Raw genomic sequence first — 56,543 nt, 5'->3', positions numbered from 1 at the left:
ACCGCTTCCTTGGTCGCGCCCTGGATCTGCGCGATGCGCGTGGCGATCTCTTTGGTGGCTTCCGCGGTCTGGCTTGCGAGAGTCTTGACCTCGGAGGCGACCACGGCAAAACCACGGCCGGCTTCACCGGCACGTGCGGCTTCGATCGTCGCGTTGAGCGCGAGGAGGTTGGTCTGCTCGGCAATGCTGGAGATCAGCTCGGCGACGTGCTCGATCTGCTGGGCGCCGTCGGCGAGCGCCCGCACGATGGTATCGGTGCGGCGCGCGCTCTCGACGGCGCGGCCGGTGACATTGGCCGACTGCGCGACCTGGCGGCTGATCTCGGAGATCGAGGAGGACAATTCCTCGGCGGCCGAAGCTACCGTCTGGACCCGAGAGCTTGCCTCCGTTGCGGCCGAACCGACCACCGCGGCACGGTGATTGGTGCCCTCGGCGGTCGAGGACATCGACTTTGCGGTGGCTTCCAGCTCGCTGGATCCCGACGCCATCAGTCCGACGAGCTGGCCAACCGATGCATCAAAGCGATCGGCGAGGGCGATCAAGGCGTCGCGCTTTTCCTTCTCGCTCCGCTGCTTGGTTGCAACCTGTTCGGCTTCCAGCGCCCGTGCGGTGATCGCGGTCTGCCGCAGGACCTCCAGCGTTTCCGCCATGCGGCCGATCTCGTCACGGCGGCTCGTCTCCTCGACCGCTTCGTCGAGCGAGCCTTCGGCAATGCGCTGCATCCGGTTCTTCTGACGCTCCAATGCGCCCACGACGTCGCGGGCAATCAGCCACGACAACAACCCCATCAGCAACATCAGACCGCCGCCGATCGCGCCAAGCTCCAGCAGGACGGCATTCATGTCGGCGTCGATATCATCGACATAGAGACCGTAGCTCATGACGATGTTCCACGGCTCGAAGCTGCGAACATAGGTCATTTTCCGCGCCGGCACGGTCTGCCCGGGACGCGGATAAAGGTAGGATGTGGTGCCGCCTTCCGGGCTTTGCCGGCCGGCAGCGATCTGGGCATCCGCGATCAGGACGCCATTGGCATCCTTGGTGCCGTTGATCTTGCCTTCGAGCTTGGGATTGGCGCTGTTCAACAGCAGCGACGTATCGGCGATATTGTAGGCGTTCGGATATCCCTGGCCGTTGTTGAAAGTCATTTTCCGGCCGCGCTGGCGAAACTGCTCCTTCGCCTCGGCGACCGTCATCTTTCCGGCAGCGACATCCTCCTGCAGCGACTGCGCCACGCCGTAGAGCAGGTCGGCCGCCGTCCGCATCTGTGCGACGCGGTCGTCCAGCATGCGGTTTCGGTTGATCCAGGCCGCACCCGCGACGATTGCGAAAACGGTCAGTGCCGCGAGAGCCACTATGCAGGCGAGTTTGGTGCGGATCGTCAGTCGGCTGAGAAGGTTCATTGCGGCCTCTGCGGGTATCGTGTCCCGAGGCATAGCAGGAAGTGTCTTACCAATCGTGAATCGGGTATGCCATCAAGGGGATACCTCCGAGGCGCCCTTGATCAGCGGCGCAGTGCCGGCACGACCAGGAACGGAATCATTCCCAGGATCACGCTGACCAGCGCGAATGCGATCACCGGATTGTAGCTGTGGGCGAAGTCGTGGATCAGGCCGCCGGCCCAGGATCCGAACGCGGAGCCGAGCCCGCTGCCGATCGAGATGGTGCCATAGATCGTGCCGACCCGCTTGCCGCGGAAGATCTTCATCGCGGTGGCCGTGATCAGCGGGCCGCGCGAGCCGATCATGCTGCCGAAACAGACGACGAAGCCGGTCAAGAGCCAGAAGTTCGGATACCACTGCAGCAGCCAGAGCAGGATGATGCCAAGGATCGAGATCGCATAGCTGAGCAGGACTGACGGCCGGCGTCCGATGATGCTGTCGAGTTCGGAAACGCCGAGCATGCCGAACAGCAGCACGACGCCGCTGAACCCCCAGGCGGTCGCGGCCTGTAGCGGCGGAAAGCCGGCGTCGATCAGATAGGCGACGATCTGTGCCGAGATCGCGTACATGCCGATCGCGGTGAAGAAGAACGTGGCAAACAGCGCCCAGAAGGCGTGGTGGCGTATCGCGCCGAGCAGCGTCCAGCCTTCGTCTACGATGTCAAGATCGGCTTTCTTCACCACATGCGGCGAGCCGCGCGAGAACCGCTGCCATGGCAACAGCAATAGCGGCACCAGCAGGCACAGCGCCGTGATGCCGAAGATCTGGTAGGCGCCGCGCCAGCCGACGCGATCGATCAAGAGTTGCGAGGCCGGCAGCAGCACGAGCACCCCGGCGCCGGTTGCGGAATAGACCACCGCCATCGCGGTCGGCAGGCGAGGGCCGAACCAGCGGCCGAGCAGGATCGAGTTCGGCACATTGCCGATGAAGGCGATCCCGACTCCGACGCAGAGGCCGATGCTGAATTGCAACTGCCACAGATATTGCGCATGCGCCGCGACCAGGAATGAGCCGCCGAGCAGGAACAGGCCGAGCGAATAGACGACTCGCGGCCCCGAATGGTCGAACAGGCGGCCGATCAGTGGCGCCGTCAGGCCGCCGACAAGCCAGGTCAGCGAATAGACCGAGACGATCTGCGCGCGATCCCAGCCGAAGCTCTCCGAGATCGGTTTCAGGAAGACGGTGAAACTTTCGCCGAGGCCGCGGCCGATCAACGCGAGCGCAAAGCACAGCGCGAGCACGTTGAGCGCGACGCGCGTCGGCGGCTTCGCAGCGATTTCCTCCCCGGGCGTGTTCTTGTCCATGGGAGGAGGGAGCGCGTTTCCGCAGCTCCCCACAAGCCGCAAAAAGCGAATGCGCCTATGCAGCCTTCAACAGGACGTGCCGCTTCTTGCCGAGCGACAGCTTGATCACACCTTCCGCGGTGAGGTCGGACGGCGTCAGCACCATCTTCTCGTCGGTGACGGCGACGTCGTTGACGCGCAAGCCGCCGCCCTTGATCTGGCGCCGCGCCTCGCCATTGGAGGCGACGAGGCCGGCCTTCACATAGGCGGCCAGCACGCCGATGCCGGCATCCAGTTCGCCGCGCGGAATTTCGATCGTGGGCAGCGTCTCCGCGAGCGCGCCTTCCTCGAAGGTGCGGCGCGCGGTCTCGGCAGCCTCAACGGCGGCATCGCGGCCGTGGAGCAGGGCGGTCGCCTCGGTCGCCAACACCTTCTTGGCCTCGTTGGTCTCGGAGCCCTGCAGCGCCTCCAGCTTCCCGATCTCGCTCATCGAAAGCGTCGTGAACAGTTTCAGGAATCGTCCGACATCGGCATCTTCCGTGTTGCGCCAGTATTGCCAGTAATCGTAGGGGCTGAACTGGTCGGCGTTCAGCCAGACCGCGCCGGCTGCAGTCTTGCCCATCTTGGCGCCGGAAGCGGTGGTCAGCAGCGGCGTCGTCAATGCGTAGAGCTGATGGGTACCCATGCGGCGGCCGAGGTCCACACCCGTGACGATGTTCCCCCATTGATCGGAGCCGCCCATCTGCAAATTGCAGCCGTACCGACGTGCCAGTTCGACAAAGTCGTAGGACTGCAGGATCATGTAGTTGAATTCGATGAAGCTCATCTCCTGGTCGCGTTCGAGGCGGAGCTTGACCGAGTCCATGGAAAGCATGCGGTTCACGGAGAAGTGGCGGCCGATATCCCGCAGCATTTCGATGTAATTGAGCTTGGTCAGCCACTCCGCATTGTCGGCCATCACGGCATCGGTCTTGCCGTCGCCGAACGTCAGGAAGCGCTTGAAGACGTGCTTGATGGATTCCTTGTTCGCGTCAATTTGCTCGATGGAGAGAATTTGACGCGTCTCGTCCTTGCCGGAGGGGTCACCGACGCGCGTGGTGCCGCCGCCCATCAAGGTGATCGGTTTGCCGCCGGCGCTCTCCTGCAGCCAGTGCAGCATCATGGCGGACAACAAATGGCCGACATGCAGGGACGGGGCCGTGCAGTCGTAGCCGACATAGGCCACGACCTCCCCCTTGGCGGCGAGCGCGTCGATGCCCGCCGCGTCCGACACCTGATGAACGAAGCCGCGCCACTGCAGCTCATTCATAAAATCCGATTTAAATGTAGTCATTTGTCGGCGACTCTGATCATTCTTGTTTTACGGTAATTGCAGCCGGTTGCGGAACCATGACCGAACGGGCTGCCGCCGCGAGGCGCGCTGTGGCATTATAAGATGTGCTTGTTTGATACAAGCCGGGCATCAGGGCAGGGCAAAAGGGGCGTCGAAGGCACAGGGATGATGTTGACCGCACTCGGTCTGATGAGCGGGACCTCACTCGACGGGGTCGACGTGGCACTGATCGAAACCGATGGAAAGCAGGTCAAGTCGTTCGGGCCGTCCGGCTACCGGCCCTACACCAATGCCGAGCGCAGCCTGCTGCGCCAGGCGCTTACCGAGGCCGTCCATCTATCGCACCGCGACGCCCGGCCCGGGATCCTTGCCGAGGCCGAACGAGCCGTGACGCTGGCGCATGCCGAGGCGGTCGCCGCCTTCACCGCGCAGAATCGCATCACGCCGGAGGAGATCGACATTGTCGGCTTCCACGGCCAGACCGTGCTGCACCGGCCTGAGCGCCAATTGACGGTGCAGATCGGCGACGCCGCGGCGCTGGCGAAGGCGATCCACATTCCCGTGATGTATGATTTCCGCGCCGCCGATGTGGCGTCTGGCGGTCAGGGCGCGCCGTTCGTGCCGGTCTATCACCGGGCGCTGGTGCAATCCGTGCAGCGCGAGGGGCCGACCGCGGTGGTCAATGTCGGCGGCGTCTCCAACATCACCTATATCGACGGCACCGACACGCTGATCGCCTGCGACACCGGTCCCGGCAACGCGCTGCTCGACGACTACATGTTCCGCATGATGAGCCAGCCGTTCGACACCGACGGCCGGTTCGCCGCCCAGGGCAGGGCCAATGAGGCCTGGATTGCCCGCGCGCTGGAATTGCCGTTCTTCGCGCTGCCGCCGCCGAAATCGCTGGATCGCAATGATTTCGCCGCATTGAAGCTCGGGGACGTCGCACCCGCCGACGGCGCGGCGACGCTGACCGCCTTCACCGCGGCCGCGATTGCCCGCGTGGTGCCTCTATTGCCGAAGGTGCCGAAGAGCTGGATTGTCGCCGGCGGCGGTGCGCGCAATCTGACCATGCTGCGGATGCTGCGCGAGCGGGTTGCGCCCGCGACCGTCGAAGCGGCCGATGCGCTCGGCTGGTCGCCGGACGCGATCGAGGCACAGGCGTTCGGATTCCTCGCCGTGCGCGGCATGAAGGGCCTGCCGCTCAGTTATCCCGCCACGACCGGCGTGCCGATTCCCATGACCGGGGGTGTCATCGCGCGGCCTTAAAGGGTAGATGCAATTGCATCCTTCTTGACTGTTTTATGCAAATGCATTTAGATGCATGCGAGTGCATGAAACTAGCGAGGAGTGCGCCATGGCCGCTGCGTTGAAACTGATCAGCCACAAGCTCTGTCCCTATGTGCAGCGCGCGGTGATCGCTCTCGCAGAGAAGGGCGTCGCCTTCGAACGGATCGATATCGATCTCGCTAACAAGCCGGACTGGTTTCTGAAGATATCGCCGCTTGGTAAGGTGCCGGTACTGACGGTTGCGACCGAAAAGGGCGAGGTGGCGCTGTTCGAGAGCAACGTGATCTGCGAATACATCGAGGAGACGCAACCTGGCGCCAAGCTGCACCCGCAGAACCCGCTTGCGCGCGCCGAACATCGCGCCTGGATGGAATTCGGCTCGGCGATTTTGAGCGATCTCTGGGGCCTCGAGACTGCCAAGGATGCCGCGACCTTCGAGGCCAAGCGGGAGGCGGTCACCACCAAATTCGCCCGCATCGAGGCGGCGCTCGGCGCGGGTCCGTACTTTGCAGGCGAGGAATTCAGCCTGGTGGATGCGGTGTTCGCGCCGATCTTCCGCTATTTCGACGTGTTCGACGAATTCATCGACCTTGCGGTGTTCAAGGACATGCCGAAGGCTCGGAAGTGGCGCGCGGAGTTGGCGAAACGCCCGAGCGTGAAGGCCGCGGTTGGCGCCGACTATCCGCAATTGCTGCGCGCCTTCCTCAAGCAGCATGACGCGCATTTGTTGAAGCTTGCGGCGTAACGCGGCCGTCTTCGTAGCTAGGATGGAGCGGAGCGCAATCCGGGGCCGCTCGTGACGCGGATGCAGTTGTCCCGGGTTGCGCTTCGCTCCACCCGGGCTACGGGATCGCGGCGTCAGCGCACGTTGGCGAGACGCATGTCGAGATAGCCGGTGACCGTTTCCATCAATGGCTCAAGCTTGCCGTCGAAGAAATGGTTGGCGCCGGGGATGATCTGCTGATCGATCACGATGCCCTTCTGCGTCTTCAATTTCTCGACCAGCGTGTTGACGTCCTTGGGCGGCACCACGGCGTCCTTGTCGCCATGCACGATCAGTCCGGAGGAAGGGCAGGGCGCCAGGAACGAGAAGTCATAGAGATTGGCCGGCGGCGCGATCGAGATGAATCCCTCGACCTCGGGCCGGCGCATCAGAAGCTGCATGCCGATCCAGGCGCCGAACGAAAAGCCCGCGACCCAGCAGGCGCGCGCCTCGGGATTGATGCTCTGCGCCCAGTCGAGCGCGGAGGCTGCATCCGACAATTCGCCGGTGCCGTGGTCGAACGAGCCCTGGCTGCGGCCGACCCCGCGGAAGTTGAAGCGCAGCACCGAGAAGCCGCGATGCGCGAAGGCATAGTAGCACTGGTAGACGATCTGGTGATTCATCGTGCCGTGAAACTGCGGGTGCGGATGCAGGATCATGGCGATCGGCGCGTTCTTCTGCTTGGCCGGGTGGTAGCGGCCTTCGAGACGGCCCGCCGGGCCGTTGAAAATAACTTCAGGCATCAGTGATCCCTTGAGTGATCCTACGCTTGACCCTTGGTTGGCGCTGAGCAATCAACCGAGTTGTGCTGACTTCATCGGCCCCCGGCAGATAAAGTGGCTGGATTTACCGTGAACGGCGTCGTCAGGCGGCTTCCCGCGAACGAACGACGCCTCGGTTGGTTTTTGAGGCCCGCGCGTTCTAGCATGAGGCGAGGGGCAAAAAGCAAGCATCTTGAACAACGCCAAGCGTGTTCAATGCGTTAGCTGGTGATTGCGGGCGGTGCTGCGATCACCAACTGGCATAACGCCGGCAGGATTCGAGCGAAGATTGCCGGCTAGAACCCGCAAGAAGTGCTAAGGTATTATATTACTCCATGGCGGACCGCGTCTATCTCGACTGGAATGCGACCACGCCGATTCGCCCCGAGGCGAAGGCGGCGATGGCTGCCGCGTGGGAGCTGTGCGGCAATCCGTCCTCGGTGCATGCCGAGGGGCGGCAGGCGCGGCGGCTGATCGAGGAGGCGAGAAGCGCGATTGCCGCGGCGGTCGGCGGCAGGGCGCAGGATGTGGTGTTTGCCTCTGGCGGCACGGAAGCGAATGCGCTGGCGTTGACGCCGGGGGTGCGACGCGGCGGTGGTGCTGCTGTCCAGCGGCTCCTGGTGTCGGCGATCGAGCATGCCTCGGTGCTGTCAGGGGGACGCTTTGCGGCCGAGGCGATCGAAACGGTCGCGGTGACGCCGTCAGGCGTGCTGGACCTCGATGATCTCCGCGGCAAGCTTGCTGACGGTCCGCCGGCATTGGTGTCGGTCATGCTGGCCAATAACGAGACCGGCGCACTGCAGCCGGTCAGGGAGGCGGCCGAGATCGTTCATGCCGCCAGCGGCTTGCTTCACGTCGATGCGATCCAGGCCTTCGGGAAAATTCCCTTCGATCTCGGCTCATTGCAGGCGGATATGGTGACGCTCTCCGCGCACAAGATCGGCGGCCCCAAGGGCGTCGGGGCCATGGTTCTGGTGGAGGGCGTGGAGAGGCTCGAACCGCTTCTGCGCGGCGGCGGCCAGGAGCTCGGGCGCCGCGCCGGTACGGAGAACGTTGCCGGCATCGCGGCCTTTGGCGCGGCTACCAAGGCCGCGATGGCAGGCCTCGCGACCGACGCAGTCCGGCTGCAGGCCCTAAGGGACCGACTTGAGGTTGGCCTGAGGGAAGTTGATGGTATTATTGTATTCTCGGATGGCGTGCCTCGGCTGCCCAATACGACGCTGTTCACCGCGCCCGGGCTGAAGGCCGAGACAGCCGTGATCGGCTTCGACCTCGCCGGAATCGCGGTATCCTCGGGTTCCGCGTGTTCCTCCGGAAAGGTCCAGCCGTCACATGTGCTGGCCGCGATGGGGTTCCGGCCGGACCTCGCCCAGGGAGCAGTGCGGCTTAGTCTTGGCTGGTCTACATCCACCACAGACATAGATTTGGCCGTAAAGGCTTGGCTAAAGCTCGCCAATACCTTACTTAGAGTGGGACGAAACACAGCTTGAACGGTTCTAAGCGGGTTTTCGTCCACTAACCGTACCACTCTTTAGAACTGATCCACCGCGGTCCTTGAAACCGCGAGCGGAGGATTAAATGCCTGCTGTACAGGAGACGGTCGACCGTGTCCGACGGATCGACGTCGATCAGTATCGATATGGGTTCGAGACGCTCATCGAGTCCGAAAAGGCCCCCAAGGGGCTGTCGGAAGATATCGTCCGCTTCATCTCAGAGAAAAAGAACGAACCGGCCTGGATGCTGGAATGGCGCCTGGAGGCGTACCGCCGCTGGCTGACCATGACCGAGCCGACCTGGGCGCGCGTCAACTATCCCAAGATCGACTACCAGGACCTCTATTATTACGCGGCGCCGAAGCCGAAGAAGACGCTGTCGTCGATCGACGAGATCGATCCGGAGATTCTCAAGACCTACGAGAAGCTCGGCATTCCCTTGCGGGAAGTCGCGATCCTCGAGGGTGTCGAGCCGCCTCCGGGCGGGGAGCCGTCGGAACAGCGCAAGATCGCGGTCGACGCCGTCTTCGACTCGGTGTCGGTTGCGACCACCTTCCAGAAGGAATTGAAGAAGGCCGGCGTGATCTTCATGCCGATCTCGGAAGCGATCCGCGAGCATCCTGAACTCGTGAGGAAGTATCTCGGCAGCGTGGTGCCGACGACGGACAACTTCTTCGCCACGCTGAACTCGGCGGTGTTCTCCGACGGCTCGTTCGTCTACGTGCCGCCGGGCGTCCGCTGCCCGATGGAACTGTCGACCTATTTCCGCATCAACGAGCGCAACACCGGCCAGTTCGAGCGCACGCTGATCATCGCCGACAAGGGCTCGTATGTCTCTTACCTTGAAGGCTGCACTGCGCCGCAGCGCGACGAGAATCAGCTCCACGCCGCCGTGGTCGAGCTCGTTGCGCTCGATGACGCCGAGATCAAATATTCGACGGTGCAGAACTGGTATCCCGGCAACTCGGAAGGCAAGGGCGGCATCTACAATTTCGTCACCAAGCGTGGCGATTGCCGCGGCGACCACTCGAAGATCTCCTGGACCCAGGTCGAGACCGGCTCCGCCATCACCTGGAAATATCCGAGCTGCATCCTGCGCGGCGACAATTCGCGCGGCGAGTTCTACTCGATCGCGATCTCGAACGGTTACCAGCAGGTCGATAGCGGCACCAAGATGATCCATCTCGGCAAGAACACCTCGAGCCGGATCATCTCCAAGGGCATCGCCGCCGGCAAGTCGCAGAACACCTATCGCGGCCTCGTCACCGCGCACCGCAAGGCCATCGGCGCGCGCAACTACACCGCCTGCGACTCGCTCCTGATCGGCGACAAATGCGGCGCGCACACCGTGCCTTACGTCGAGGCGAAGAACTCGTCGGCGACGTTCGAGCACGAGGCGACGACCTCGAAGATCTCCGAGGACGTGCTGTTCTACTGCGTGCAGCGCGGGCTGAGCCAGGAGGAAGCGGTCGGCCTCGTGGTCAACGGCTTCGTCAAGGACGTGCTGCAACAGCTCCCGATGGAGTTCGCGGTTGAGGCGCAGAAGCTGATCTCGATCTCTCTCGAAGGTTCGGTTGGATAATCCTCATCCCTGGCGGGCCTGCCGTACCGGCGCCTCGGGGTGACATCTAGGAAAACTGTAATGGCATTGCTTGAAGTGAAAGACCTGCAGGTCCGTGTCGAGGATCGCGAGATCCTCCATGGCCTGTCGCTGACCGTGAATCCGGGCGAGGTGCACGCGATCATGGGGCCGAACGGCTCCGGCAAATCGACGCTCTCGCACGTCATCGCCGGCAAGCCGGGCTATGAGGTCACCGGCGGACAGATCCTGTTCCGCGGCGAGGATCTCTTGGAGATGGCGCCCGACGAGCGCGCCGCCAAGGGCGTGTTCCTGGCGTTCCAGTACCCGGTCGAAATCCCCGGCGTCGCCACCATGAATTTCCTGCGCACTGCGCTGAACGCGCAGCGCAAGGCGCGCGGCGAGAGCGAATATTCGACACCGGACTTCCTGAAGAAAGTCCGCGAGGTCTCCAAGTCGCTCAGCATTCCGCAGGACATGCTCAAGCGCGGCGTCAATGTCGGCTTCTCCGGCGGCGAGAAGAAGCGCAACGAGATCCTGCAGATGGCGCTGTTCGAGCCGAGCCTCTGCATCCTCGATGAAATGGACTCAGGTCTCGACATCGACGCGCTCAGGATCGCGGCCGACGGTGTCAACGCGCTGCGTTCGCCCGAGCGTGCCATGGTCGTGATCACCCACTACCAGCGGCTGCTCAACTACATCGTGCCGGACTATGTGCACGTGATGGCCAAGGGCTCGGTGGTGAAGACTGGCGGCAAGGAACTGGCGCTGCAGCTGGAAGAATCCGGCTATGCGCAGTTCGAAGACGCCTAAGCCTGAACGGAATTCGTGATGAACGTCGTGTTGGCAAAAACCGATACCGGGCGCGCGGTGAGCACCAGTTTTGCGCTCGCGCGCGAGCGGTTGCCTGGCTCCGGCAAGGTCGCTGAGCAAAGGCGGCAGGCCTTTGAGGCCTTTGAGGGCGCGGGCCTTCCGCACCGCCGGATCGAGGACTGGAAATATACCGACCTGCGCGCGTTGATGCGCGAGGTGTTGCCGCTGGCGGCTGCACCCGATGCGGCGGCTCTGTCGCGCGCGGAAGCCGCGCTCAAGCTGCATACGATCGAAGGCACGCGGCGGCTCGTGCTGGTCGATGGCGTGTTCGCGCCAAAGCTTTCCGATCTCGGCAAGGGCGAGAAGGGCCTTTCGGTCCGCACGCTGCGCGAGGTGCTGGAGGCGGGGGACGGCCCGCTACAGGGCGAGTTGCTGGCATCAGATAACTCCAATCCCATGATCGCGCTGAACACGGCGATGGCGACCGACGGCGTCGTGATCGAAATTGCCAACGGCACCGTGTTGGAGCAGCCGCTGCACGTGGTCCATGTCGCAAGCGTGGGCGCACCGGCTGCGATGTTCACGCGTTCGCTGCTCCGGCTCGGCCGCGACGTGAGCGCGACGCTGGTGGAAAGCTTCGTCGCCACCGAAGGTGCAAAGGCGTATCAGACCTACGACTCCCTGATCGTTTCGCTCGGCGACAATGCGCGGCTCGATCATCTCCGCCTGATCGAAGACGGGTTAGAGGCCTTCAACATTGCTTCCGCCGCGGTGACGCTCGGCGCGCATGCGCAGCTCAACACCTTTGGCATGGTCTCGGGCGCTGGTGTCAGCCGCTATCAGCCGACCATCGTCTTTGCGGGCGAGGGCGCGCGGGTCGACACCAACGGCGTCAATCTGATCAAGGGTCGGCAGCATGCCGACACCACGATGTTCATGGATCACGCGGTGCCGCACTGCGCCAGCCGCGAGGTGTTCCGCGCCGTGATCGACGACCGCGCCCACTCGGTGTTCCAGGGCCGCATCGTCGTCCGTCCGGACGCGCAGAAGACCGACGCCAAGATGATGACGCGGGCGCTCCTGCTCTCCGACGAGGCCGAGGCCGACAACAAGCCGGAACTCGAGATTTTTGCCGACGACGTCACCTGCGGCCATGGCGCGACCACCGGCGCGCTGGACGAAAGCCTGTTGTTCTATCTGCGTGCGCGCGGTCTTCCCGAGAAGGAAGCGCAGGCGCTCCTGATCCAGGCCTTTGTCGGCGAGGCCATCGAATCGATCGCGAACGATTCGCTGCGAGAGCATGTGATCGCGGCGGCACAGCGCTGGCTGGAGGCACGGGGATGAGTACGCATCCGGCGGTCGCCAATGGCGCTTACGACATCGCGCGGGTGCGCGCGGATTTTCCGGCGCTGGCGCTTAAGGTCTACGGCAAGCCACTGGTCTATCTCGACAACGCGGCCTCCGCGCAGAAACCGAACGCGGTGCTCGACCGTATGGCCGAGGCCTACAAGACCGAATACGCCAATGTGCATCGCGGCCTGCACTACCTCGCCAATGCCGCGACCGAGGCTTACGAAGGCGCCCGCACCAAAGTGGCGAAGTTCGTCAACGCGCGGCGCAGCGAAGAGATCATCTTCACCCGCAACGTCACCGAGGCGATCAACCTGGTCGCCTCGTCATGGGGCGAGCCCAATATCGGGCAGGGCGACGAGATCGTGCTCTCGATCATGGAGCACCATTCCAACATCGTGCCCTGGCATTTCCTGCGGGAGCGGTATGGCGCTGTCATCAAATGGGCGCCGGTCGACGACGACGGCAATTTCCTGATCGAGGAATTCGAGAAGCTGCTCTCGCCGCGCACCAAGCTGGTCGCGATCACGCAGATGTCGAACGCGCTCGGCACGCTGGTCCCGGTCAAGGAAGTCGTCAGGATCGCGCATGACCGCGGCATTCCCGTGCTGGTCGACGGCGCGCAGGGTGCCGTGCATTTGCCGATCGACGTCCAGGACCTCGACTGCGATTTCTACGCCTTCACCGGCCACAAGGTTTACGGCCCGACTGGCATCGGCGCGCTCTATGCCAAGCACGAGCACCTGGTCGCGATGCGTCCGTATAACGGCGGCGGCGAGATGATCCGCGAGGTCGCAAAGGACTGGGTCACCTATGGCGACCCGCCGCACAAATTCGAGGCCGGAACCCCGCCGATCGTCCAGGCGATCGGGCTGGGCGCTGCGATCGACTACGTCAATTCGATCGGCAAGGAGCGCATCGCCGCCCATGAGCACGACCTGCTCACCTACGCCCAGGAGCGCCTGCGCGAGATCAATTCGCTGCGGCTGATCGGCACCGCCCGGGAGAAGGGGCCGGTGATCTCCTTCGAGATGAAGGGCGCCCACCCCCATGATGTCGCGACCGTGATCGATCGCCAGGGCATTGCGGTGCGCGCCGGCACCCATTGCGTGATGCCGCTCTTAGAGCGGTTCAATGTCACAGCCACGTGCCGGGCCTCGTTCGGCATGTATAATACGAGGGAAGAGGTCGACCATCTGGCGCAAGCCTTGATCAAGGCCGGGGAATTGTTCGCATGACCGAGACAGCCGACGACGTCAAAACCGCCCATGTGGAGACGAGCTCCGCCTTGCCGCCGGAAGAGACCGAGCGTCTCAGCCAGGAGATCGTGGCCGCGTTGAAGACGGTGTTCGACCCGGAAATCCCGGCCGACATCTATGAGCTCGGATTGATCTACAAGGTCGATCTCAAGGACGACCGCAGCGTCGACGTCTTGATGACGCTGACCACGCCGAACTGCCCGGCGGCCGGCGAATTGCCGACCATGGTGGAGAATGCGCTGGCCAGTGTTCCCGGCATCGGCGTCGTCAACGTCAACCTGGTCTGGGAGCCGGCGTGGACGCCGGATCGGATGAGCGACGAGGCCCGTCTCGTGCTCAACATGTGGTGAGGGTCATTGCCGAAGCTATCCGGTGTCATCGAGACCGCACTCTATGTCGATGACCTCGACCGCGCCCGCGCGTTCTACACCGATGTGCTTGGCCTTGAGCCGCTGACGAGCGATTCGCGGTTTATGGCCTTCGACATAGGAGGCCGCAATGTGCTGCTGCTGTTTCGTCGCGGCGCCACGCTCGAGACGGTTCATCTGCCGGGCGGCACCATTCCGCCGCACAACGGCAACGGCCCGATCCATGCGGCCTTTGCCATCGGCGCGGACGAACTGCCGGCCTGGGAAAAGCGGCTCGGCGAGCACGATGTCGCGATCGAAGGCAGGACCGATTGGCCGCGCGGCGGCAAGAGCATCTACTTCCGCGATCCGGACAATCACCTGCTGGAACTGGTCACACCGGGAGTATGGGCGATCTACTAGGCGAGGCGTTCGGAGAAGTTCTAGCCAATTGCGAACATGAGACCTTCACAGCCGGAATTTCGTTGTTATTTTTGAGACGACAGACTTTGCCGCTCTGCGTCGTAGGGAGAGAGCCGCCGCAATGGACACCATCGCACCAGTTGCTAAGCCGAAGCCGCGGCCGCGCCCGCAGGTGATGAGGCTGACAGACGCCGCGGCAGCGCGGATCACGGAACTGACCAAGCGCGCCGATTCTGAGATCGTCGGCCTTCGCGTCGGCATCAAGAATGGCGGCTGCGCCGGACAGTCCTATACGGTCGAATACGCCCACGAAATCCGGCCGACCGACGAAGTGGTCGAGGACAAGGGCGTGAAGATCCTGGTCGATCCCAAGGCGGTCCTGTTCCTGCTCGGCACCGAGATGGACTACAAGGCCGATAAGATGCAGGCGCAGTTCATCTTCAACAACCCGAACCAGGTCTCCGCCTGCGGCTGCGGCGAGTCGGTGCAGCTCACGCCGGCGAAGGTGTAACGAGCTGCCGCAGCTTGCGCTGACCTCATCCTGAGGAGGCCGCGCTGCGGCCGTCTCGCAGGATGGCCGCGGGCACAGTGGGGCCTCATGGTTCTCAAGGCGATGCGGAGCATCGTCCGGAGACGCCGCTGCGCGGCTCCTCACCATGAGGGGTGAGAGTGGGGCTGGCGCATGATGGACCGCGAATTCCTGATCGACCTGTTTGCGGATTTCGGCCCAGTCACCATCCGCCGCATGTTTTCCGGCTACGGTATTTCCGCTGATGGCACCAATTTCGCATTATCGCTGCGGGCCGGGCTCTATTTTCGTGCCGATGAAGAGACCATTCCGCGGTTTGAAGCGGAAGGCTCGAAGCCGTTCCAATATCAGACGAGCACCCGGACCGTTACGGTGAACTCCTACTGGCAGTTGCCGGCGCGGTTGTTCGACGATTCGGAGGAGCTGGCGCAATGGGCAAGGGCCGCACTCGCCGCCGCGCAGCGCGCCGCGTTGCGCAAGCGGCCGAAGGGGAGGAAGGCGGCGAAGAAGGCCTCGGCAAAGAAAGCCAAGAAGACGCCAAGTCGTAGGGTGGGCAAAGCGAAGCGTGCCCACCGTTCCAGATAGCGCGTGCGATGGTGGGCACGGCGCAAGTGCGCCTTTGCCCACCCTACGCAGCTCCAGCCCGTCATTGCGAGGAGCGCAGCGACGAAGCAATCCATGTCTCCACAAGCGGTGAGATGGATTGCTTCGCTTCGCTCGCAATGACGGGGAAAGAGCGTGCTGGAAAACGCGAAAACCGCCGCGAAGCCGTCAAGCAACGCGGCTGCGGATCTCGGCGGTGTATTCGGGGTCGACTTCGCAGACCACGCGATTGCGGCCGGCGCGCTTAGCGGCATAGAGGCAGGCGTCGGCACGTTCGATCAGCGCATCCGTGTCGTCGCCCGGCTTCAGCAGGGAGACGCCGACCGAGATGGTGACGCGGCCGAGAATCTCGCCGGTGGATTTCTTCTTCAATTCCTTCGCCATCACGGCGCGGCGGATGTGGTCGGCCACCGTCAGCGCCTGGCGTAGGCTGGTGTTGGGCAGCACGACCGCGAATTCCTCGCCGCCGTAGCGCGCGGTGATGTCCTGGCCCTTGATGGTCTGCTTCAAGGACATGCCGACCAGCCGCAGCACCTGGTCGCCGGTGAGATGGCCGTAGGAATCGTTGAACGATTTGAAATGGTCGATGTCGAACATCAGGAGCGACAGCGGCTGGTCATTGGCGATCGCGGTCTGCACTGCCATCTCGATCGAGCGGTCGAAATATTTGCGGTTACCGAGTCCAGTCAGCGGATCGGTCAGGCTCTCGGCGCGGATCGCCTCCAGGCTGTGCTGGAGATTGCTGATTTCGGTCTTTGACAGCGCCAGGCGATTCTCGAGCGCCTTGTTGGTTTCGCGCATCTCGTGCGTGGACTTCACAAGCTGCTCGATGATCGGCTTGAGCTGGTCGCGATTCTTCACGCCCGCGAGCCTTTCGCTGGCGCCGCTCAGGCTTGCGTCGTAGCTCGCGGACATGCCGAGCGCGTCCGAGATCAGCGTCACGACATCGTCGATCTCGCCGATGACACGCGCGCCGACTTTGTCGATACGATCGGAGGTCTTGATGTGAGAGAGATAGGTCTCGTAGATCTGCTCGAGATCGGCTTCGCTCAGCTTGCCGTTGCGCGCCAGAGTCTCGTTGATGATCTTATTGAGCGGAGCGTTGTATCCGGTCGCATAGACGTACCAGATCTCGTAATTGCGGGGGACGGCGGTCTGACGAAGCGACCTGATCTGGCCAAGCGCAACCTCGGCAAAAGCCATCGTGCGTTCGTGTTCGTCCAGCAGCTTGACCACTGATCAAGTCCCCAATGCCGAGCCGCGCCGCTCAGCCGCAATAACTAAAAGTATCGTTGCCACGCTAATGGAGGATAATGAACGCCCCGTAAATAGGGGAATCCCACGCCGCGCGCCGACGATTCTGATGGAAGAATCGGCGGCACGAAAAAAACGAACCAAGCCAAGAGATTAGGGCGTCGGCCTGATCCGGGCCGACGCTGTGCAAAGCGCTAGACGCGGGCCCGCACGGGGCGCAGCAGAAACGCAGGGAGATGCGAATGATCGGCCGGCTCTGAGTCGACGTCGCGCTGCGTGCGTCGCGGCTCCGGACGGCCGATCGAAGGCACGCGCGGGCTAGTGGCGGCCGGCGGCTGCGAATTGGCATTGCGGCTATCGCGGCCGTGACCAACTCGCGGCTCACGTTCGCGCCGCGAGTTGCGGCCGCTGCGCTCGCGCGATCCGTCGCGCCGCCGCGCCTCGCGCGGCTGCTCGTCGGTCTCGTTCTCATCCGATTGAATTGTGAAGTCGCCTTCAGCACGCGGGATCGGCTGGCCGATCAGCTTCTCGATCGCAGCGACCGACTTGGTGTCGAGCGGCGTGACGATCGAGATTGCGGTACCGGTGCGGCCCGCGCGGCCGGTGCGGCCGATGCGGTGAACGTAGTCGTCGGGATGATGGGGGACGTCGAAATTGAAGACGTGGCTGACGGCGGGGATGTCGAGGCCGCGGGCGGCGACGTCGGAAGCGACCAGCAGCGGCAGCTCGCCCTTGCGGAACTGATCGAGCGCGGCCGTACGGGCGGACTGGTCCATGTCGCCGTGCAGCGCGCCGACGCTGAAGCCGTGCTTCTGCAGCGACTTGTGAAGAACGGCGACTTCGCGCTTGCGATTGCAGAAGATAATCGCGTTGTTGAGATCTTTGGCCCCGCGCAGCAGGCGGCGGAGGATTTCGCGCTTCTGGTGCGGCTCGCGCCCCGCGGGCACCTGCGATTGCGTGACGGTGACGGCGGCGGTGGCAGGCTTGGAGACTTCGACCTTCACGGGGTTGTGGAGGAAGGCCTCGGTGATGCGCCGGATTTCCGGCGGCATGGTGGCGGTGAAGAACAGCGTCTGTCGGGTGAAGGGCACTAGTTTGCAGATGCGCTCGATATCGGGGATGAAGCCCATGTCCAGCATGCGGTCCGCTTCATCGATCACGAGCAGCTCGACGCCGGTGAGCAATAGTCCGCCGCGCTCGGTATGGTCGAGCAGCCGGCCGGGGGTTGCGATCAGGACGTCGACGCCGCGGGTCAATTTGCTGTCCTGGTCGCCGAACGAGACGCCGCCGATCAGGAGCGCCACGTTGAGTTTCTGGCCGGCGCCATAGCGGTCGAAGTTTTCCTTCACCTGGGCGGCGAGCTCGCGCGTCGGCTCGAGGATCAGGGTCCGTGGCATCCTTGCCCGGGCCCGGCCTTTCTCGAGGATGGTGAGCATCGGAAGCACGAAGGCCGCGGTCTTGCCGGTGCCGGTCTGGGCGATGCCGAGGACATCGCGGCGGGCGAGAACGTGGGGAATCGCCTGTTCCTGGATGGGCGTGGGATTGGTGTATCCGGTGGCCGCTACGGCGGCCAAGACCTTGTCGGAAAGGCCGAGATTGGAAAAAGACATTGAGCCTCTTGTCGACACCGCCGTTCGGAATCGAGGGTAAAAAGGCTGCCGCGTTTCGCCCCGAAACGGCGCGCTTCTGAAAAAAGCTCGGGGGCTCTGACTGACGCTGACGGGCGGCAAACTCAGGGAATCGCGTTTCGATCCAAGGCCGCGTTGACAGGAACATAGGTTCGAAATCGCCAAAGTCAATCTGGGAACCGCCTAAATGGCCGAAAAAGCTTAATGTTTTCGCACAAATAACGGGCGAGCTGTCATTTGGCCGTCAAATGGCGGGGCGGTACTGACGGAGCGCGAAACCTCGTACACTGAACCGGTTGGGGCGGTGTACCGACTATGGCATCGACGGTCGCGCGTTACGGGGCGCCCAGAGCATGATCCGGAAAAGTGGAAACCGTTTTTCCCTCGCGACAAACGCGAAGCGTTTGCGCGGAGATCATGCTCAAACAAAGAGATGAGATCATGATCCGATTCCGTCTAATCGGATCATGATCTAGTGAGACGGGGCAGAGAATGGCTGGCTTTCTTTCGAGAGTTCTGATGGTCGCGGGCATTGCCCTGGCATCGGCAACTCTCGCCGCGCCGGCGCGTGCGGAAAAGCGCGTGGCGCTGGTCGTCGGCAACAATGATTACAAAAACGTCCCGAAACTGCAAAAGGCGGTCAACGACGCCCGCACCATGGGGGACACGCTGAAGCAGCTCGGCTTCTCCGTGATGATCGCCGAGAACCAGAACCGGCAGCAATTCTCCGAGACGCTGCTCGCCTTCGACAAGGCGATCGAGCCCGGCGACACCGCGTTCTTCTTCTATGCCGGCCATGGCTTCGAGATCGCCGGCCAGAATTTCCTTTTGCCGACCGACGTGCCGGCGGCGACCGAGGGCCAGGAGGAACTGGTGCGCGACGCATCTGTTCTCGCCGATCGCATCGTCGAGCGCCTGCAGAACAAGAAGGCGCGCACCTCGATCCTGGTGTTCGACGCCTGCCGCAATAATCCGTTCGAGCGGCCGGGAACGCGCGCAGTCGCCGGCGGCGACGGACTGGCGCCGATGACGCAGTTGCCGGAGGGCGTGTTCTCGGTGTTCTCGGCAGGCCCGCGCCAGACCGCCCTCGATCGGCTGTCGAACGACGATACCAATCCCAATTCGGTGTTCACCCGTACCTTCGCCAAGGAGTTGCTGCAGCCCGGCAAGAATCTCGTCCAGGTCGCCCAGCACACGCGGCGTCTGGTCAGCGAGGCGGCCGAGACCATCAGGCACAAGCAGATCCCGGTCTATTTCGACCAGATGGTGGACGACGTGTTCCTGAACGGCATGGCGAAAGGGCCGGATATGGCGGGAGCTGCCGAGGCACCGCAGAAGCTTGCAGCATTGCCGCCGGTTTCGGTGCCGCGCATTCCGAAGGACGATTCCGTCAACGCGCCGATCGCAAGTTTCTCCCGCCATAATGGCGGCTGGACGGTGGTGTTCTCGCTCGCGGACCCTGCGCTCGGAATCTCCTGGCGGATGGGCGACAGCGGCGATTTCCGCGAGACCGGGTTCATCGATACACTCGATCCGCGCACCCGCAAGCGGATGCCCAATCCGTCGATCGAGTTGGCCGCCGATGCGCCGGCCGGCACCATCCAGGTCCGCTATGTCGATGCGGCAGGCGAGATGCAAGGGCCGTTTCCGATCCGGTTCGACCCCGAAGCGGCATTGATCCGCGACCAGCGCAAGATCCTCGACATGACTGCGACGAGCTGGCTGTCGTTCCGCGAGTTCAACGGGCTCCTGGTCTATTACACCCATCTGATGTCCTATCGCTGCGCGATCCGCGAGGCGCGCGTCGGTATCGACAGCGCGGTGCCGGACAAGGTGCTGAAGATGCCGCCCTGCGATGCCCGCGACCCCAGCGTGATCCCGCACGAGGCGCAGCCCTATCTGAAGCTTGCGCCGCAGACCAAGTCGGTCTCGGTGGAGCTCACCTATCGCGACGGCAGCGTGTCGGAGATCAAGACGTTCCGCCGCTAAGCTCGTCTCTCTCGTCATCGTCCGGCTTGACCGGACGATCCAGTATTGCAGAGGCGCCTGAGCTTAGTGGAGAGGCTGCCGCATACTGGATGCTCCGCCTTCGCGGGGCATGACGGCTGACAGTGATTTCATCAAATTGAGCGTGTCTCGGACGCTATGCTTACACTACAATCGACGTGAAGATCGATGCGGCGTGGAGACAGATCATGGTCGACAACGTGACGCAGCACCCGTCAGCGCGCCGGATAAAGGTGCGCTGCTGCATCGTCGGTGGCGGCCCGGCGGGCATGATGCTTGGCTATCTCCTGGGCCGCGCCGGTATCGATGTGGTGGTGCTGGAGAAGCACGCCGATTTCTTCCGCGACTTTCGCGGCGACACCGTGCATCCCTCGACCCTGCAGGTGATGGATGAACTCGGGCTGATCGACGGCTTCCTCAAGCTGCCGCACCAGGAATTGCAGAAGCTCGAAGGGATGTTCGGCGGCACCAAGGTCCGGATCGCCGATCTCTCCCGCGTCGACGCAAAATACCCATTCATCGCTTTCATGCCGCAATGGGACTTTCTCAACTTCCTGCGTGAGAACGGCAGGCGTTTCGCCTCGCTGCAGGTGCTGATGAGCACGGAGGCGACCGATCTGATCCGCAATGGCGAAGCGGTCGCCGGCGTGAGGGCGACGACGCCCGAGGGCACGCTCGACATCGAGGCCGATCTGACGATTGCCTGCGACGGCCGTCATTCAACGGTGCGCGAGCGCGCCGGACTTGCGGTCGAGGAGATCGGCGCGCCGATGGACGTGTTGTGGTTTCGCGTCGGGCGGCGGCCGGACGAAAACGAGAACCTGTTCGCGCGTGTCGAGCCCGGCAAAATGATGGTCACGTTCAACCGCGGCGATTACTGGCAATGCGCCTATGTGATCGCCAAGGGACAGTACGACGCGGTGAAGGCGAGGGGACTTGCGGCGCTGCTGCATGACGTGGTGCGGCTGGCGCCGATCCTGAAGTCCGGCATTTCCGATGTCAAAGGCTGGGACGACGTGAAGCTTCTGACGGTTGCGATCAATCGCCTGAAGCGCTGGACGCTGCCGGGGCTGCTCTGCATCGGCGACGCCGCGCATGCGATGTCGCCGGTCGGCGGCGTCGGCGTCAACCTGGCGGTGCAGGACGCGGTCGCGACCGCCAATCTGCTGGCCGCAAAGCTTGCGGGCGGCTGTCCGACCGAGGATGAACTCGACGCGGTGCGTCAGCGGCGCGAATTTCCGATGAAGATGACTCAGACGATGCAGACCATCGTGCAGAACAAGATCATCAGCGCTGCGCTGGGGCCAGCCGGCCAGCCGGTCAAGGTTCCGCTAGCGGTGCGGCTGGTCACCGCCATACCCTGGCTGCAGGGCATCACCGCGCGCTTCGTCGGGATCGGCGTGCGCCCCGAACATGTGCAGTCGCCCGCGCTCTCGTGAATCAGCCCATGATCGAATAGCCGCCATCGACGGGGATGGCCGTGCCGGTGATGAAATCGGAAGCCGGGGACGCGAGGAACACCGCTATCCCTGAGAGATCGCCGATATCGCCCCAGCGCGCCGCCGGCGTGCGCGCCAGCACCCGCTCATGCAGCCCGGTGATCTCGCTGCGGCCGCGCCGGGTCAGGTCGGTGTCGATCCAGCCGGGCAGGATCGCGTTGATCTGGATGTTGTCGGCCGCCCAGGCGCAGGCACAGGAGCGCGTGAACTGCACGATGCCGCCTTTGCTGGCGGCATAGGCCGGCGCGAAGCTGGCGCCGAAGATCGACATCATCGAGCCGATATTGATGATCTTGCCGCCGCCGGCCTCTTTCATCGCCGGATAGACCGCCTGCGAGCACAGGAAGGCGCTGGTGAGGTTGGTGGCGATCACGCTATCCCATTCGCCGATATCAAGCGCATGCGGCGGCTTGCGGATATTGATGCCGGCGTTGTTGACGAGGATATCGATCCGCCCGAGCTCGGCTTCGACGCGCTCCACCATGTCGGCGACGGCTTTGCCGTCGGTCACATCGGCGGCGACCGCAATGGCCTTGCCGCCCCGCTGCTGGAGTTCGGCGACTGCGGCCGCCAACTTCTCTTCGTTGCGGCCGACGACGGCGATCGCAGCGCCGGCATCGGCCAGCCCACGCGCCATCCCAAGTCCGATTCCACCATTGCCGCCGGTGACGATCGCAACCTTGCCAGTAAGGTCGAAGAGGGGCGTTCCCATCGTTATTTTCCGTTTCTGTTGAGATCGGGGGAAGATGCCGAATCGGGCGCGCCTTTGCCAGCCCCGGCTGTCGCAGGCGTGCCAGCCTTGCAACGAGCGCCAGCAGCAGACGCAAAAAAGCCCCGGACAATGCCGGGGCTTCTGCCTGCTAGTTCAGCAGAGATCAGTACTTGGCGACGAACGGGGTGCCCCAGTTGAAGCGGTAGACGATCGAGGTGCTGATGGTCTGCACCCAGGGCTTGAAGGTCGTCGAAATTCCCGTCGGCACACCAACGAACGACTCCGGTAGGGAGATGCGGTCGTAGAACGCGGAGCGGTATTCGGTCTTCATGAACCAGCCGGGTGCGCTGATGCCGAAGATGTCGAGGTTGTTCTCAACGCCGCCACCGACGAACCAGCCATCACGACGGAAGGAAGGAGTGGTGACTCCAGTCGGGTTCCCGGCCAGGTCGTTCATGGCCGTGCTCGACCATTCCGAGCCCGAATAGCCGCCGTTGACGTAGGAGTAGACATTCGGTGCAACGAGATAGCCGAGGCGCACACCAGCCGCATAGCTGGTCCGAAGCTTCTGGCGTCCCTCAATATTGCCGATTGGATCGGTCAGCGAACCGCGAAGGCTGCCGAACTGGCCGTCGGCAAACACGCCGGCAACCCACCGGCCGTTGAACTGCCAGTCGTAACCGATACCAACGGTACCGAACCAGCCGTCGCCACCGAGCCGCGTGTCGCGCGACAGCGGAATCCCACCAGCGGTGGTTTCAATGTTGCTGTCGGCGTTCCACAGACCGCCGCCGCCACCGCCAAAGACGTAGAAGCCCGTCCAGTTATAGGCCGGTGCAACGGGCGGCGGCGCCTTCGTATACGGCCGAGCGCCAAGATCAGCCGCCGAGGCCGACCCCGTCAGTGCTGCAACCGCGGCCACAGCGAGCGCCAATTTCTTCATGTCTAAATCCCCAACTTGCATGACGAGCGCCTGACGGCTGCGTCGATTCCATTCCGTAGCTGCACAAACTATAGCTATTTCAACCAGGAATGCTGTTGCGGGACAGGCACACTCGCCTGAAAACGCTCCGGTACTCTTCGGCCCGGAGCGGCCTGCGTACCGCGGCAGGATCAAAAATCTGCCGCGTGTACATAGGGTTAGACTGGAAGGCGATGACTAGACGTCGAGCAGGTCGTCGCTGGCAAATTCAGCCTTGTCGGAAATGAAGGCGAACCGCGCCTCGGCCTTGGTGCCCATCAATCGCTCAACCGAATCGGCGGTGCCCTCGCGGTCGTCGGCAAGCAGAACGACCCGCAGCATGGTGCGCTTGGCCGGGTCCATCGTGGTTTCCTTGAGCTGCGCCGGCATCATCTCGCCGAGGCCTTTGAAGCGGTTGACCTCGACCTTGGCGTTGGCATTGAACTCGCTCTTGATCAGCGCGTCCTTGTGCGCGTCGTCGCGGGCATAGACCGATTTGGAGCCGTGGGTGAGCTTGTAGAGCGGCGGCACCGCCAGATAGAGGTGCCCTTCGTCGATCAGCCGTGGCATCTGGCGGTAAAAGAAGGTGATCAGCAGCGACGCGATATGGGCGCCGTCGACGTCGGCGTCGGTCATGATGACGATGCGCTGATACCGCAGATCCTCTTCGCGGTAATGCGCGCCGGTGCCGCAGCCGATCGCCTGCACGAGGTCGCTGAGCTGGACATTGCCCATCAGCTTGTCCTTGCCGGCAGAGGCGACGTTGAGGATTTTGCCGCGCAGGGGCAGCACGGCCTGCAGCTTGCGATCGCGCGCCTGCTTGGCGCTGCCGCCGGCCGAGTCGCCTTCGACGATGAAGAGCTCGGAACCTGCAAGTCCGGCGTCGGTACAATCGGCGAGCTTGCCGGGCAGGCGGGCCTTCTTGCCTGCGGTCTTGCGCGCGACCTCTTTCTCCTGGCGGCGGCGCAGCCGCTCCTCGGCGCGGTCGATCACGAAATCGAGCAGCCGGTTGGCCTGCACCGGATTGCCCGACAGCCAGTGATCGAACGGATCCTTGATCGCCTGCTCGACGATGCGCTGGGCCTCCGCCGTGGCCAGCCGGTCCTTGGTCTGGCCCTGGAATTCCGGCTCGCGCACGAACACGCTGAGCATCACCGCAGCGCCGACCATGACGTCTTCCGAGGTCACGGATGCAGCCCGCTTGCCCTGGCCGACGCGCTCGGCGTGGTCCTTCAGGCCGCGCAGCAGCGCGCTCCGCATGCCGGATTCATGGGTGCCGCCATCAGGAGTCGGAACCGTGTTGCAGTAGGAGGAGAGGAAGCCGTCGGCGTCCGCCGTCCAGGCCACCGCCCATTCGCAGGCGCCATGGGCGCCGTTGCGGCCCGACTTGCCGGAGAAGATATCCGGATGCACCAGCGTGTCGGCATGGATCGCGGCGGCAAGGTAATCTTTCAATCCGCCGGGGAAGTGGAAGGTTGCCTCCGCCGGCACATCCTCAACGCCCTTCAAGAGCTCCTGGTCGCAATGCCAACGGATCTCGACACCGCCGAACAGATACGCTTTTGAGCGCGTCATCTTGAACAGGCGCTGCGGCTTGAACGTGGCCTTGGCGCCGAAGATGTCGGTATCGGGCTTGAAGCGGATGCGCGTGCCGCGGCGGTTGCTGACCTTGCCAAGGTCTTCGAGCTTGCCCTTGGGATGGCCGCGCTCGAACGTCATGCGGTGGAGCTTCTGGCCGCGCGCCACCTCGACCTCGAGCCGCGAGGAGAGGGCGTTGACCACGGAAATGCCGACGCCGTGCAGACCGCCCGAGGTCTCATAGACCTTGGAGTCGAACTTGCCGCCCGAATGCAGCGTGCACATGATGACTTCAAGCGCGGACTTTTTCGGGAATTTCGGGTGCGGATCGATCGGGATGCCGCGGCCGTTGTCGGTGACCGTCAGGAAACCGTCCGCGGTCAACTCCACTTCGATGAAGGTGGCGTGCCCCGCCAGCGCCTCGTCCATGGAGTTGTCGATGACTTCGGCGAACAGATGGTGGAGCGCCTTTTCGTCGGTGCCGCCGATATACATGCCGGGCCGCCGGCGGACCGGCTCCAGCCCTTCGAGCACCTCGATATCAGCAGCGGTATAGTCAGCCTCAGCGGAACCCGAGCGCGCAGCGACCTTCAGCGGCGCCCGGCCTTTAGGCTCGGCACCGGCGAACATGTCGTCAGTGGATTTGGTTTTTGCAGCGGATTTCAGTGATTTGGACATGGCTCTTCATAGATTGCGCAAACAGCGCGCAGCGAATCAGTCACTCTGACTATGACACGGATAGGCTTAAAAAGTGACCGCCGGGCAGCGGCAATCGATGCCTCGCCCGGCGGTCACAGAAATAGGTAGGAACTCTCGATCAGGCGCGCGAGGTGCGGAACACGATCAGGGCAAACAGGGCCATGGAGCCGACCACCAGCAAGGAGCCCACGACCGGGGCGATCTCGAACGAGGACCCCTTCAGGAGCACGACGGCCACGCCCGCGGGGAACAGGATCGCGCCCAGAATGTGCATCCAGCCTTGGATCCGGGCCAGCATCGTCGCCCCGGCGGCCGGAATCAGGCGGTAATAGAGCCCAAACAGGAACAAAAGCACGCCGCCGACGAGATTCAGATGGGCATGCGCCGGCGCCAGGGTGAAATTTTGCTGGATGCCCATGGCAATGCCGCCCAGCATCCCGAGCAGTAGAACGACGGCACTCACGCACATCATCAACGATCCAATCATCAAAAAACCTCATCCTGTGGGAAAACGCTGCGGCCTTGGGGCCGGGACCTGAAATCACGCCCCTTCCTTCGGCTTTGTGACTTGATTGTCACGCAAGGGGCTGGCTTACCTGTCCTTAGGCTATGAGCCCGCAGAAAGGTTCAAGCCACCAGAGCGGGGCGGGGAAGGCGTTCATTATATGGAAGAATTTGCGCGTGCCGTGGCCGATTTCGTGCGCCACCACCAGGTTTGGGCCGCGCCAATCGTGCTCGTGCTGGCGTTCGGCGAGTCGCTCGCGTTCGTTTCGCTGCTGATCCCGGCCTGGGGCGCGCTGGTCGCGATCGGTGCGCTGATCGGGGTGAGTGGTATCAGCTTCTGGCCGGTCTGGATCGCCGGCGGCATCGGCGCGGCACTCGGCGACTGGGTCTCCTATTGGTTCGGCTACCGCTACAAGGAAAAGGTCGCGCAGATGTGGCCGCTATCGCGCTATCCGGAGATCCTGCCGCGCGGCGAAGCCTTCGTGCGCAAATGGGGCGTGCCCAGCATCTTCATTGGCCGCTTCTTTGGACCCTTGCGCGCCTCGGTTCCGCTCGCGGCCGGTATCTTCGAGATGTCATATTGGCCATTCCAGATCGCCAATTTCATCTCCGCGCTGGTGTGGTCGGCGGTGCTGCTGCTGTTCGGGGACGTGATGGCGCACATCGCCGAGTGGTTGTGGCGAACGGTGTGAGACGTGGAATAAGCGCCCGAGGCGGGGGTTAGCCCCGTCGATACCGGGCGCTCCATTTCCGGTGGATTGGGTCCTTGCAGGAAGCCAACGCGGAATTACCGCGGTCATCGTTTCACTGGGAGAGCATCATGGAAATCACACGTCGTCACGCCCTCGCGGGCGCAGCCGCTATTGCTGCTGCGCCGCTGTTGCCGAACATTCCCGCACAGGCCGCGGCGCCGCTCGCGGACAAGCAGGCGCCGAGCTTCTACCGCTACAAGGTCGGTGACATCCAGGTCACCGTGGTGTCCGACGGCAAGAACGTTTTCAAGCTGGAAGACTCCTTCATCACCAATGCGAAGAAGGAGGAAGTGAACGCGGCACTGGAAAAGGCGTTCCTGCCGCGTGATGTCTTCACGATCCATTTCGCCCCGCTCGTGATCAACAGCAGCGGCAAGCTCATCGTGCTCGACACCGGCAACGGCCCCACGGGCAAGGTCAGCAGCAGAGGCGCTAACGGATTGTTCATCGACCATATGACGGCGGCGGGATTCGATCCCAAGGCGGTCGACATGGTCGTGATCTCCCACTTCCACGGCGACCATGTGAATGGTCTCTTGACGGCGGACGGCACGCCGGCGTTTCCGAACGCCGAGGTGCTGGTGCCTGCCGTGGAGTGGAAGTTCTGGATGGACGATGGCGAGATGAGTCGCGCTCCGGCCGGTCGCATGCAGAATCTTTTCAAGAACAACCGCAGCATCTTCGAGGCGAGCCTTCAGAAGAAGGTGACGCCCTACGAATGGGGCAAGGAGGTCGCGCCGGGACTGCTCGCGGTCGAGACCGCCGGCCACACCCCGGGTCACACCTCCTACGTGTTGTCGTCGGGTTCAGGGAAGGTATTCATCCAGTCCGACGTCACCAACAATCCGAATCCGTTCGCGACCAATCCGGGCTGGCACGCCTTCTTCGATCAGGACGCCGACATGGCCGAGAAGACCCGTCGCCGGGTCTACGACATGGTGGCCGCCGAGAAGCTGCAATTGCAGGGCTTCCACTATCCATTCCCCGGCCTCGCCAATGTCGAGAAGGACGGCAATGGCTATCGGGTGATCCCGGTGCCGTGGAATCCCGTGATCTGAATGGCCCCACGCTCGTTATTCCGGGGCGTGCGCCTTTAGCGCGCGAACCCGGAAGTTGCGGCGGGAGATTCCGGGTTCGACGCTACCGCGTCGCCCCGGATTGACGGCGTTGCGCCTTGACGATCAGGCCCCGCACCCCTATAGCCTCACGCATGATCCATGCTGCGACCAATTTCATCGCCCGCCGCCGCCGCGCTTGCGCGGTATGGGCGGTCGTCTGCGTTTAAGATCATCGCCTCTGCCGCCGGATCACCTCCCGCGGCATCTTTCCCAAGAAAAGAAACGCGGTCGGTCTGGCGGCTCCTAGCCACCTCCGGAGTTCGACATGTATACGCCACCGCCGTTCAAGCCCGACCGCGCCGCAAGTCTCGCCTTTGCGGAAGCGCGCGGGTTCGGCCTTGTCTGCGCCTGGGACGGCGCCAAGCCGATCGCTTCGCCGCTGCCGTTCTACCTGTCCTATGGCGCGGACGGGACGCCGCGCGCGGTGTTTCATCTCGCCCGTCACAATCCGCTGATAAAGCTTGCAGGGACTTCGTCCTGGCTGCTGGCCGTCACCGGATCGGATGCCTATGTGTCGGCGGATTGGTATATCTCACGCGATCAGGTGCCGACTTGGCTTTATCAGGCTGTGCATCTGAGCGGTCCGGTACGGCCGCTGTCGGATGACGAGCTTGCGGTGCAGATCGATACGCTCAGCGCCAAGTTCGAGAACAGGCTGCTGCCGAAGAAGCCGTGGACGTCATCGAAGATGACCGCCGCACGGCTCGAGGCGATGAAGAAGGCAATCGTGGGTCTTGAGATGACGGTTGAAGAGGTCGAGGGTAGCTTCAAGCTCAACCAGCACAAATCCGAAACCGACTACGCAGCGGTGGCGAGCGCGCTCGCTTCGCAGACCGATGCAGGCGCGCAACAGATTGCGCATCTGATGCGCCAAGCGCGGCCGCAGGCCTTTGCAAGTGAACCGAACAAGCTCGAAAGGAGCGAGCCATGAGCCTCTCTGACGTCAAGCCATCCCCGACCGTCGGCAGCGCCGCCAAGCCCGCCGTGTTTGTCGACGGTGCCAGTGGAACAACGGGCCTCGGCATCAACGAGCGGCTTCGGCTGCAGAATGACGTGGTGGTGAAGAGCATTGCCGAAGAAAAGCGCAAGGACGCAGGCGCCAAGCGCGCGCTGATGGAGGAGGTGGATCTGGTGATCCTCTGCCTGCCGGACGATGCCGCGAAGGAGACCGTTGCGTTGATCGATGGCATGGGCGCCGCGGTACCCCGGGTGCTCGACGCATCGACGGCATTCCGCGTCGCCAGCGACTGGACCTACGGCTTTCCGGAGCTCGCGGCGGATCAGGCGGACAAGATCCGCACCGCTCGGAAGGTTTCCAACCCCGGCTGCTATCCGACCGGCGCGATCGCGCTGCTCCGCCCGCTGGTCGACGCCGGCCTGCTGCCTGCGGACTACCCGGTCACCGTCAACGCCGTCAGCGGCTATTCCGGCGGCGGAAAGTCGATGATCGCGAGCTTCGAGGACGGCACCGCGCCAGCCTTCGAACTTTACGGTCTCGGTTTCGAGCACAAGCATGTGCCGGAGATGCAGCTTTACTCGCGGCTGACGCGCCGGCCGATCTTTGTGCCGTCGGTGGGCAACTACCGGCAGGGCATGCTGGTGTCAGTGCCATTGCAGCTTGAGACACTGCCGGGCAAGCCCGGTGCGGCCGACCTCCACGCTGCGCTGGCGAAACGCTACGCCGGAAGCCGCTACGTCTCGGTCATGCCGCTTGAGAACGAGGCCGCCAAGAGCGGGCGGATCGAGCCCGAGGCGCTGAACGAGACCAACAGGCTCGAACTTTATGTCTTTGCCAGCGACAAGCACCATCAGGCGGTGCTGGTCGCGCGCCTGGACAACCTGGGCAAAGGTGCCTCGGGCGCGGCGGTGCAAAACATGCGGCTGATGCTGGGGCTCGCTGAGGCCTAAGCCTGAAGCGGGCGGCACTGTTCTGTCATGCTGAGCGCTTCGCGCAGCGATGCGCTCAGCATGCTGCCGGAGCGACGTTGGACCATCGGCGCTGAGCGGCGCAATCGGGGCGCGCTCCAGGCTTACCAGGAAACTGGATGAAGTCAGTCGCCGCACATGAGGGCGCTCGTCCGCGATCCGATGGCTGGCGCGCACAGGGCGTATCCTGTCTGCGTACGCTTTTTGCGAACACAATGCGCAAAAAATGATGCTCGTACGCAACGCTTTGCGGTGCAAGACTTCCTGTTGCCTTGCAATCCAGTGGTCGCCGAGCGCTCCGCAAACACGGAGATGAAGCTGGCTCGCAGGCTCAGCTTGCCGTTGTGGTGACGACGATGGCGCCCCGACGGTCGGCTGAATCACTTCCAGTCCAAAGGGGCAGGCATGCGGACCGCTACACTCATGAAACAGTGTCTTACTATCTGTGCGATGGCCTTGTCGGTCATGGGTTCGCCAGCCCAGGCGCTCGATAAGGTTGTTTACGGCCTAAACTGGGTGCCACAAGGGGAGCACTGTGGCTTCTTCCAGGCCCAGGCGAAGGGCTACTACAAGGACACTGGCCTCGACGTCGAACTTCGTCCCGGCAATCCAAACGTCAATATGCCCCTCATGGTCGCTGCCGGCGAAATCGACATGGGCATGGGGTCGAGTTTCACAACGCTCAATCTGGTCAATCGGGGCGTGAAGGCCCGTACGGTCGCGGCATTTTTCCAGAAGGACCCGCAGACGCTGGTGGCTCATGCAGGCCAGGGCGTTTCCACCCTGCAGGACCTGAAGGACCGGCGGATCATGATCGGCCAGTTCTCACGAAACGAATTCTGGCAATTCCTGAAAGCCAAGTTCGGCTTCTCGGATGATCAGCTGGCGGCCTACAGCTATTCGGCTGCGCCGTTTCTTGCCGATCCCAAGGCCGTGCAGCAAGGCTATATCACCGAAGACGCCTTGCTGCTCGGCAAGGCCTTGCCTGCACCGCCCGTATCGATCCTGCTTGCCGACTATGGCTACGACAATTACGCGACCACGATCTTCGCCACCGACGCCTATATTGAAGGTCATTCCAACACCGTTCAGGCCTTCGTCGACGCAACCCGAAAGGGGTTCGAAGAATGTATGACGGGTGACGCCACACCGGCCATGAAAGCTATCCTCGCCGTCAATCCAACCGGCGGAGAGGAACTGTTCCGCTTCAAGCTCGATCAGATGCGCAAGCGCGGGCTTGTCCTTGGGGGCGATGCCGACAGGCTGGGGATTGGCGCCATGACGGACGAACGCTGGACCCGCTTCTTCGACACGCTCGCCACGGCAGGAGTCTATCCGAGAACGCTCGACGTGAGATCCGCCTACACGCTGCGATTCAGCAACACCAAATGACCGCTCGACCCCCTGGTATGTTTGCCGAGAGATTTCGATGCCTCAGATGACTCTTCCCATCGTCGATATAGCTCCCTTCGTCCATGGTGACGCTGCGGCCCGCCAGAAGGTCGGACTGGCGTTTGGTCATGCGTTCGAAAGCATCGGTTTCGCCGTTGTGGTCGGGCACGGGGTGCCGGAACAGCTCGCGAGCGACACCTATGGCGCTGTGAAGGACTATTTCGCGCAGCCCATGGCGACGAAGCTGCAGAATGCCGCACCCGAGAAGACCAAGGGGCGCGGCTATCTGCCGATCGGAATCGAGAGTGTCGCCAAGACCCTGTCGGGCGAAACGCCGCCTGACCTGTGCGAGGCCCTGGTGTTTGCGGCTCCACACCGGGCAGCCCACAGCGGCCGGCCGAATATATGGCCCGCCAGTCCGGTCGGGCTTCGAGACTTGGTTGAAGCCTGGTCGGCCGAGATCATGACGCTCACCGCTCATCTCACGCGTCTTTCGGCGTTGGCCCTCGATCTGCCAGAAGACTATTTCGCGTCCTCGTATGCCGATCCATCGATCACGCTGCGCTTTGTACATTATCCCGATCAGCCGCAACCGCCTGCGCCGGGTCAATTGCGCTATGGCGCCCATCATGACTACGGTGGCCTGACCATCCTGCGGCAGGACGAGGCGCCGGGCGGCCTCGAGGTCTGTGATCGCGACGGGACATGGAGCGAGGTTGGCGTCGTCCCGAACTCCTTCGTGATCAATGTCGGCGATCTGATGTCGCGATGGACCAATGGCCGCTGGCGCTCGACGCTGCATCGGGTATCCAACCCCGATCGCAGCCTCACAGGCTCGACCGCGCGCCTGTCCATGGTGGCCTTCACGGGACCGAACGAGTCGGCCGAAGTCGCCTGCCTCCCGACTTGCGTCGATGCGAAGCATCCCGCGCTGTACGAGCCCGTGTTGGCTGGCGACTACATTCGCGCCAAGCTGACGGCATCCATGGATTTGAGCATGAAGCCCGAGGCCAGGCCACAGCCGTGAAGCACTGCAATCAGAGCACCCTGAATATCGCCAGCGCGAGCACGGCTTGCGCGAGGAAGCCGATGACGAAGGCGAGGGTGCGGAACACCGGCAGGCCGAGCGTGTAGACGATCAGGTGCGCCACGCGCGACCAGAAATAGACGGCGCAAGCGAGCACGGTCCATTTGGTGGAATAGTCGATTGCATTGAGGATCAGGACCAGCGGCGCGAAAACGATGAGGTTCTCGACCGCGTTGTCATGCGCGAACATCAGCCGGTTCGCCCAGTCGGCGAGAGGCTTGTCGCCGCGCGAGGGGTTGGCCATCGCGCCGGCGAGGCCGCGGACCTGGCAGCGGTTGATGATGTAGGGAATCCACAATATTCCGGTCAGAATCACCGTCAGCGTCAGCCAGAACAGTTCACGCGTCATTGGTTTCCCCTCGATTGATCCGCGTCCCGTCTGGAGCGTGATTTTTCTGCTCCAAGTGGACGCTTGATTATACCGAAGCGGCGCGCATCGCGCTATGCGCGCACCCGGACATAGCTGCCGGGGGCTTCTTCGATCGGCGGCAGCGCCTCAGACCCGACAGCGCGCGCGGGGACTGCCTCGGCATCGATGCTTTCCAGCCATTCGCGCCAATCGGGCCACCACGATCCCTTGTGCTCCTTGGCGCTCTTCAGCCAGTCGGAAAGCCTGGCGTCCTTGATGTTGTCGTTGGTCCAGTACTGGTACTTGTTGGCCGCAGGCGGGTTGACCACGCCGGCGATATGGCCGGAACCGGACAGCACATATTTCACGGGCCCGCCGAAGAACTGCGAGCCGTACAGCACCGACTCGGCCGGCGCGATGTGATCCTCGCGGGTCGCGAGGTTGTAGACCGGCACCTTCACCTTGGAGAGATCGAGCAGCGTGTTGTCCAGCACCATGCTGCCAGAGGAAAGCCGGTTCTCCAGGTAGCAGTTGCGCAGGTAATAGGAATGGTTCGCCGCCGGCATCCGCGTCGCGTCGGAGTTCCAGTGCAGGAGGTCGAACGAGGTGGGCGGCTGCCCCTTCAGATAGTTGCTGACGACATAGGACCAGATCAGGTCGTTAGAGCGCAGCATGTTGAAGGCCATCGCCATCTTGCTGCCCTCGAGCACGCCCCGCTGCTCCATGTCGCGCTCGAGCGCCGAGATCTGGTCCTCATCGACGAACACCAGGAGGTCGCCGGCATGGGTGAAGTCGACCTGCGCGGCGAAGAACGTGGCCGACGTGACGCGCACGCGGCGCTTCTCGGCGAGCCAGGCGAGCGTCGCGGCAAGCAGGGTGCCGCCGACGCAATAGCCGACGGTGTGCACCTTCATCTCGCCCGTCACCTTCTCGATGACGTCCATCGCGGTCAGCGGTCCCTCGGTCATGTAGTCGGCGAAGGTCTTCTTGCCGAGCTGGCGATCGGGATTGACCCAGGAGATCACGAACACGGTCAATCCCTGGTCCACGCACCATTTGATGAAGGACTTCTCCGGCCTGAGATCGAGGATGTAGTACTTGTTGATCCATGGCGGCACGATCAGGAGCGGCGTGCGCAGCACCGTCTCCGTGGTCGGCGAGTACTGGATCAACTGCATCAATTCGTTTTGATAGATCACCTTGCCCGGCGTGGTCGCCATGTTGACGCCGACCGCGAGGTTGGTCGGGTCGGACTGGCGGATTCGCAGCGTGCCGTGGCCGGCCTCGATGTCCTCAGCCAACATCTTCATGCCGCGAACGAGGTTGTCGCCGTTCGTCTCCATCGTGGTGCGCAGCACTTCCGGATTTGTCAAAACGAAATTCGACGGCGCCAGCGCGTTGGTGATCTGCTGGACGTAGAACTCGGCCTTCTTGCGGGTATGCGGATCGACGCCCTCAGCGTTGCGCACGAGTTCCTGCGCCCATTGCGCGGTGAGCAGATAGAGCTGCAGAATGAAGTCGAAGAACTGGTTCGACCGCCATTCCGGGTCGGCGAAGCGCTTGTCGCGCGGTGGCGGATCGATCGCGGCCTTGGCTTCCTGGCCGGCCATGCGGCGGGCGGCCGAGCCGAACAGGTCGAGATAGGCCTTGCCGAGCTTGGTCTGCAAGTCGGCGGCCCGATCCTGGTCCGAGAGCCAGTATTCGGCGACCGCGGTGAAGGTCTTGATCACCTCCGCAAACTCGCCTCCCGCCTTATCCTTGATGTCAGCGTTCTCACGCGGCTTCAGATAGGCTGCAAGCGCCTGGCCGGAGCTCTCCAGCGCACGCGCAATGTTCATTGCGAAGGCTTCGCCGTCGAACTTCTTTGTGGCCTGGGTTTCGAGGGTAACGTCGCTCATGCAATGGACATTATCGCTTCAATTGAGCCGCGTCATCGCGCGGTGCGGCAAGGAAGATGTAGGATTTCTCTAGGTTTTCGCATTGTTGCACTGCGACAAATTCCTCCCAGTTCCGACACATTGAAGCCGCATCAATCGGATTTGTTGTTCACGACTTAATCGTTTCGGGCGACAATGGTTTGAACGGTTAGGGCAGGGCCGAAGCGATCAGACGATTTGTCGCTGCAAGGCTCGTACCAGTGATTAGTTACCGGCAAGTGGGGACTTCCGGACGTATGCGTATCGATCGAATGAAAAGGCTGCTCGCGGTCGGCGCGCTGCTCGTGTCCGCGGTTGCGCTTGGCGGCTGCTCCACGTCGATCGCGGATCTTCCCGGCGTCGGGGTGCCAGCCGATGCCCCGGCGCGTCCGAAGGAGGCCGGCGGCTATCTCCCGGTGCACGACATGCCGCCGGATCGTGAGGAGGCGCCGATGAAGCCGGCAGAGCAGGCCAAGATCGAGGCCGAGCTGAAGGCGGCCCGCGACCGCCAGGCTGCAGCCGCGCAGAACGCCGGTAAGTGACGGGGCGGAATCGCTGGCGCTGCCACCGCTACATGCTAAAAGAACCTCGATTCAACCGCATATCCGGTCGCCGAGCCCAGATTTTGCGTCTGGAAACGCTCTAAGTCATTGATTGGGCGTAATTTCCGGGCCAAACCGGGCTTGGTCTCGGCAAACCGCGCAAACGCCCGCGATTCTGCCGTGCCGGTCGTCGGAGCAAAGGTCCATGGAAGAGTTCTATCGCATTCGCCGTCTGCCGCCTTACGTGTTCGAGAAGGTCAACCAGGCCAAGGCGGCCGCGCGCAATGCCGGGGCCGACATCATCGACATGGGCATGGGCAACCCGGACCTGCCGACGCCGCCCCATGTGATCGAGAAGCTGAAGGAAACCCTCGGCAAGCCGCGGACCGACCGCTATTCGGCCTCGCGCGGCATCAATGGTCTCCGCAAGGCGCAGGCTGCGTATTATGGGCGGCGGTTCGGCGTGAAGCTCAATCCGGACACCCAGGTGGTGGCGACGCTGGGCTCGAAGGAGGGTTTTGCCAATGTGGCGCAGGCGATCACCGCGCCCGGCGACGTCATCCTGTGCCCGAATCCGAGCTATCCGATCCATGCCTTCGGCTTCCTGATGGCGGGCGGGGTGATCCGCTCGGTGCCGTCGGAGCCGACGCCGCAATTCTTCGAGGCGGTGGAGCGTGCGATCATACATTCGATCCCGAAGCCGCTCGCGCTCGTGGTCTGCTACCCCTCCAACCCGACGGCCTATGTCGCCGACCTCGACTTCTACAAAGATCTCGTCGCCTTCGCGAAGAAGCACGAGATCTTCATCCTGTCGGATCTCGCTTACGCCGAAGTTTATTTCGACGACAACAATCCGCCGCCTTCGGTGCTGCAGGTGCCGGGCGCGATGGACGTCACCGTCGAGTTCACCTCGATGTCGAAGACCTATTCGATGGCCGGCTGGCGCATGGGCTTTGCGGTCGGCAACGAGCGCATCATCGCGGCGCTGGCGCGGGTGAAATCCTATCTGGATTACGGCGCCTTCACGCCGGTCCAGGTGGCCGCGACCGCGGCGCTGAACGGGCCGGACGACTGTATCCGCGAAATGCGCGAGACCTACCGCCGCCGGCGCGACACGCTGGTAGAGGCGTTCGGCCGCGCCGGCTGGGATATCCCGCCGCCGCAAGCTTCGATGTTCGCATGGGCTCCGCTGCCGAAAGCGTTCGAGGATGTCGGCAGCATGCAGTTCGCAACCCTCTTGGTCGAGAAGTCCGGCGTGGTGGTGTCTCCCGGCGTGGCCTTCGGCGAGCACGGCGAAGGCTTTGTCCGCATCGCGATGGTGGAAAACGAGCAGCGTATTCGCCAGGCCGCGCGCGGTGTGCGCCGCTTCCTTGAAAGCGGCATCGAAACGTTGCACAACGTGGTTCCTCTCGCCAACCGGCGCTAGGCATGATCCCGAAAAGTGGAATCCGGTTTTCGGATCAGATCATGCTTAGGTCATAAAGTCCTCCGGCAGGTTTCTTCTCGATGGTCGCACCGCTGAAAGTGGGCATAGCGGGGCTCGGCACCGTTGGCGCCGAAGTCGTCCGCCTGATTGAGCAGCAGGGAGCCGCCTTGGCGGCGCGCAGCGGTCGCGGCGTGCGCGTCGTCGCGGTCACCGCGCGGTCGAAGGCGAAGAAGCGCGGGCTCGATTTGCGCGGCATCGACTGGGTCGAAAGCCCGCAGGCGCTGGCCGAGGATTCCAACGTCGACTGTTTCGTCGAATTGATGGGCGGCGCCGATGATCCCGCGTTCTCGGCGATCGAGACCGCGCTCAAGGCCGGCAAGTCGGTGGTGACAGCCAACAAGGCGCTGATCGCCAAGCACGGGCTGAAGCTCGCCAAAGCCGCCGAGCAGAATGGTGGCGCGCTGAATTACGAGGCCGCGGTCGGCGCGGCCATTCCCGTGATCAAGACGCTGCGCGAGGGGCTCTCCGGCACCAGCGTCAACCGCGTCTACGGCATCCTCAACGGCACCTGCAATTACATCCTGACGCGGATGGAGCATGAGGGATTGTCGTTTGAGGAATGCTTGAAGGACGCACAGCGGCTCGGTTACGCCGAAGCCAATCCGTCCTTCGATGTCGACGGACACGACACCGCACAAAAGCTTGCGATCCTGGCGAGCCTCGCCTTCGGCACCAAGGTCGCGCAAACCGCTGTCTATGTCGAAGGCATTTCCTCGATCACGCCCGAAGACCTGCGTGCGGCGGAGGAACTCGGATATCGCGTCAAGCTGCTCGGCGTTGCGGTGCGAACCGCAAAGGGCATCGAGCAGCGCGTGCATCCGACCATGGTGCCGAAATCTTCGTCGATTGCCCAAGTGATGGGCGTCACCAATGCGGTGACGATCGACGGCGAGGGCATTCCGCCGATCACCCTGGTCGGGCCGGGGGCAGGCGGGGCTGCGACCGCGTCCGCCGTTGTTGCCGATATAGCCGACGTCGCGCGCGGCATCCGCGCAACGCCGTTCGGGCGGCCGGTCGACAGCCTACGCGCCACGACAAAGGCGCCGATGGAGCGCCATGAAGGCGGATATTACATCCGCCTTCTGGCCCGCGACCACGCCGGCACCGCCGCGACCATCGCAATGCGGCTCGCGGAACAGAAGATTTCGCTGGAATCGATCGTGCAGCGCCACCGCAATGGCGGTGATGTTAACGGTACGGCCAAAAAAGCTTCACCGGTTCCGGTCATTCTGATTACCTATGCGACCAGTGAAGACGCGGTTCACCGGGCGCTCAAGGCCGTGCAGCGCGACAGGGTCATCAGTGGTCGCCCGCAGGTGATCCGAATTGAGAAAAATTAGTGTGCGATAGCGAACGCCTTCTACGTTAGATGATTGAATGCGGGCGAGGGGCCCGAAGGCTGAAGGAGTGCAGAGATGTCGACCCATATTTCCGTCCCGCCGCAACTCTTGCTCGAGCGCATTCTCACGCTCGAAATCGTGCGGGTAACGGAGCGGGCGGCGGTGTCGGCCGCGCGGCTGCGCGGCCACGGCGAGGAGAAGGCGGCCGACCAGGCCGCCGTCGACGCGATGCGCCGCGAACTCAACAAATTGCCGATCGAGGGCACCATCGTGATCGGCGAAGGCGAGCGCGATGAGGCGCCGATGCTGTTCATCGGCGAGAAAGTCGGACTCAATGCCGGGCCGAAGGTCGATATCGCCGTCGACCCGCTGGAAGGCACCACGCTTTGCGCGAAGAGCATGCCGGGCGCGATCGCCACGATGGCGATGGCCGATGGCGGCACGCTGCTGCACGCGCCCGACGTCTACATGGAAAAGATCGCGATCGGTCCGGGCTACGGCAAGAACGTGATCGAACTCGACGCGTCGCCGGCCGACAACATCCAGCGGCTCGCCAAGGCCAAGGGCGTGCCGGCATCGGCGATCACAGCGCTGGTGCTCGACCGTCCGCGCCATGCCGACATCATCGCGAGCATCCGCTCGACCGGCGCCGCCGTGCGCCTGATCACCGACGGCGACGTGGCCGGCGTGATCCACACCACCAACCCGGACGAAACCGGCGTCGACATCTACATGGGCACCGGCGGTGCGCCCGAGGGCGTGCTGGCCGCGGCAGCGCTGCGCTGCATCGGCGGCCAGATGCAGTGCCGCCTCATCCTCGACAGCGAGGAGAAGCGCGAGCGCGCGCAGAAGATGGGCATCACCGATCCGAAGATGATCTACGGCATCGAGGACATGGCGCGCGGCGACTGCCTGTTCGCCGCCACCGGCGTCACCACGGGCTCGCTGCTGACAGGCGTCAAGTTCAAGAAGGACACGATCGAGACCGAGACGGTGGTGATGCGCTCGGTCACCGGCACCGTGCGCTACATCAAGGCGGAGCACCGCCAGCTCGAGAAGTTCCATCTCGACTGAAGTGAGCCGTCATTCCGGGGAGCGCTGATGCGCGCCCCGGAATGACAAGAAAAAACGGGAGGCGAGCATGGCCGATCTTTCGGCGGTGAAGGCGTTGGTGTTCGACGTGTTCGGCACCGTTGTCGACTGGCGCACCAGCCTGATCAACGACTTCACGAACTGGTCGAAGACGCGCGGCATCGAAGCCGACTGGACCGCCCTCGTTGACGGCTGGCGCGCGGTCTATGTCGCCTCGATGGACGAGGTGCGCAAACATCCCGAACACGGCTATGTCATCCTCGACGTGCTGCACCGCCGCTCGCTGGAGAAGCTGGTCGAGCAGCAGGGCATCAAGGGATTGACGGAAGCCGACCTGCAGTACCTGACGATGGGCTGGCACCGTCTGCATCCCTGGCCCGACAGCGTGGCGGGGCTGGCGCGGCTGAAGACGAAATACATCATCTCGCCGCTCTCGAACGGCAATGTCGCACTGCTGACCAACATGGCGAAGTTCGCAGGGCTCCCCTGGGACCTCATCATGTCGGCCGAACTGTTCGAGCACTACAAGCCCGATCCGGAAACCTATCTCGGCGCCGCGAAATTGTTGTGCCTGCCGCCGGAGCAGGTGATGATGGTGGCCGCGCATAACGGCGACCTCAAGCATGCGCAACAGAACGGCCTGAAGACTGCCTTTGTGGCGCGTCCGACCGAATACGGCCCGCTGCAGAAAGTCGACTTCGAAGCAACCGGCGACTGGGACATCGTCGCCAAGGACTTTGGCGCGATCGCCGATCGGATGGGCTGCTAGTTCGTTGCGAGAAGAACGCAGCGGAAAACCTAAGAGGAACCCGCCACACAAAAGCTCCTCATCCTGAGGAGCGCCCCTCAGGGCGCGTCTCGAAGGATGGCCGCGGGTGACAGTGGGGCCTCATGGTTCGAGATGCCGCTGTGCGGCTCCTCACCATGAGGGGCGCACAGCAACGCGCTGGGTTGCAGCACTCGTCTAGGAAGCCGCCCCGCAGAGAATGACGCCGTACCAGCCGAGACCCTTGTAGGTCTCGTAGCCCGGCGTGGCGTGGAAGGCGACCAATGCGCCGGAGCGGTCGTGGTAGAAGCCGCTGCGCTGGCCGCCCAGCGACAGTGAGACGTGCTCGGTCAGAAGGCCCTTGCTGTCGGACGCCGCGATCACCCGGAAATTGGAATCGATCAGCAGCACGCGCGCTTTGTCGGCGGCGCCGACGCGTACACCCTGGACGATGGTGCGCGCCTGCGGCTCCCAGTCGAAATGGATCGCGAGCACGCCTGTCGGTTTGCCATGGGCCTTGCCGCCTTCGCGGACGCTGGCGCAATAGGTCGCGACCTGGGCATTGCCGAGCAGCGGCTGGCACTCGACGTCGCCGGCGACATAATCGTCGCCCGAGCGCAGGTCGCGCGCCTGACGAAACCATTTTGTAGCCGCGACATTCTGGCCGATCACCTTGAAGCGATCGGCGCGCCCGTTGGCGAGCACATTGCCTTCGAGATCGCAAAGCCAGAGATCGAGATAGACGGTGTAGGCGGATAGGATCACGCCGAGCCGCTCGGAAGCGTGTGCGACCACTGCCGGTTGCGGTGAAGCGGCGCAGTCGACGACGGCGGAATCGGTCGCCCACCAGCGCACGTCGCAGGTGCGTTCATAGAGGTTGCGGTCGATCAGTTCGATCGCATTCAGCGACAGGTCCACCATGCGCTCGCCGCGCGAGCGGTCGGTCATGCGCTCGATCGAGCTCATGAGACTGCCGGTGCGCCGCGTCAACTGCGTCTCGAGCTCGCGCGCGATGGTCTCGACCTGCTGGCCGACGCCGCGCACTTCCTGCGCCACCACTGCAAAGCCGGCGCCTTGCGCGCCGGCGCGCGAGCTCTCGATCAGCGCATTCAGCGCCAGCATCTTCATCTGGTTGGTGATCTTCTGGATCGACCTGGTCTTCTCGCAGGCGATCTGGTTGACCTCCGCGGTCAGCCGCGCGATCAGGGCCGAAATGTCGGATTCATCGTCGACGTCAGGTGAGACCGCCGATTCGCTCGCGATTGATTTCGCGCGCGGGAGCGCGATGGACATAGGCGGACTTCCCCTGCATTAAGCCTTTGACCGCTTCCTGCGGACGGAACGGAACCAAAAAAATCGCACATCAAACGCGCGTCCTTTTTCGGGGATTTCGGCTAACGTCGGCTTAATTTTCCGAAATTGCCACCTATGTGGGACTGCACTTTATTTTAGCACTCCGCTGTTTCCTGTCGTGAATCCCTCTCCTGACACCGCCCGACAAAGGCGTCGACACCCCTGCAAGCCAATTCAGCAACGTCCGCCTCCTGCGAAAAGCGGGCAAAACCGCCTGGTAGCGCTTCGCGATCGCCCGCTCAGGGTCGAGGATGGCAGCACTGATTCGCTCTCATGCGAGCGCCACTCGTCGTCGGGATCGTTATGACGCTGCACACCGCCATCCTGCCTGTGGAGATGCCGCCGGCCTTTCTCGGCGTGGCGCGCTCGCTCACGGGCAAATTCTGGCGCGACCGTTTGGACGCGCGGGGAGCGGCGCGGGCGCTCGCGATCGCGCAGCGCCACCAACTGCCGGAAATGCTGGCGCGCGTGCTCGCGGGCCGCGACGTCGCGATCGATGACGTGCCGGATTTCCTCGATCCGACCATCCGCAAATTGATGCCGGATCCCTTCACCGTGACCGCGATGGAGGCGGCGGCAAGGCGGATCGCCGATGCGGCGGTGCGTAACGAAAAGGTCGCGATCTTCGGCGACTACGACGTCGACGGCGCAACCTCGGCGGCGCTGCTCACCTGGCACTTGCGGCATTGCGGGCTCGATCCGCTGATCCACATTCCCGACCGCCTGTTCGAGGGCTACGGCCCGAACACGGAGGCCGTGCGTGCGCTCGCCGCCAAGGGCGCGACGCTCCTCGTCACCGTCGATTGCGGCACCACGAGCCTGGAGCCGCTGGCGGAGGCGCGGCAGCTCGGCATGTCCGTGGTCGTCATCGATCACCATCAATGCGGCGAGGCGCTGCCCGAGGTCGACGCGCTGGTCAATCCGAACCGGCCCGACGATCTCTCCGGCCTTAGCCATCTCGCAGCCGTTGGTCTTGTGCTGGTGACGCTGGTTGCGGTGAACCGGGAATTGCGCCAGCGGGGCTTTTGGACGCCCGAATTGCCGGAGCCGGATCTGCTGGGCATGCTGCATCACGTCGCGCTCGGGACGGTGGCCGACGTCGCGCCGCTGATCGGGCTCAACCGCGCCCTCGTCGCCAAGGGGCTGATCGCGCTGCGCAGGCGCGACCATGTCGGGCATACCGCGCTGATGGATGTGGCCCGGCTCAACGGCCCGCCAGAGGCCTGGCATCTCGGCTTCATGCTGGGGCCGCGCATCAACGCGGGTGGGCGGATCGGGCGCGCCGATCTCGGCGTGCGGCTGCTCCTGGAAAGCGACCCCTCGGAGGCGGCGCGGATCGCGGCCGAGCTCGACCGCCTCAACAGCGAGCGGCGCGTCATCGAGCAGGCGGCTGAAGCGCAGGCCGAGGCGGAGGCGCTGGCCTCGCTCGGATTGGAGGACAAGGGCTCCGTCATCGTCACGGCCGCCGAGGGCTGGCATCCCGGCGTCGTCGGTCTCGTGGCCTCGCGCCTCAAAGAGAAATTCGGCAGGCCAGCCTTTGCCATTGCGCTTGAGCCTGGCGGCATCGGCACCGGCTCGGGCCGCTCGATCGGCGGCGTCGATCTCGGCAAGGCGGTGCGGCAGGCGGTGGCGGACGGCCTGCTGCTCAAGGGCGGCGGCCATGCGATGGCGGCGGGCATAACGCTGCGAAAGGAGAAGCTCGCCGAGTTCCGCGCCTATCTGGAAAGCGTGCTCGCGGCCGACGTCGCCAATTCGCGCCACGAGAACGAATTGTTCATCGACGGCGCGGTGAGCGCGCGCGCCGTAACGGTGGAATTTGCTGCGATGCTGAACCGCGCCGGCCCGTTCGGCGCCGGCAATCCGGAGCCGGTGATCGCGCTGCCGGCGCACCAGCTCGTCTATGCCGATGAAGTCGGGCAGGCGCATCTGCGGCTGCGCTTCAAATCCGGCGACGGCGCGATCGTGAACGGCATGGCTTTCCGTTCCGTCGGCCAAAAGCTCGGCAATGCGCTGATCCAGAATCGCGGCCAGCCGCTCCATGTCGCAGGCTCCCTTGCGATCGACCGTTGGCAAGGCACCGAACGTGTGCAATTGCGTGTGCTCGACGTCGCGGTCCCCGATCAGGGGCCTTCGGTGATCAGATAAGAAAACAGTCGGGGAGAGCACATGGCGGGACAGGTGGAAGGCAAGGTGGCGCTGGTCACCGGCGCGGCCTCGGGTATTGGCGCGGCGGTCGCGGAATTGCTGGCTCAGGAGGGGGCCACGGTCGTGGCGACCGATATCGACGAGCTCAGGGGACCGGAGCTCGTTGCCGGCATCAGCAAGGCCCGCGGCAAAGCGGTGTTTCTGCAACAGGACGTGACCAGCGAGGCACGCTGGGTGGAGATCATCTCGGAGATCGAGAAACGGTTCGGCCGGCTCGATGTGCTGGTCTCCAATGCCGGCATCGGCATCTCCGTGCCGTCGATCACCGACATGACGCTCGCCGACTGGCGCCGGCAGACCGCGATTAATCTCGACGGTGTTTTCCTCTCGGTGAAATATTCTCTGCCGCTGATGCGGAAGAGCGGCGGCGGATCCGTCATCATGATGTCCTCGCTTGCGGGCCTGCGCGGCGCGGCGGGCCTTGCCGGATACTCCGCGACCAAAGGCGGCGTGCGGCTGCTTGCGAAGTCTGTCGCGATGGAATGCGCCGCCATAGGTGACGGCATCCGCGTCAATTCGGTGCATCCCGGCATCATCGACACCCCGATCTGGGGCAAGATCCCGACGGAGGCGACGGGAAACCGCGCCAACGCGCCGATCGATCCGGAAGAGCGCGCGAAGCTCGCAACTCCGCTCGGCCGCGCCGGCCAGGCGGCGGAGATCGCCAGCGGCGTGCTGTATCTGGCCTCGGATGCGTCGCGCTACGTGACGGGAACTGAGCTCGTCATCGACGGCGGGATGAATGCAGGTGCCGTCGCACGCAGGGCGTGACAGCAGTCAATCCCTCTCGTCATTCCGGGATGCGCCGAAGGCGTAGGCCCGGAATCCATTGGGCAGCGGGAGAAATGGATTCCGGGCTCGATGCTTTGCATCGCCCCGACACACGCTACGGACCCTGCCGCAACCGCGCCAGTACCTTCAGTCCGCCGTAACCGTCGGCGGGCAACAGGGCCATCTTGGTCTGATATTCCCGGATCGCCTTCATGGTGTCGTTGCCGACGCGGCCGTCGGTGCCGCCGGTGTCGAAGCCGGCGTTGGTGAGCCGCGTCTGCATTTCCTGCACCTCGGCAAGCGTCAACGCGCGCTCGGAGCCGGGGAAGGGATGGATGAAGGGCGGCGCGCCGAGAATGCGGTCGCCTAGATGGCAGATCGCCAGCGCGTAGTTCATCGAGGGGTTGTAGCTCCGCACGGCATAGAAATTCGGACCCAGCAGGAAGGCGGGGCCGCCCGCGACCGGAATCCAGAGTTGCGCCGATGCATTCGGCTGCGGGAACGGCTGGCCGTCGGCGCGGGTCACGCCGGCGCTGGCCCACGCCGCGTAGGTGCGGCTGCCGCTCATGCTGCCATTGGCGCGTACTTCATAGCCCCAATGTTGGCCGCGGTGATATTTGCCGCGGTTGACGAGGTATTTCGCGGTTGATCCGAGTGCATCGTCCGGCCGGCCGAATGGCGAGACCTTGCCATCGCCGTCATAGTCGAAGCCGACATTGAGCCACACTTCCGGCATCCATTGCGAATGCCCCATGGCGCCGGCCCAGGAGCCGCGCATCTCCTCCGGTGTGCTCCAGCCGCGATCGACGATCCTGAGCGCGTTGATCAACTCGGTCTCCCAATAGGCCTTGCGACGCGGCTCGTTCCAGGCGAGCGCGGCAAGTGCAGGGAATACCGGCTTCATGTGGTTCTGCTGCACCAGCGGATCGCCGTAAGCGGATTCAACGCCCCACAACGCCAGCAGCGTGCCGCGCTCGACGCCAAAATCCTTCTCGATCCGCGCGAACAGCGCCTCGTTCTTCTTGAGCGCCTCGCGCCCATTGATGATGCGCCAGTCGGAGACGCGACGGTTGATGTACTGCCAGATCTGCTCGTTGAATTCCGGCTGCTTCTGCATCTGCCGGAACACGCTCATGTCGGGCTCGATGCGGCCCATCACGCGCGTCCAGGTGGCCGCCGAGATTCCCTTGGCGAGCGCGCGGGCGCGAAAATTGTCGCGCCATTGGTCGAAGCCGGGTGGTGCTGCGGCAAGCGCTGAGAACGGGCCAGCCAGCAGGGTGCCAGCCGCGATGCTGCCTTGCAGGAAAGCCCGGCGGGCAGGGGATTTCAAAGAATCAATCTGCTTCATGCTGCCAATCTAGCGACGCCATCAAAGTACACAAAAAGTCACATCGCCGCGGGAACCTAGCTATCCTGCAGCTCTGTGGCGATTTTGGACAGCCAGCGCCGCACGATCAGTTCCGCCTTGGGGGGCAGCCCTTTAGCCAGCCGCCGGTCCACGGCATGGGCGTGACGCCGGCATTTTTCCAGGAGTGCTGTTCCGCGCCTGGTCAGCGTCCACTGCAGGACGCGGCCGTGAACCGGGTGCGGTGTCTTCCGGATCGCGCCGTCGCGCTCGAGATTGCGAATGATGACGCCGACGGTCTGCGGCGTCAGCAGCGCCACCCGCGCCAGATCGGCGCCGGACAGCCCGGGATAGGCCCGCAGCATCGTCAGCACGACGAATTGCGGCGGGGTGACGCCGAGCTTTCCCAGCGCGCGTTCCATTGTCAGCCGGGTCGCGGCCTGGGCCTGCCGCAGGAGATAAGCGAGGTAGCCTTGCTCGCCGCGTTTGCCCTGGCCGGGCGGCGGCGGACGGGGCGTCGCGACCGTTAGATTTTCCGCCGCGTGCGTTTTCCTATTCCGAGCGGGATTTTTCGATTTTCCGCCTTTTGACGTCTTGCGAACCGTGACCGATTTCTTGCCGGTGAACCGAGCCTTGCGCGACATATCAGTGCTCTTATACTGTATCAGTATACTGATAACATGAGGCGAAACCGATGTCACACGCGAGAGCCGAATACGCTGACTTTCAGAAACTCGCACCCGAAGTCTACGAGGCCGTGCGGGCGCTGGGCCAGATGGCGGCCAAGGCCGGGCTCGACAAACAGTTGCTTGAACTGGTCAAGCTGCGCGCCTCGCAGATCAACGGCTGCGCCTTTTGTGTGCAGTTTCATGTCCTGCAGGCAGAGAGCCTCGGCATATCCGCCGACAAGCTCAATCTCGTCGTGGTCTGGCGCGAGGCTCCGCAATTCTCAAGCCGCGAGCGCGCCGCGCTGGCCTGGACCGAAGCGCTGACGACGCTGGGCGACGGCGTGAGCGACGAGGTTTATGCTGAGGCGCGCGCGGAATTCTCCGAGCAGGAACTGAACTATCTCACCTCGGCGATCGCAGCGATCAACGTCTGGAACAGGTATGGCATCGCCTATCGCTGGACGCCGCCGGCACGGAAGCCGCCCGCAGTCGGCGCAGCCGCGTCGTGAATCCGGAAGGCAAAGGGGGCGAATAACGTCTTTCTCCAAGGAGAACAACATGGCATCGATGCTGGCGACAACTCCTTTCGCACCGACGCGGCCGATCTCGCTCGCGGTCATTGCCGGTCTTGCCTGTGCCCTGGTCACCGCAAAGACATTGCCGGCGATGATGGACACGTTATCCGGCGCCATCGCGCCGCTTTGCGCGAATGCCGCCGAGGGATCGCCGCTCGACAAGGTCGAGCCGATCGGCTCGTACGCTCTGCCAAACGTGCCGGGCAAACGTGTAACCATCGTGCGCGTGTTCTACGGCCCCGGAGGTTTCACGCGCGCGCATCGGCATGCTGGCTCGGTGACGGCCTACATCACCAAGGGCGAAATCCGCTCGCAGCTCGGCGGCGGACCGCTTGAGACGTTCAAGGTCGGCCAGTCCTTCTTCGAGCCGCCGGGCTCGACGCACTTGGTCTCAGCCAATGCGAGCAATACGGAGCCCGCGGAATTGATTGCTGTGTTCGTGGCCGACGAGGGCGCGCAGCTCACGACGTTTCTCGAGTAGTGCGGTTCGGCGGGTCTGTAAACGCGTCGCGGCGGCCGCGCTAGATTCCGGCGCGCGCCAGTGGATCGCGGCCGAACCGATTGTCTCCGTATCCTCCGGGAAAGAAGCTCAGAAAGGCAACGATCAGCAGATATGGAATAGACACGCTGATGTTGATCGCGCTGGCAACAAGTGGAATGGCGAGAAGGGTCAGCAGCCACCATCCGGAGACATTCAGATCGTGCAACCGTTTCGCCAATATGGCGATGAGCGGCCACAGAACGATCAGCAGCGCCAGCCGGACCGAGCCGTCATACGGCGGATTGACGTCGGGTGAGACGTAATACCGGACCGGCGGAATGGTGAGGTTACGCCAGCTACGGACCAGCAGAATGTAGACCAAGACAATCCCGAGAAAGCCGAGTCGGAATTCCTGCCGGCTGATCCGGCCGTTCGGCGACAGAAAATACCAGGCGAAGGTCGAGAACATGCGCGATCGTGGTTTCACTTGAGTTTGCTGCCCACCATACATTGCAGGCACTTAACGATCGCGGAATCGACTTCGGAGATTTAGCTCCTTTCCGTCAATCGCCTGGTCGGCTATCAGTTGCCGCCACCTTCCTGCGGATCGAGACGTTGGATCACGTCTTCCGGCTGCGCGTGCGCCACCGCGGCTGCCGCGGGCGGTTCGGGGCCGATCTCGCGGCCGCGGCCGCGGATCAGGCGTTCGTAGGCTGAGACCAGCGTGGTGTAGGGATTGACCCAGAGCCAGCCGTCGCGCGTGAACACCTGCACGTCGAAATGCAGGTGGCGCGTGGTGCCGTTGGGATGATCGAGATAATTCGAGACCACGCCGATCTTTTCGCCCTCCGTGACGCGGCGTCCGTTGAGAAGGCTGTCCGCATCCATCGCCGACGGGTTCATATGCATATATCGGAAGCGAATATGCTCGGTCTGGGTGTTGACCTGCAGCGTCGCCCCCTGTTGGCCCCGTGAACGGATCACGACGCCATCGCGCACGGCAACGATCGCTTGCCGCTTGGGATCGCAGGGCTCCCCGCTTTCGTTGTTGGGCGGGCAGGCGCCCGGGCGGATATCCTGCCCCTGGTGGCCAAAGCCGTTGGCGCACTGGCTGACTTCGAAGCTGCGCGCCTCGCAAAAACTGTCCTGCCAGGGATATTGGTCGGCGCGCCTGCCGAACGATTGCGAATGGACGAAGGCCGGCGCCTTCGCCAAAGGAAAGCGGATCTGCGAATACGCGGTCAGATCGGTGCGGCCACCCTGCTTGTGGTAACCGCTGTTGGCGACGATGTCGCCGCTCGGCCGATAGGTGAACTCGGGTGAAACGGCTGCCGGCCGCTCGGCGCTCACGGAGGCGATGTCCCGCCGCAGCCGCGAGGGTTGGCCGCCGGCGACGCGTAGCGCCTTCAGGAAACGCTCGGCGACCGGATAGGCTTCGCGGCAGGCCAGTCGCCGCAGCCGCGGCGTGCTATCGAGGCAGTGGATCGAGACCACATAGGGCACGCCGAAGCGGGTGAAGGCGTAGCGCAGATAGCCTTCGCGGATGATGCGTCGGATATCAGGGTATTGCGCCGAAAGCGATTTGACCGGTTCGGCTCTGCCGCCGAGCCGATCGTTGAGATCATAGAGGAGCAGAGAGCCGGTGATATGCACCTCGACCGGTCTTGCGAAAGTCCGCTCCGGCATCCCGTTGCCTGCTCCCGGCTCGAGTGCGAACATCGCATCATAACCGGCGGCTCCTGCATGGAAGAGATCGGCCGGACGGAAGTCCGCCTGATAGCGCGACACCGACAAGCTCTCCGGCGTGCCGCTCTGCCGCGCTTCGAGATAGCTTGCGGTGTCGAACGGCAGGAGCACCGGGATCGGGCTGCGGCCGATGCCGGGGAATAGCTGCGAGGTGATCGCGTTCAATTGCACCAGCGCGGGCCGTGAGCGCGGATCGTACGAAGGCACGCGGCGCTGGCTCGCAAAGGTGAAGTTTGCGGCGATCGAAGGCTGGGTATTGATCTCGGCGCGGAGCTGATCGAGCACCGCGCGCCATTCGACGCGCACGGCCGAGATCGAAGGGGTACGGAATTCGTCGGCAGAAGCGGCGAAGGGGCTGGCGAGGAGCGACGCGAAAGCTGCCAGCCAAGGTGCGACGAAGCGGACAGCTTTCACTTTCAACGCGTCGTCCCCCGGCGCGGTACCCCCTTAGCTCGATCGGCTAATCCTTCGCGCGTTCGACATAGGAGCCGTCTTCGGTCATCACCACGATACGCGTGCCGGTCGAGATATGCGGCGGCACAGCCGTGCGGATTCCGTTCGAGAGCATTGCGGGCTTGTAGGAGGACGAGGCGGTCTGGCCCTTCGTCACCGGCTCGGTCTCGACGACCTCGAGGGTGGCGCGCTGCGGCAATTGGATCGCGACCGGATTGCCATCATGCATCGAGAGCTTCACGGTCATGTTTTCCTGCAGATACGGCGCGGACGACCCGACGATGTCCTTTGGAACCTGGACCTGGTCGTAGGTCTCGCCATTCATGAAGTGGAAGCCGTCGGCGTCCTCATAGAGGTAATTGAAGTTGCGATCCTCAACCGTTGCCTTCTCGACCTGGTCGGTGGTCTTGTAGCGTTCGGACACCTTCACGCCGTCGCCGATGCGACGCATTTCGATCTGGCTGACCGGGGTTCCCTTGCCGGGATGGATGTTTTCGGCGGAAAGGACAACGTAAAGCTTGCCATCCTGCTCGATGATGTTGCCCTTGCGGATGGAACTGGCGATGACTCTCAAAGTGGTTTTCCTGAATGGTTCGGCCGCCGGCTCGGCTGATGCGCTCGGCGGCCTGGCGGCAGTTTCGGGCTGCAACATACTGATTTGCCCCCGAGATGCCAGCCTTTTGCGGCCGGTTTCGGCAGGTTGCTGACAGGTGTGGCGTCCTCTGGCGGCTGTCAACCGCGCGAACGGCGGGCCGGAACGTGGTCCAGCCCCGCCATGTGGACAACGCATTCGCCGTCGGGCATCAAGGGGGCGCCGCTTGTCGATGGAAATCTAGTGATTTCAATGGTCTTTATCGATTTTCTCAACCTGTTGATGGATAACCCGACGCATCGCGTGAAGCGTCCTTTAGCGGGAGCGCAGCCATGAGTGGCGTCGACCGTCCGTCGCCCTGGTGGAATCCAGCTCGGCACGCCGACAGAAAGCCGTTTCTCGAGGCGCGCAGCGCCGTGACCAAGGCGGTGCGGGCCTGGTTCGAGGGGCGAGGATTTTCGGAGGTCGAGACCGGCATCCTGCAGGTTTCGCCCGGCAATGAGACCCATCTGCATGCGCCGCGCATGGAGTTGACCCGGGCCGATGGAAACCGGGTGCCGCGCTACTTGCGGACATCACCCGAGTTCGCCTGCAAGAAGCTGCTCGCCGCAGGCGAAACCAAGATCTTCGAGTTCGCGCGCGTGTTCCGCGACCGCGAACGCGGTGACCTCCATTTGCCCGAGTTCACCATGCTGGAATGGTACCGCGCCAATGATGACATCGACGCCGTGATAGCCGATACCCTCCTTGTTATCGCTGAGGCCGCACATGCGACCGGCATCGGGCGCTTCTCGTTCCGCGGCAAGACCGCAGAGGTCGGTGGGGTGCCTGAACTGCTGACGGTTGCGTCCGCCTTTGAGCGCTTTGCCGGCATCGATCTTCTGGCCACCATCGTTGACGGCGAGGGTGACCGTGGGGCGCTTGCGGATGCAGCCCAGGAACGGATACGGATCGCCGAGGATGACACCTGGTCGGATATTTTCAGCAAGGTTCTGGTCGAGCACGTCGAGCCGCATCTCGGGCGGGGGCGCCTGACTGTGCTGTCCGACTATCCGATCCCGGAAGCGGCGCTGGCGCGCGCGAAACCGTCCGACCCGCGCGTGGCCGAGCGCTTCGAGGTCTATGCCTGCGGCGTCGAGCTCGCCAACGGATTCGGCGAATTGACCGATGCCGCCGAGCAGCGCCGACGTTTCGCCGGGGCCATGGACGAGAAGGAGCGCCGCTATGGCGAGCGTTACCCGCTGGATGAGGATTTTCTCGCCGCCGTCGGCGAGATGCCCGAGGCGAGCGGCGTGGCGCTCGGCTTCGACCGGCTGGTGATGCTGGCAAGCGGCGCGCTGCGGATCGACCAGGTGGTGTGGACGCCGCCGGCAGGAGAGACATGAACCGGATCGACCGAAAGCTGACCGCAACGTTGCGCCAGCCCGCCGAACTGATCGAGCGCGGCCTTGCGCCAGAGGCAGCACTTGCCGATCTCGAACAGGTCGCCGCGCGCTATGCGATCGCGGTGACGCCTGATATTGCGGCGCTGATCGAGCCGGACGATCCCAACGATCCGATCGCGCGGCAGTTCATTCCCGCCGCGGACGAACTCGTGACGCAAGTGAGCGAGAACGCTGATCCGATCGGCGACGATGCGCATTCGCCTGTTCCCGGCATCGTGCACCGCTATCCGGACCGGGTGCTGTTCAAGCTCGTCCATGTCTGCGCGGTCTATTGCCGGTTCTGCTTCCGCCGCGAGATGGTCGGGCCGGGCAAGGCGAGCGCGTTGTCGGAGGATGCCTATCGCGACGCGCTTTCCTATATCCGCTCGCGCCCGGAGATATGGGAGGTGATCCTGACCGGCGGCGATCCATTGATGCTGTCGCCGCGGCGGCTCGCCGAGATCATGGCCGATATCGCTGCCATCGATCACGTCAAGATCATTCGCCTGCACACGCGCGTGCCGGTGGCCGATCCGGCCCGCGTCAGTCCGGAGATGGTCCGCGCGCTGCGTGTGGAGGGCGCCACGACCTGGGTTGCGATCCACGCCAATCATCCGCGCGAACTGACGCCCGAAGCGCGCGCCGCCTGCGCGCGGCTGGCGGATGCCGGCATTCCCCTGGTGAGCCAGACCGTGCTGCTCAAGGGCGTCAACGATGAGGCCGCCACATTGGAAGGCCTGATGCGGGCGTTCGTCGAATGCCGGATCAAGCCCTATTACCTGCATCACGGCGATCTCGCGCCCGGCACCGCGCATCTGCGCACGACCATCGAAGAGGGGCAGGAACTGATGCGATCGTTGCGGGGCCGCGTCTCGGGCCTGTGCCAGCCCGATTACGTGCTCGACATTCCCGGCGGCCATGGCAAGGCGCCGATCGGGCCGCGCTATTTGACGCAGGACAATCCCCCACAACGTGAAGGAGTTAATGAAACACGCTACCGTGTGGTGGATTATTGCGGTGACGTGCATCTCTATCCACCTAAGGTGTGATCGCAGGCGCACGAATGTCGACGTTCCCGAATGGGCGCGATAGAGTATGTCGAGAGGCAGGAGAATCAGGATGCGGAAAACAATCTTGTCGATGGCACTTGTGACCCTGATCGGTGCGCCTGCCTTTGCGCAGGGCGGAACCACGACAGTGCCGAAAAGCAGTCCCGACGTGAAGTCGATTCCGGAGGCGCCGATCGGCCACCGTCAGCCGCGCCGCGGCGAAGTGCCGACCGAAGGCAATATCAGCGACCCGAACAATCCGGTGAACAAGGAAGACGCCGCCCTTGATCGCAAGATCAAGAGCATCTGCAGGGGTTGCTGAGGCGACCGCCGGGCGCTGCGACGCCCAGCGGCTCGGAGCAGGCGTCTAGGCCAGCCGTTCCCGGACATCGCGGCGCTCTGCCTTGCGGCGTGCCTCGACCGCATCGGCGAGCACGTTGAGCGAGGAGACCGTCGTCTCCCAATCGATGCAGCCATCGGTGATGCTCTGCCCGTAGGTGAGCGCGACCCCCGGCACAACGTCCTGCCGCCCGGCGACCAGGTTGCTCTCGATCATCGCGCCCATGATGCGCATCTCGCCGCCGGAAACCTGGCCGGCGATGTCGGCGACGACCAGCGGCTGGTTCTCCGGCTTCTTGTTGCTGTTGGCGTGGCTGGCGTCGATCATCATACGGTGGTTGACGCCTGAGCGCGCCAGCTCTGCCGCGGCGGCATCGACGCTTGCCGCATCATAGTTCGGCGCGCGGCCGCCGCGCAGGATGATGTGGCAGTCCTCGTTGCCGCTGGTCGCCGCGATCGCCGAGCGCCCGCCCTTCGTGACCGCCATGAAATGGTGCGGGTAGGAGGCCGACTTCACGGCGTCGGCGGCGATACGCACATCGCCGTCGGTACCGTTCTTGAAGCCGACGGGGCAGGACAGCCCGGAGGCAAGCTCACGGTGGATCTGGCTCTCCGTGGTGCGCGCGCCGATCGCGGCCCAGCTCACGAGATCGGCGATGTATTGCGGCGTCGTCATATCAAGGAATTCGCTGCCGGCGGGCAGGCCGAGATTGTTGACGGCGGAGAGCACGCTGCGGGCAAGCCGCAGGCCCTTGTTGATGTCGAAACTGCCCTCGAGGTTGGGATCGTTGATCAGCCCCTTCCATCCGACGATGGTGCGCGGCTTCTCGAAATAGACCCGCATCACGATCTCGAGCCGGTCAGAGAGCTGCTCGCGCAAGGTGGCGAGGCGCTCGGCGTAATCGATGGCCGCTTCGGGATCGTGGACGGAGCAGGGGCCGACGACGACCAGGAGGCGGTCGTCCTTGCCGTTCAGGATGGCGTGGATGGCGTTGCGCGCCGCCATCACCACCCGCGTCGCCGTCAAGGTGCGCGGGACCTCGCGCATCACCTCTTCGGGCGTACTCAGCTCTTTCAGTTCTCTAATGCGAAGATCGTCAGTGGTACTCAACACGGCGGGCTCCTTTGATTTTTGAACCTGCCGGCCAACAAAAAAGCCGCCAGGTCTGGCGGCTGTTCGGACGTCTTGCTGCAATTTCACTAAATTGAGCGCGATCCTCCCGCCGCCAGCGAGCTGTCGTAGCTAAAGTACCAAGAATAGCTGGTGGCGGCGTTGATCATGGCTGGTCTATAGCGGATGGATCCTGCCTTGTCACCTCCAAAGATTCGGTTCTGATTCAATCAGAACCGAATCTTTAGTTTCTTGTTTTGACGCGTTTTCTTCACGCGAACCGGTATCCACTTCGCTCGAAAACGCTCTAAATCACGGGTCGATGCTGTGGGCGGCGAGCGCCATGCCGATCAGGCTGGCCCCGCCGAACAACAGATTGAGGCCAACCAGGAGCCCAAGCGCCCATTCCGCCGAGCCGGGCAGTCCGGCGACGATGATGAAGGCGATCAGGATGTCCATCAGTCCCGCGATCAAGAGCCACGACCAGCGCCCGGTCAATTCGCGCCGGTGCTCCAGCGCATACATGATGGTGGCGACGCCTTCGGCAACGAAATAGGCCCCGACCACGATGGTCAGCGTCAGCACGCCCTGCATCGGCCGCGCCAGCAGGATCAGGCCGGCGAGCACGGCGAGCGCCGCCGAGATCAGCGACCACCAGAAGCCCGGCATCTCGCGCGCCCAGTAAGTGACGATCAATCCGCCGATGCCTGAGATCAGGAACAACCAGCCGAGGAAGATGGTCACGGCGAGGCTCGCGAAGGCCGGGACGATCAACGCGGCGAGGCCAAGAACCGCGAGCAGGATGCCTTCGAACAGGAAGGCCTTCCAATGCGCCTTCACCGAGGCATTCACTTCGGACTGCAATTTGTCGAGGTTGTCTGGAAGGGTCATCGCGGCGCTCCCGGCAGATGCGTAATTGCACGAGCGATCCTAGAGCAGTTCCGGTTCCGATTATATCAGATTAGCCCGGCCCCGGCGCCGACGAAAAGCCCTCCGATGTCGTGCGAATTCGATTTCGCCCGAAGATGTAGATCGCAGTGGTCGCGATCAGCAGCGCTATGCCGATCACGATGGAGATCGCGGCGAGCGAGACCAGGATCGCTGCCGGATTGTGCTCGGGATTGATCAGCCAGCGACGGATCGACGCCAGCACGAAGGCCAGCCCCAGAAAGCCGGCACCGCTGCCGAGGACGAGCACGGCCCACATCCGCCGCAACTGGCTCAGCCGTTCACGCGCAAGCGCGGTGCGCGGGGCATGATGGCGGCCGACCCGGTAGATCAGGCGGATGGCGAAGCCGATCGAGCTGAACCCGATCAGGACGCTTGCCGAGCCAAGGATCATCCGGAGCGTGGAGCCGAGATCGCCGCCCCGCTGCAGGGTCAGGAGCGGGAAGTCGAACGCGGCATGCAGCAGGACCGGGGCGACCAGCACCATGGCCCAGCTCGAAAACCGTGCCCAGGCGCGGTTCTTGCGGTGTGCGCCGAGCGCGGTGCCGGAGCGCGCGATCGCGACATAGGCGCCCGCGATGATGCCGAGCGCGCCGTGAAACGGCACCGTGAGCACGCTGCGCAGCACGGCGAGCGCGCGCCACATCTCGGCGTGCTGGACCAGGTAGGCGAGGTTCTCGTAGGCGGCGAAACCGAGCCCTACGGCGGCGCCGTAGACCACCGGGTCCATCGGATCGGCGGAGGCGCGGCGCCGCGACGACACGGCGATGATCACTGCGATCTTGACGATCTCCTCAGGGAGAGCGACGCCGAACAGCGAGCGCACCACCAGCGTCATCCAGGGGTTTTCCGGTATCGCCAGCAATGCGTTGAACGGAGCCCGCACCAGCCCGAGGAGCGAGATGCTGGCCGCGCCGAGCACGAAAGCGAGCCAGACCTGCGCCGGCGGGCCCGGGCGCTCGTCGGCGGCGATGACGAGCCAGAGCATCAGAAGCGCCGGCGCAATGGCGGCGGCGCCGATGACGGTTGGGAGAGACTCGAGCAATAGCATCTGCGGGTAATCAAAACCGGGTACGACTAACGAAAATGGCCACAAAGCCGGCGCTTGGCAAGGCAACGTAACCGCTTTGCGATGGGTTCGGCGCGCCACATTCACGGCTTTTTGTCGCATTGCACGGTCGGTCATTCCCGGTGTCCCGGCCCCGAGCCGGGATCCTGCAGTCCGTAGCCCGTAGGATGGGCAAAGCGCAGCGTGCCCACCAATCAAGCACTCCGCTCGCGATGGTGGGCATGCTTCCGCTGGAGTCCGTTTAAGCGACCGTGCGTGAAGTCGCTTTGCCCACCCTACGAGTCCCTCGCGCCTTGCACCGCTGTCGTCGTCCGCGAAGGCGGACGATCCAGTATTCCAGAGGCGGCGGTGCTTGAGCCGAGAGGCTGCCGGATACTGGATGCCCCGCCTTCGCGGGGCATGACGGTGGAGTATGGTGAGGGGATGTGAGTCCGCATTCTCGCGGCGCGTTGCGCCCGAGGTTTGCGTCACTTTCCACCCTCCTCGAGATCAGAGGGCGCAGGGAAAGCCGGGTGCCGGTTGCACCCATGGGTCCCGT

Annotated in this window: 52 protein-coding genes (1 of these 52 running past the window's edge); 31 read left to right on the top strand and 21 right to left on the bottom strand. The window is 63.7% G+C overall.

Annotated features, from left to right (window positions below):
- The 3 genes from OZ411_RS11125 to tyrS form a co-directional block, all read right to left on the bottom strand.
- Window positions 1-1,403, bottom strand: the 5' portion of a protein-coding gene (locus OZ411_RS11125) for a methyl-accepting chemotaxis protein (RefSeq protein WP_282527961.1). 295 nt of this gene lie to the left of the window's left edge; the window shows 1,403 of its 1,698 coding nt (coding positions 1-1,403); its start codon is at window positions 1,401-1,403; the stop codon falls past the left edge of the window.
- A 101-nt stretch (window positions 1,404-1,504) separates the two neighbouring features.
- Window positions 1,505-2,746, bottom strand: a complete 1,242-nt coding sequence (locus OZ411_RS11120; protein ID WP_282527960.1) for an MFS transporter — start codon at window positions 2,744-2,746, stop codon at window positions 1,505-1,507.
- Between the two features lie 55 nt (window positions 2,747-2,801).
- On the bottom strand, window positions 2,802-4,058 hold the full coding sequence (tyrS, locus tag OZ411_RS11115) for a tyrosine--tRNA ligase (protein WP_282527959.1): 1,257 nt from the start codon (window positions 4,056-4,058) through the stop codon (window positions 2,802-2,804).
- Between the two features lie 165 nt (window positions 4,059-4,223).
- Here tyrS and OZ411_RS11110 point away from each other — a divergent pair, with 165 nt between their 5' ends.
- On the top strand, window positions 4,224-5,327 hold the full coding sequence (locus OZ411_RS11110; RefSeq protein WP_282527958.1) for an anhydro-N-acetylmuramic acid kinase: 1,104 nt from the start codon (window positions 4,224-4,226) through the stop codon (window positions 5,325-5,327).
- 88 nt (window positions 5,328-5,415) lie between these two features.
- Window positions 5,416-6,093 carry a glutathione S-transferase family protein gene (locus OZ411_RS11105; RefSeq protein ID WP_130578802.1) on the top strand — a complete coding sequence of 226 codons (678 nt, stop codon included), beginning with the start codon at window positions 5,416-5,418 and terminating at the stop codon, window positions 6,091-6,093.
- A gap of 113 nt (window positions 6,094-6,206) precedes the next feature.
- On the opposite strand, the gene OZ411_RS11100 is transcribed toward OZ411_RS11105, so the two are convergent.
- The gene (locus OZ411_RS11100; RefSeq protein ID WP_028169230.1) at window positions 6,207-6,854 is read right to left on the bottom strand and encodes an alpha/beta hydrolase; all 648 of its coding nucleotides are present in this window, start codon (window positions 6,852-6,854) and stop codon (window positions 6,207-6,209) included.
- Window positions 6,855-7,207: 353 nt separating this feature from the next.
- Between OZ411_RS11100 and OZ411_RS11095 the strand changes: the two genes are divergently transcribed.
- From OZ411_RS11095 to OZ411_RS11055, 9 genes are all read left to right on the top strand, one after another.
- Window positions 7,208-8,362: a cysteine desulfurase family protein gene (locus OZ411_RS11095; RefSeq protein ID WP_282527957.1), complete on the top strand. Its 1,155-nt coding sequence runs from the start codon at window positions 7,208-7,210 to the stop codon at window positions 8,360-8,362.
- A gap of 88 nt (window positions 8,363-8,450) precedes the next feature.
- Complete coding sequence (gene sufB, locus OZ411_RS11090; RefSeq protein ID WP_130578800.1) at window positions 8,451-9,947, top strand: Fe-S cluster assembly protein SufB; 1,497 nt, start codon at window positions 8,451-8,453, stop codon at window positions 9,945-9,947.
- Window positions 9,948-10,007: 60 nt separating this feature from the next.
- Window positions 10,008-10,757, top strand: a complete 750-nt coding sequence (sufC, locus tag OZ411_RS11085) for a Fe-S cluster assembly ATPase SufC (protein WP_282527956.1) — start codon at window positions 10,008-10,010, stop codon at window positions 10,755-10,757.
- 18 nt (window positions 10,758-10,775) lie between these two features.
- Entirely contained in the window at window positions 10,776-12,101 is a 1,326-nt protein-coding gene (gene sufD / locus OZ411_RS11080; RefSeq protein ID WP_282527955.1) for a Fe-S cluster assembly protein SufD, read from the top strand.
- Entirely contained in the window at window positions 12,098-13,345 is a 1,248-nt protein-coding gene (locus tag OZ411_RS11075; RefSeq protein ID WP_282527954.1) for a cysteine desulfurase, read from the top strand. The genes sufD and OZ411_RS11075 overlap by 4 nt, the downstream gene beginning before the upstream one ends.
- Window positions 13,342-13,716, top strand: a complete 375-nt coding sequence (locus OZ411_RS11070) for an SUF system Fe-S cluster assembly protein (RefSeq protein ID WP_130578796.1) — start codon at window positions 13,342-13,344, stop codon at window positions 13,714-13,716. The genes OZ411_RS11075 and OZ411_RS11070 overlap by 4 nt, the downstream gene beginning before the upstream one ends.
- A 6-nt stretch (window positions 13,717-13,722) precedes the next feature.
- A complete protein-coding gene (locus OZ411_RS11065; RefSeq protein ID WP_282527953.1) occupies window positions 13,723-14,136 on the top strand; it encodes a VOC family protein in 414 nt (137 codons plus the stop codon).
- Window positions 14,137-14,257: 121 nt separating this feature from the next.
- Window positions 14,258-14,647: an iron-sulfur cluster assembly accessory protein gene (locus OZ411_RS11060; RefSeq protein ID WP_130584210.1), complete on the top strand. Its 390-nt coding sequence runs from the start codon at window positions 14,258-14,260 to the stop codon at window positions 14,645-14,647.
- A gap of 174 nt (window positions 14,648-14,821) precedes the next feature.
- The gene (locus OZ411_RS11055; protein WP_130584211.1) at window positions 14,822-15,250 is read left to right on the top strand and encodes a TfoX/Sxy family protein; all 429 of its coding nucleotides are present in this window, start codon (window positions 14,822-14,824) and stop codon (window positions 15,248-15,250) included.
- A 186-nt stretch (window positions 15,251-15,436) separates the two neighbouring features.
- Here the strand turns inward: OZ411_RS11055 and OZ411_RS11050 are convergent, their stop codons facing one another.
- Both OZ411_RS11050 and OZ411_RS11045 read right to left on the bottom strand, forming a co-directional pair.
- Window positions 15,437-16,504, bottom strand: a complete 1,068-nt coding sequence (locus tag OZ411_RS11050; protein ID WP_208831097.1) for a GGDEF domain-containing protein — start codon at window positions 16,502-16,504, stop codon at window positions 15,437-15,439.
- A gap of 212 nt (window positions 16,505-16,716) precedes the next feature.
- Window positions 16,717-18,132: a DEAD/DEAH box helicase gene (locus OZ411_RS11045; protein ID WP_282527952.1), complete on the bottom strand. Its 1,416-nt coding sequence runs from the start codon at window positions 18,130-18,132 to the stop codon at window positions 16,717-16,719.
- A 537-nt stretch (window positions 18,133-18,669) separates the two neighbouring features.
- Here OZ411_RS11045 and OZ411_RS11040 point away from each other — a divergent pair.
- Window positions 18,670-20,139: a caspase family protein gene (locus OZ411_RS11040; protein WP_282528015.1), complete on the top strand. Its 1,470-nt coding sequence runs from the start codon at window positions 18,670-18,672 to the stop codon at window positions 20,137-20,139.
- Between the two features lie 206 nt (window positions 20,140-20,345).
- Complete coding sequence (locus OZ411_RS11035; protein WP_282527951.1) at window positions 20,346-21,596, top strand: FAD-dependent oxidoreductase; 1,251 nt, start codon at window positions 20,346-20,348, stop codon at window positions 21,594-21,596.
- A 1-nt stretch (window position 21,597) separates the two neighbouring features.
- Here the strand turns inward: OZ411_RS11035 and OZ411_RS11030 are convergent, their stop codons facing one another.
- The 4 genes from OZ411_RS11030 to OZ411_RS11015 form a co-directional block, all read right to left on the bottom strand.
- A complete protein-coding gene (locus OZ411_RS11030; protein ID WP_282527950.1) occupies window positions 21,598-22,368 on the bottom strand; it encodes a glucose 1-dehydrogenase in 771 nt (256 codons plus the stop codon).
- Between the two features lie 163 nt (window positions 22,369-22,531).
- A complete protein-coding gene (locus OZ411_RS11025; RefSeq protein ID WP_130578369.1) occupies window positions 22,532-23,311 on the bottom strand; it encodes an autotransporter domain-containing protein in 780 nt (259 codons plus the stop codon).
- A 216-nt stretch (window positions 23,312-23,527) separates the two neighbouring features.
- Window positions 23,528-25,585, bottom strand: a complete 2,058-nt coding sequence (parE, locus tag OZ411_RS11020) for a DNA topoisomerase IV subunit B (RefSeq protein WP_282527949.1) — start codon at window positions 25,583-25,585, stop codon at window positions 23,528-23,530.
- Window positions 25,586-25,724: 139 nt separating this feature from the next.
- A complete protein-coding gene (locus OZ411_RS11015) occupies window positions 25,725-26,093 on the bottom strand; it encodes a hypothetical protein (protein WP_130578371.1) in 369 nt (122 codons plus the stop codon).
- A gap of 178 nt (window positions 26,094-26,271) precedes the next feature.
- Between OZ411_RS11015 and OZ411_RS11010 the strand changes: the two genes are divergently transcribed.
- The 6 genes from OZ411_RS11010 (at window position 26,272) to OZ411_RS10985 (ending at window position 32,325) form a co-directional block, all read left to right on the top strand.
- The gene (locus OZ411_RS11010; RefSeq protein WP_130578372.1) at window positions 26,272-26,802 is read left to right on the top strand and encodes a DedA family protein; all 531 of its coding nucleotides are present in this window, start codon (window positions 26,272-26,274) and stop codon (window positions 26,800-26,802) included.
- A gap of 128 nt (window positions 26,803-26,930) precedes the next feature.
- Window positions 26,931-27,920, top strand: a complete 990-nt coding sequence (locus OZ411_RS11005; protein WP_282527948.1) for an MBL fold metallo-hydrolase — start codon at window positions 26,931-26,933, stop codon at window positions 27,918-27,920.
- A gap of 325 nt (window positions 27,921-28,245) precedes the next feature.
- The gene (locus OZ411_RS11000; RefSeq protein ID WP_282527947.1) at window positions 28,246-28,911 is read left to right on the top strand and encodes an FMN-binding negative transcriptional regulator; all 666 of its coding nucleotides are present in this window, start codon (window positions 28,246-28,248) and stop codon (window positions 28,909-28,911) included.
- Complete coding sequence (argC, locus tag OZ411_RS10995) at window positions 28,908-29,888, top strand: N-acetyl-gamma-glutamyl-phosphate reductase (RefSeq protein ID WP_282527946.1); 981 nt, start codon at window positions 28,908-28,910, stop codon at window positions 29,886-29,888. The genes OZ411_RS11000 and argC overlap by 4 nt, the downstream gene beginning before the upstream one ends.
- A 441-nt stretch (window positions 29,889-30,329) precedes the next feature.
- Window positions 30,330-31,298 carry an ABC transporter substrate-binding protein gene (locus tag OZ411_RS10990; RefSeq protein ID WP_130578376.1) on the top strand — a complete coding sequence of 323 codons (969 nt, stop codon included), beginning with the start codon at window positions 30,330-30,332 and terminating at the stop codon, window positions 31,296-31,298.
- A gap of 37 nt (window positions 31,299-31,335) precedes the next feature.
- Window positions 31,336-32,325 (top strand): 2OG-Fe(II) oxygenase family protein, encoded by a 990-nt coding sequence (locus OZ411_RS10985; RefSeq protein ID WP_130578377.1) that lies wholly within the window; start codon window positions 31,336-31,338, stop codon window positions 32,323-32,325.
- Between the two features lie 10 nt (window positions 32,326-32,335).
- On the opposite strand, the gene OZ411_RS10980 is transcribed toward OZ411_RS10985, so the two are convergent.
- Together OZ411_RS10980 and phaC are read right to left on the bottom strand one after the other, a co-directional pair.
- Window positions 32,336-32,734 (bottom strand): MAPEG family protein, encoded by a 399-nt coding sequence (locus OZ411_RS10980; protein ID WP_130578378.1) that lies wholly within the window; start codon window positions 32,732-32,734, stop codon window positions 32,336-32,338.
- A 92-nt stretch (window positions 32,735-32,826) separates the two neighbouring features.
- Window positions 32,827-34,632, bottom strand: a complete 1,806-nt coding sequence (gene phaC / locus OZ411_RS10975) for a class I poly(R)-hydroxyalkanoic acid synthase (RefSeq protein ID WP_282527945.1) — start codon at window positions 34,630-34,632, stop codon at window positions 32,827-32,829.
- A 290-nt stretch (window positions 34,633-34,922) separates the two neighbouring features.
- Here phaC and OZ411_RS10970 point away from each other — a divergent pair, with 290 nt between their 5' ends.
- The 5 genes from OZ411_RS10970 to OZ411_RS10950 all read left to right on the top strand — a co-directional run bounded on the left by OZ411_RS10970 (window position 34,923) and on the right by OZ411_RS10950 (window position 39,879).
- Entirely contained in the window at window positions 34,923-35,192 is a 270-nt protein-coding gene (locus OZ411_RS10970) for a hypothetical protein (protein WP_282527944.1), read from the top strand.
- Window positions 35,193-35,397: 205 nt separating this feature from the next.
- Complete coding sequence (locus tag OZ411_RS10965; RefSeq protein ID WP_282527943.1) at window positions 35,398-36,618, top strand: LL-diaminopimelate aminotransferase; 1,221 nt, start codon at window positions 35,398-35,400, stop codon at window positions 36,616-36,618.
- A gap of 80 nt (window positions 36,619-36,698) precedes the next feature.
- Window positions 36,699-38,018 carry a homoserine dehydrogenase gene (locus OZ411_RS10960; protein WP_282527942.1) on the top strand — a complete coding sequence of 440 codons (1,320 nt, stop codon included), beginning with the start codon at window positions 36,699-36,701 and terminating at the stop codon, window positions 38,016-38,018.
- Window positions 38,019-38,093: 75 nt separating this feature from the next.
- Window positions 38,094-39,092 carry a class II fructose-bisphosphatase gene (gene glpX, locus OZ411_RS10955; protein ID WP_282527941.1) on the top strand — a complete coding sequence of 333 codons (999 nt, stop codon included), beginning with the start codon at window positions 38,094-38,096 and terminating at the stop codon, window positions 39,090-39,092.
- Window positions 39,093-39,159: 67 nt separating this feature from the next.
- Window positions 39,160-39,879 carry a haloacid dehalogenase type II gene (locus OZ411_RS10950; protein WP_130578384.1) on the top strand — a complete coding sequence of 240 codons (720 nt, stop codon included), beginning with the start codon at window positions 39,160-39,162 and terminating at the stop codon, window positions 39,877-39,879.
- 195 nt (window positions 39,880-40,074) lie between these two features.
- Here the strand turns inward: OZ411_RS10950 and OZ411_RS10945 are convergent, their stop codons facing one another.
- Entirely contained in the window at window positions 40,075-41,169 is a 1,095-nt protein-coding gene (locus OZ411_RS10945; RefSeq protein WP_282527940.1) for a methyl-accepting chemotaxis protein, read from the bottom strand.
- 363 nt (window positions 41,170-41,532) lie between these two features.
- On the opposite strand from OZ411_RS10945, the gene recJ reads away from it, so the two are divergent.
- On the top strand, window positions 41,533-43,374 hold the full coding sequence (gene recJ, locus OZ411_RS10940; RefSeq protein WP_282528014.1) for a single-stranded-DNA-specific exonuclease RecJ: 1,842 nt from the start codon (window positions 41,533-41,535) through the stop codon (window positions 43,372-43,374).
- 21 nt (window positions 43,375-43,395) lie between these two features.
- The gene (locus OZ411_RS10935) at window positions 43,396-44,205 is read left to right on the top strand and encodes a glucose 1-dehydrogenase (RefSeq protein WP_282527939.1); all 810 of its coding nucleotides are present in this window, start codon (window positions 43,396-43,398) and stop codon (window positions 44,203-44,205) included.
- A 115-nt stretch (window positions 44,206-44,320) separates the two neighbouring features.
- Here OZ411_RS10935 and OZ411_RS10930 read toward each other — a convergent pair whose 3' ends face one another.
- Together OZ411_RS10930 and OZ411_RS10925 are read right to left on the bottom strand one after the other, a co-directional pair.
- Window positions 44,321-45,553, bottom strand: coding sequence for a lytic murein transglycosylase (locus tag OZ411_RS10930; protein ID WP_282527938.1), 1,233 nt, complete (start codon window positions 45,551-45,553; stop codon window positions 44,321-44,323).
- Between the two features lie 56 nt (window positions 45,554-45,609).
- The gene (locus tag OZ411_RS10925) at window positions 45,610-46,194 is read right to left on the bottom strand and encodes a MarR family transcriptional regulator (protein ID WP_282527937.1); all 585 of its coding nucleotides are present in this window, start codon (window positions 46,192-46,194) and stop codon (window positions 45,610-45,612) included.
- Window positions 46,195-46,244: 50 nt separating this feature from the next.
- On the opposite strand from OZ411_RS10925, the gene OZ411_RS10920 reads away from it, so the two are divergent.
- Window positions 46,245-46,727, top strand: a complete 483-nt coding sequence (locus tag OZ411_RS10920) for a carboxymuconolactone decarboxylase family protein (RefSeq protein ID WP_282527936.1) — start codon at window positions 46,245-46,247, stop codon at window positions 46,725-46,727.
- 49 nt (window positions 46,728-46,776) lie between these two features.
- Window positions 46,777-47,274 (top strand): cupin domain-containing protein, encoded by a 498-nt coding sequence (locus OZ411_RS10915; protein WP_282527935.1) that lies wholly within the window; start codon window positions 46,777-46,779, stop codon window positions 47,272-47,274.
- 40 nt (window positions 47,275-47,314) lie between these two features.
- On the opposite strand, the gene OZ411_RS10910 is transcribed toward OZ411_RS10915, so the two are convergent.
- The 3 genes from OZ411_RS10910 to efp form a co-directional block, all read right to left on the bottom strand.
- A complete protein-coding gene (locus OZ411_RS10910; protein ID WP_282527934.1) occupies window positions 47,315-47,761 on the bottom strand; it encodes a DUF805 domain-containing protein in 447 nt (148 codons plus the stop codon).
- A gap of 95 nt (window positions 47,762-47,856) precedes the next feature.
- Entirely contained in the window at window positions 47,857-49,440 is a 1,584-nt protein-coding gene (locus tag OZ411_RS10905) for a M23 family metallopeptidase (RefSeq protein ID WP_282527933.1), read from the bottom strand.
- Between the two features lie 40 nt (window positions 49,441-49,480).
- Window positions 49,481-50,047, bottom strand: a complete 567-nt coding sequence (gene efp, locus OZ411_RS10900; protein WP_130578393.1) for an elongation factor P — start codon at window positions 50,045-50,047, stop codon at window positions 49,481-49,483.
- A gap of 350 nt (window positions 50,048-50,397) precedes the next feature.
- On the opposite strand from efp, the gene epmA reads away from it, so the two are divergent.
- The 3 genes from epmA (at window position 50,398) to OZ411_RS10885 (ending at window position 52,860) form a co-directional block, all read left to right on the top strand.
- Window positions 50,398-51,450 carry an EF-P lysine aminoacylase EpmA gene (epmA, locus tag OZ411_RS10895; RefSeq protein WP_282527932.1) on the top strand — a complete coding sequence of 351 codons (1,053 nt, stop codon included), beginning with the start codon at window positions 50,398-50,400 and terminating at the stop codon, window positions 51,448-51,450.
- Window positions 51,447-52,538, top strand: a complete 1,092-nt coding sequence (locus OZ411_RS10890) for a lysine-2,3-aminomutase-like protein (protein WP_282527931.1) — start codon at window positions 51,447-51,449, stop codon at window positions 52,536-52,538. Before epmA ends, OZ411_RS10890 begins: the two co-directional genes overlap by 4 nt.
- A gap of 70 nt (window positions 52,539-52,608) precedes the next feature.
- Window positions 52,609-52,860 carry a hypothetical protein gene (locus OZ411_RS10885; RefSeq protein ID WP_282527930.1) on the top strand — a complete coding sequence of 84 codons (252 nt, stop codon included), beginning with the start codon at window positions 52,609-52,611 and terminating at the stop codon, window positions 52,858-52,860.
- 45 nt (window positions 52,861-52,905) lie between these two features.
- On the opposite strand, the gene OZ411_RS10880 is transcribed toward OZ411_RS10885, so the two are convergent.
- From OZ411_RS10880 to OZ411_RS10870, 3 genes are all read right to left on the bottom strand, one after another.
- On the bottom strand, window positions 52,906-53,991 hold the full coding sequence (locus OZ411_RS10880) for a 3-deoxy-7-phosphoheptulonate synthase (RefSeq protein WP_130578397.1): 1,086 nt from the start codon (window positions 53,989-53,991) through the stop codon (window positions 52,906-52,908).
- A 309-nt stretch (window positions 53,992-54,300) separates the two neighbouring features.
- Entirely contained in the window at window positions 54,301-54,879 is a 579-nt protein-coding gene (locus tag OZ411_RS10875) for a DUF308 domain-containing protein (RefSeq protein WP_282527929.1), read from the bottom strand.
- A gap of 70 nt (window positions 54,880-54,949) precedes the next feature.
- A complete protein-coding gene (locus OZ411_RS10870; RefSeq protein ID WP_130578399.1) occupies window positions 54,950-55,987 on the bottom strand; it encodes a PrsW family glutamic-type intramembrane protease in 1,038 nt (345 codons plus the stop codon).
- Window positions 55,988-56,543: the final 556 nt, after the last annotated feature.

It is taken from the genome of Bradyrhizobium sp. Arg237L, assembly GCF_029990105.1.
Lineage (GTDB): Bacteria > Pseudomonadota > Alphaproteobacteria > Rhizobiales > Xanthobacteraceae > Bradyrhizobium.
This window is presented reverse-complemented; position numbering and strand designations above follow the sequence as displayed.

Excerpts from the sequence above, each read along its gene's own strand:
- OZ411_RS11120 (WP_282527960.1), bottom strand. The coding sequence starts at position 2,746 with ATGGACAAGAACACGCCCGGGGAGGAAATCGCTGCGAAGCCGCCGACG.
- tyrS (WP_282527959.1), bottom strand. The coding sequence starts at position 4,058 with ATGACTACATTTAAATCGGATTTTATGAATGAGCTGCAGTGGCGCGGC.
- OZ411_RS11110 (WP_282527958.1), top strand. The coding sequence starts at position 4,224 with ATGATGTTGACCGCACTCGGTCTGATGAGCGGGACCTCACTCGACGGG.
- OZ411_RS11105 (WP_130578802.1), top strand. The coding sequence starts at position 5,416 with ATGGCCGCTGCGTTGAAACTGATCAGCCACAAGCTCTGTCCCTATGTG.
- OZ411_RS11100 (WP_028169230.1), bottom strand. The coding sequence starts at position 6,854 with ATGCCTGAAGTTATTTTCAACGGCCCGGCGGGCCGTCTCGAAGGCCGC.
- OZ411_RS11095 (WP_282527957.1), top strand. The coding sequence starts at position 7,208 with ATGGCGGACCGCGTCTATCTCGACTGGAATGCGACCACGCCGATTCGC.
- sufB (WP_130578800.1), top strand. The coding sequence starts at position 8,451 with ATGCCTGCTGTACAGGAGACGGTCGACCGTGTCCGACGGATCGACGTC.
- sufC (WP_282527956.1), top strand. The coding sequence starts at position 10,008 with ATGGCATTGCTTGAAGTGAAAGACCTGCAGGTCCGTGTCGAGGATCGC.
- sufD (WP_282527955.1), top strand. The coding sequence starts at position 10,776 with ATGAACGTCGTGTTGGCAAAAACCGATACCGGGCGCGCGGTGAGCACC.
- OZ411_RS11075 (WP_282527954.1), top strand. The coding sequence starts at position 12,098 with ATGAGTACGCATCCGGCGGTCGCCAATGGCGCTTACGACATCGCGCGG.
- OZ411_RS11070 (WP_130578796.1), top strand. The coding sequence starts at position 13,342 with ATGACCGAGACAGCCGACGACGTCAAAACCGCCCATGTGGAGACGAGC.
- OZ411_RS11060 (WP_130584210.1), top strand. The coding sequence starts at position 14,258 with ATGGACACCATCGCACCAGTTGCTAAGCCGAAGCCGCGGCCGCGCCCG.
- OZ411_RS11055 (WP_130584211.1), top strand. The coding sequence starts at position 14,822 with ATGGACCGCGAATTCCTGATCGACCTGTTTGCGGATTTCGGCCCAGTC.
- OZ411_RS11045 (WP_282527952.1), bottom strand. The coding sequence starts at position 18,132 with ATGTCTTTTTCCAATCTCGGCCTTTCCGACAAGGTCTTGGCCGCCGTA.
- OZ411_RS11040 (WP_282528015.1), top strand. The coding sequence starts at position 18,670 with ATGGTCGCGGGCATTGCCCTGGCATCGGCAACTCTCGCCGCGCCGGCG.
- OZ411_RS11035 (WP_282527951.1), top strand. The coding sequence starts at position 20,346 with ATGGTCGACAACGTGACGCAGCACCCGTCAGCGCGCCGGATAAAGGTG.
- OZ411_RS11030 (WP_282527950.1), bottom strand. The coding sequence starts at position 22,368 with ATGGGAACGCCCCTCTTCGACCTTACTGGCAAGGTTGCGATCGTCACC.
- OZ411_RS11025 (WP_130578369.1), bottom strand. The coding sequence starts at position 23,311 with ATGAAGAAATTGGCGCTCGCTGTGGCCGCGGTTGCAGCACTGACGGGG.
- parE (WP_282527949.1), bottom strand. The coding sequence starts at position 25,585 with ATGTCCAAATCACTGAAATCCGCTGCAAAAACCAAATCCACTGACGAC.
- OZ411_RS11015 (WP_130578371.1), bottom strand. The coding sequence starts at position 26,093 with ATGATTGGATCGTTGATGATGTGCGTGAGTGCCGTCGTTCTACTGCTC.
- OZ411_RS11010 (WP_130578372.1), top strand. The coding sequence starts at position 26,272 with ATGGAAGAATTTGCGCGTGCCGTGGCCGATTTCGTGCGCCACCACCAG.
- OZ411_RS11005 (WP_282527948.1), top strand. The coding sequence starts at position 26,931 with ATGGAAATCACACGTCGTCACGCCCTCGCGGGCGCAGCCGCTATTGCT.
- OZ411_RS11000 (WP_282527947.1), top strand. The coding sequence starts at position 28,246 with ATGTATACGCCACCGCCGTTCAAGCCCGACCGCGCCGCAAGTCTCGCC.
- argC (WP_282527946.1), top strand. The coding sequence starts at position 28,908 with ATGAGCCTCTCTGACGTCAAGCCATCCCCGACCGTCGGCAGCGCCGCC.
- OZ411_RS10990 (WP_130578376.1), top strand. The coding sequence starts at position 30,330 with ATGAAACAGTGTCTTACTATCTGTGCGATGGCCTTGTCGGTCATGGGT.
- OZ411_RS10985 (WP_130578377.1), top strand. The coding sequence starts at position 31,336 with ATGCCTCAGATGACTCTTCCCATCGTCGATATAGCTCCCTTCGTCCAT.
- OZ411_RS10980 (WP_130578378.1), bottom strand. The coding sequence starts at position 32,734 with ATGACGCGTGAACTGTTCTGGCTGACGCTGACGGTGATTCTGACCGGA.
- phaC (WP_282527945.1), bottom strand. The coding sequence starts at position 34,632 with ATGAGCGACGTTACCCTCGAAACCCAGGCCACAAAGAAGTTCGACGGC.
- OZ411_RS10970 (WP_282527944.1), top strand. The coding sequence starts at position 34,923 with ATGAAAAGGCTGCTCGCGGTCGGCGCGCTGCTCGTGTCCGCGGTTGCG.
- OZ411_RS10965 (WP_282527943.1), top strand. The coding sequence starts at position 35,398 with ATGGAAGAGTTCTATCGCATTCGCCGTCTGCCGCCTTACGTGTTCGAG.
- OZ411_RS10960 (WP_282527942.1), top strand. The coding sequence starts at position 36,699 with ATGGTCGCACCGCTGAAAGTGGGCATAGCGGGGCTCGGCACCGTTGGC.
- glpX (WP_282527941.1), top strand. The coding sequence starts at position 38,094 with ATGTCGACCCATATTTCCGTCCCGCCGCAACTCTTGCTCGAGCGCATT.
- OZ411_RS10950 (WP_130578384.1), top strand. The coding sequence starts at position 39,160 with ATGGCCGATCTTTCGGCGGTGAAGGCGTTGGTGTTCGACGTGTTCGGC.
- OZ411_RS10945 (WP_282527940.1), bottom strand. The coding sequence starts at position 41,169 with ATGTCCATCGCGCTCCCGCGCGCGAAATCAATCGCGAGCGAATCGGCG.
- recJ (WP_282528014.1), top strand. The coding sequence starts at position 41,533 with ATGACGCTGCACACCGCCATCCTGCCTGTGGAGATGCCGCCGGCCTTT.
- OZ411_RS10935 (WP_282527939.1), top strand. The coding sequence starts at position 43,396 with ATGGCGGGACAGGTGGAAGGCAAGGTGGCGCTGGTCACCGGCGCGGCC.
- OZ411_RS10930 (WP_282527938.1), bottom strand. The coding sequence starts at position 45,553 with ATGAAGCAGATTGATTCTTTGAAATCCCCTGCCCGCCGGGCTTTCCTG.
- OZ411_RS10925 (WP_282527937.1), bottom strand. The coding sequence starts at position 46,194 with ATGTCGCGCAAGGCTCGGTTCACCGGCAAGAAATCGGTCACGGTTCGC.
- OZ411_RS10920 (WP_282527936.1), top strand. The coding sequence starts at position 46,245 with ATGTCACACGCGAGAGCCGAATACGCTGACTTTCAGAAACTCGCACCC.
- OZ411_RS10915 (WP_282527935.1), top strand. The coding sequence starts at position 46,777 with ATGGCATCGATGCTGGCGACAACTCCTTTCGCACCGACGCGGCCGATC.
- epmA (WP_282527932.1), top strand. The coding sequence starts at position 50,398 with ATGAGTGGCGTCGACCGTCCGTCGCCCTGGTGGAATCCAGCTCGGCAC.
- OZ411_RS10890 (WP_282527931.1), top strand. The coding sequence starts at position 51,447 with ATGAACCGGATCGACCGAAAGCTGACCGCAACGTTGCGCCAGCCCGCC.
- OZ411_RS10885 (WP_282527930.1), top strand. The coding sequence starts at position 52,609 with ATGCGGAAAACAATCTTGTCGATGGCACTTGTGACCCTGATCGGTGCG.
- OZ411_RS10875 (WP_282527929.1), bottom strand. The coding sequence starts at position 54,879 with ATGACCCTTCCAGACAACCTCGACAAATTGCAGTCCGAAGTGAATGCC.
- OZ411_RS10870 (WP_130578399.1), bottom strand. The coding sequence starts at position 55,987 with ATGCTATTGCTCGAGTCTCTCCCAACCGTCATCGGCGCCGCCGCCATT.